The sequence below is a fragment of the Mesorhizobium sp. M7A.F.Ca.US.010.02.1.1 genome (assembly GCF_004023085.1).
Classification (GTDB): domain Bacteria; phylum Pseudomonadota; class Alphaproteobacteria; order Rhizobiales; family Rhizobiaceae; genus Mesorhizobium.
The window spans coordinates 1-56,138 of sequence record NZ_RZRV01000016.1 but is presented as its reverse complement, the minus strand read 5'-3'; the positions used below and the strand labels follow the sequence as shown (position 1 = coordinate 56,138).

General features: G+C 62.8%; 52 protein-coding genes (1 of these 52 running past the window's edge). 26 read left to right on the top strand and 26 right to left on the bottom strand.

Annotation, left to right across the window (positions count from 1 at the left end; genetic code table 11):
* Window positions 1–520 carry the 5' portion of a creatininase family protein gene (locus EOA19_RS18305; RefSeq protein ID WP_128304405.1) on the bottom strand. The gene continues 284 nt to the left of window position 1, outside the view, so 520 of the gene's 804 nt are visible here — the first part of the coding sequence; its start codon is at window positions 518–520; the stop codon falls past the left edge of the window.
* Window positions 521–574: 54 nt separating this feature from the next.
* On the bottom strand, window positions 575–958 hold the full coding sequence (locus tag EOA19_RS18300) for a RidA family protein (protein WP_128304404.1): 384 nt from the start codon (window positions 956–958) through the stop codon (window positions 575–577).
* A 265-nt stretch (window positions 959–1,223) separates the two neighbouring features.
* Here EOA19_RS18300 and EOA19_RS18295 point away from each other — a divergent pair, with 265 nt between their 5' ends.
* The 7 genes from EOA19_RS18295 to EOA19_RS18265 all read left to right on the top strand — a co-directional run bounded on the left by EOA19_RS18295 (window position 1,224) and on the right by EOA19_RS18265 (window position 7,986).
* Window positions 1,224–2,228, top strand: coding sequence for an ABC transporter substrate-binding protein (locus EOA19_RS18295; protein WP_128304403.1), 1,005 nt, complete (start codon window positions 1,224–1,226; stop codon window positions 2,226–2,228).
* Window positions 2,229–2,240: 12 nt separating this feature from the next.
* The gene (locus tag EOA19_RS18290) at window positions 2,241–3,068 is read left to right on the top strand and encodes an ABC transporter ATP-binding protein (RefSeq protein ID WP_128304402.1); all 828 of its coding nucleotides are present in this window, start codon (window positions 2,241–2,243) and stop codon (window positions 3,066–3,068) included.
* Complete coding sequence (locus tag EOA19_RS18285; protein ID WP_128304401.1) at window positions 3,055–3,906, top strand: ABC transporter permease; 852 nt, start codon at window positions 3,055–3,057, stop codon at window positions 3,904–3,906. Before EOA19_RS18290 ends, EOA19_RS18285 begins: the two co-directional genes overlap by 14 nt.
* Before the next feature lie 4 nt (window positions 3,907–3,910).
* Window positions 3,911–5,209, top strand: coding sequence for a cytosine deaminase (locus tag EOA19_RS18280; protein ID WP_128304400.1), 1,299 nt, complete (start codon window positions 3,911–3,913; stop codon window positions 5,207–5,209).
* Window positions 5,209–6,612 (top strand): FAD-binding oxidoreductase, encoded by a 1,404-nt coding sequence (locus EOA19_RS18275; protein WP_128304442.1) that lies wholly within the window; start codon window positions 5,209–5,211, stop codon window positions 6,610–6,612. Before EOA19_RS18280 ends, EOA19_RS18275 begins: the two co-directional genes overlap by 1 nt.
* Before the next feature lie 205 nt (window positions 6,613–6,817).
* Window positions 6,818–7,399 (top strand): NAD(P)H-dependent oxidoreductase, encoded by a 582-nt coding sequence (locus EOA19_RS18270; RefSeq protein ID WP_128304399.1) that lies wholly within the window; start codon window positions 6,818–6,820, stop codon window positions 7,397–7,399.
* Window positions 7,399–7,986, top strand: coding sequence for an NAD(P)H-dependent oxidoreductase (locus EOA19_RS18265; protein ID WP_128304398.1), 588 nt, complete (start codon window positions 7,399–7,401; stop codon window positions 7,984–7,986). Before EOA19_RS18270 ends, EOA19_RS18265 begins: the two co-directional genes overlap by 1 nt.
* A gap of 101 nt (window positions 7,987–8,087) precedes the next feature.
* On the opposite strand, the gene EOA19_RS18260 is transcribed toward EOA19_RS18265, so the two are convergent.
* The 5 genes from EOA19_RS18260 to EOA19_RS18240 are packed head-to-tail and all read right to left on the bottom strand — an operon-like array spanning window position 8,088 to window position 15,627.
* The gene (locus EOA19_RS18260; RefSeq protein ID WP_128304397.1) at window positions 8,088–10,538 is read right to left on the bottom strand and encodes an FAD-dependent oxidoreductase; all 2,451 of its coding nucleotides are present in this window, start codon (window positions 10,536–10,538) and stop codon (window positions 8,088–8,090) included.
* The gene (locus EOA19_RS18255) at window positions 10,535–11,716 is read right to left on the bottom strand and encodes a pyridoxal phosphate-dependent aminotransferase (RefSeq protein ID WP_128304396.1); all 1,182 of its coding nucleotides are present in this window, start codon (window positions 11,714–11,716) and stop codon (window positions 10,535–10,537) included. Before EOA19_RS18255 ends, EOA19_RS18260 begins: the two co-directional genes overlap by 4 nt.
* Window positions 11,709–12,614: a homocysteine S-methyltransferase family protein gene (locus tag EOA19_RS18250; protein WP_128304395.1), complete on the bottom strand. Its 906-nt coding sequence runs from the start codon at window positions 12,612–12,614 to the stop codon at window positions 11,709–11,711. The genes EOA19_RS18255 and EOA19_RS18250 overlap by 8 nt, the downstream gene beginning before the upstream one ends.
* Window positions 12,611–15,064: an FAD-dependent oxidoreductase gene (locus tag EOA19_RS18245; protein ID WP_128304394.1), complete on the bottom strand. Its 2,454-nt coding sequence runs from the start codon at window positions 15,062–15,064 to the stop codon at window positions 12,611–12,613. The genes EOA19_RS18250 and EOA19_RS18245 overlap by 4 nt, the downstream gene beginning before the upstream one ends.
* Window positions 15,065–15,084: 20 nt before the next feature.
* Window positions 15,085–15,627: an XRE family transcriptional regulator gene (locus EOA19_RS18240; protein ID WP_164892958.1), complete on the bottom strand. Its 543-nt coding sequence runs from the start codon at window positions 15,625–15,627 to the stop codon at window positions 15,085–15,087.
* Between the two features lie 225 nt (window positions 15,628–15,852).
* Between EOA19_RS18240 and EOA19_RS18235 the strand changes: the two genes are divergently transcribed.
* On the top strand, window positions 15,853–16,557 hold the full coding sequence (locus EOA19_RS18235; RefSeq protein ID WP_164892957.1) for a nitroreductase: 705 nt from the start codon (window positions 15,853–15,855) through the stop codon (window positions 16,555–16,557).
* A 30-nt stretch (window positions 16,558–16,587) separates the two neighbouring features.
* On the opposite strand, the gene EOA19_RS18230 is transcribed toward EOA19_RS18235, so the two are convergent.
* The 5 genes from EOA19_RS18230 to EOA19_RS18210 form a co-directional block, all read right to left on the bottom strand.
* Window positions 16,588–18,030 (bottom strand): MFS transporter, encoded by a 1,443-nt coding sequence (locus tag EOA19_RS18230; RefSeq protein ID WP_128304392.1) that lies wholly within the window; start codon window positions 18,028–18,030, stop codon window positions 16,588–16,590.
* A gap of 173 nt (window positions 18,031–18,203) precedes the next feature.
* A complete protein-coding gene (locus EOA19_RS18225) occupies window positions 18,204–18,791 on the bottom strand; it encodes a sarcosine oxidase subunit gamma (protein WP_128304391.1) in 588 nt (195 codons plus the stop codon).
* Window positions 18,784–21,777: a sarcosine oxidase subunit alpha gene (locus EOA19_RS18220; protein WP_128304390.1), complete on the bottom strand. Its 2,994-nt coding sequence runs from the start codon at window positions 21,775–21,777 to the stop codon at window positions 18,784–18,786. The genes EOA19_RS18225 and EOA19_RS18220 overlap by 8 nt, the downstream gene beginning before the upstream one ends.
* A complete protein-coding gene (locus EOA19_RS18215; RefSeq protein ID WP_023812338.1) occupies window positions 21,774–22,088 on the bottom strand; it encodes a sarcosine oxidase subunit delta in 315 nt (104 codons plus the stop codon). Before EOA19_RS18215 ends, EOA19_RS18220 begins: the two co-directional genes overlap by 4 nt.
* Before the next feature lie 17 nt (window positions 22,089–22,105).
* A complete protein-coding gene (locus tag EOA19_RS18210) occupies window positions 22,106–23,365 on the bottom strand; it encodes a sarcosine oxidase subunit beta (RefSeq protein WP_023812337.1) in 1,260 nt (419 codons plus the stop codon).
* A gap of 256 nt (window positions 23,366–23,621) precedes the next feature.
* On the opposite strand from EOA19_RS18210, the gene EOA19_RS18205 reads away from it, so the two are divergent.
* From EOA19_RS18205 to EOA19_RS18150, 12 genes are all read left to right on the top strand, one after another.
* Window positions 23,622–26,108 (top strand): mechanosensitive ion channel family protein, encoded by a 2,487-nt coding sequence (locus EOA19_RS18205; protein WP_128304389.1) that lies wholly within the window; start codon window positions 23,622–23,624, stop codon window positions 26,106–26,108.
* 154 nt (window positions 26,109–26,262) lie between these two features.
* A complete protein-coding gene (locus EOA19_RS18200) occupies window positions 26,263–26,526 on the top strand; it encodes a hypothetical protein (RefSeq protein WP_023812335.1) in 264 nt (87 codons plus the stop codon).
* 202 nt (window positions 26,527–26,728) lie between these two features.
* On the top strand, window positions 26,729–28,162 hold the full coding sequence (locus tag EOA19_RS18195) for a UbiA family prenyltransferase (RefSeq protein ID WP_023812334.1): 1,434 nt from the start codon (window positions 26,729–26,731) through the stop codon (window positions 28,160–28,162).
* A gap of 2 nt (window positions 28,163–28,164) precedes the next feature.
* Window positions 28,165–29,517 (top strand): FAD-binding oxidoreductase, encoded by a 1,353-nt coding sequence (locus EOA19_RS18190; protein WP_023812333.1) that lies wholly within the window; start codon window positions 28,165–28,167, stop codon window positions 29,515–29,517.
* Between the two features lie 123 nt (window positions 29,518–29,640).
* On the top strand, window positions 29,641–30,090 hold the full coding sequence (locus EOA19_RS18185) for an EamA family transporter (protein WP_023812332.1): 450 nt from the start codon (window positions 29,641–29,643) through the stop codon (window positions 30,088–30,090).
* Complete coding sequence (locus EOA19_RS18180) at window positions 30,087–31,094, top strand: NAD(P)-dependent oxidoreductase (RefSeq protein ID WP_128304388.1); 1,008 nt, start codon at window positions 30,087–30,089, stop codon at window positions 31,092–31,094. Before EOA19_RS18185 ends, EOA19_RS18180 begins: the two co-directional genes overlap by 4 nt.
* Window positions 31,095–31,198: 104 nt before the next feature.
* Entirely contained in the window at window positions 31,199–32,629 is a 1,431-nt protein-coding gene (locus EOA19_RS18175) for an aspartate aminotransferase family protein (protein ID WP_245273256.1), read from the top strand.
* Window positions 32,630–32,650: 21 nt separating this feature from the next.
* Window positions 32,651–33,883 carry a glycosyltransferase 87 family protein gene (locus EOA19_RS18170; RefSeq protein ID WP_023812329.1) on the top strand — a complete coding sequence of 411 codons (1,233 nt, stop codon included), beginning with the start codon at window positions 32,651–32,653 and terminating at the stop codon, window positions 33,881–33,883.
* A complete protein-coding gene (locus EOA19_RS18165) occupies window positions 33,880–34,638 on the top strand; it encodes an FkbM family methyltransferase (RefSeq protein ID WP_023812328.1) in 759 nt (252 codons plus the stop codon). The genes EOA19_RS18170 and EOA19_RS18165 overlap by 4 nt, the downstream gene beginning before the upstream one ends.
* 154 nt (window positions 34,639–34,792) lie before the next feature.
* On the top strand, window positions 34,793–37,354 hold the full coding sequence (locus EOA19_RS18160; protein WP_023812327.1) for an FAD-dependent oxidoreductase: 2,562 nt from the start codon (window positions 34,793–34,795) through the stop codon (window positions 37,352–37,354).
* 95 nt (window positions 37,355–37,449) lie between these two features.
* Entirely contained in the window at window positions 37,450–38,298 is an 849-nt protein-coding gene (locus EOA19_RS18155; RefSeq protein ID WP_128304387.1) for a DUF1194 domain-containing protein, read from the top strand.
* A 166-nt stretch (window positions 38,299–38,464) separates the two neighbouring features.
* Entirely contained in the window at window positions 38,465–38,806 is a 342-nt protein-coding gene (locus EOA19_RS18150) for a peptidase inhibitor family I36 protein (RefSeq protein ID WP_023812325.1), read from the top strand.
* Between the two features lie 76 nt (window positions 38,807–38,882).
* Here EOA19_RS18150 and EOA19_RS18145 read toward each other — a convergent pair whose 3' ends face one another.
* From EOA19_RS18145 to EOA19_RS18130, 3 genes are all read right to left on the bottom strand, one after another.
* Window positions 38,883–39,821, bottom strand: coding sequence for a GlxA family transcriptional regulator (locus EOA19_RS18145; RefSeq protein WP_348625597.1), 939 nt, complete (start codon window positions 39,819–39,821; stop codon window positions 38,883–38,885).
* Between the two features lie 345 nt (window positions 39,822–40,166).
* Window positions 40,167–40,301 carry a hypothetical protein gene (locus tag EOA19_RS36405; RefSeq protein ID WP_023812324.1) on the bottom strand — a complete coding sequence of 45 codons (135 nt, stop codon included), beginning with the start codon at window positions 40,299–40,301 and terminating at the stop codon, window positions 40,167–40,169.
* A 338-nt stretch (window positions 40,302–40,639) separates the two neighbouring features.
* On the bottom strand, window positions 40,640–40,825 hold the full coding sequence (locus EOA19_RS18130) for a hypothetical protein (RefSeq protein WP_013531162.1): 186 nt from the start codon (window positions 40,823–40,825) through the stop codon (window positions 40,640–40,642).
* Between the two features lie 218 nt (window positions 40,826–41,043).
* On the opposite strand from EOA19_RS18130, the gene EOA19_RS18125 reads away from it, so the two are divergent.
* Entirely contained in the window at window positions 41,044–41,943 is a 900-nt protein-coding gene (locus EOA19_RS18125; protein WP_127291815.1) for a LysR substrate-binding domain-containing protein, read from the top strand.
* 27 nt (window positions 41,944–41,970) lie between these two features.
* Here the strand turns inward: EOA19_RS18125 and EOA19_RS18120 are convergent, their stop codons facing one another.
* From EOA19_RS18120 to EOA19_RS18075, 10 genes are all read right to left on the bottom strand, one after another.
* Window positions 41,971–42,918 (bottom strand): alpha/beta hydrolase, encoded by a 948-nt coding sequence (locus tag EOA19_RS18120; protein WP_128304386.1) that lies wholly within the window; start codon window positions 42,916–42,918, stop codon window positions 41,971–41,973.
* A gap of 233 nt (window positions 42,919–43,151) precedes the next feature.
* Window positions 43,152–43,337, bottom strand: a complete 186-nt coding sequence (locus tag EOA19_RS18115; RefSeq protein WP_127258513.1) for a hypothetical protein — start codon at window positions 43,335–43,337, stop codon at window positions 43,152–43,154.
* Between the two features lie 186 nt (window positions 43,338–43,523).
* Entirely contained in the window at window positions 43,524–45,674 is a 2,151-nt protein-coding gene (locus tag EOA19_RS18110; protein WP_128304385.1) for an ASKHA domain-containing protein, read from the bottom strand.
* Entirely contained in the window at window positions 45,625–46,599 is a 975-nt protein-coding gene (locus EOA19_RS18105; RefSeq protein WP_128304384.1) for a methyltetrahydrofolate cobalamin methyltransferase, read from the bottom strand. The genes EOA19_RS18110 and EOA19_RS18105 overlap by 50 nt, the downstream gene beginning before the upstream one ends.
* A gap of 141 nt (window positions 46,600–46,740) precedes the next feature.
* Window positions 46,741–47,832, bottom strand: coding sequence for a methylenetetrahydrofolate reductase (locus EOA19_RS18100; RefSeq protein WP_128304383.1), 1,092 nt, complete (start codon window positions 47,830–47,832; stop codon window positions 46,741–46,743).
* Entirely contained in the window at window positions 47,829–48,467 is a 639-nt protein-coding gene (locus EOA19_RS18095) for a methylenetetrahydrofolate reductase C-terminal domain-containing protein (protein WP_128304382.1), read from the bottom strand. Before EOA19_RS18095 ends, EOA19_RS18100 begins: the two co-directional genes overlap by 4 nt.
* A complete protein-coding gene (locus EOA19_RS18090; protein ID WP_023812316.1) occupies window positions 48,460–48,762 on the bottom strand; it encodes a virulence factor in 303 nt (100 codons plus the stop codon). The genes EOA19_RS18095 and EOA19_RS18090 overlap by 8 nt, the downstream gene beginning before the upstream one ends.
* A gap of 203 nt (window positions 48,763–48,965) precedes the next feature.
* Window positions 48,966–49,745 (bottom strand): formyl transferase, encoded by a 780-nt coding sequence (locus EOA19_RS18085; protein WP_128304381.1) that lies wholly within the window; start codon window positions 49,743–49,745, stop codon window positions 48,966–48,968.
* Between the two features lie 93 nt (window positions 49,746–49,838).
* Window positions 49,839–50,414, bottom strand: a complete 576-nt coding sequence (locus EOA19_RS18080; protein ID WP_128304380.1) for a DUF4893 domain-containing protein — start codon at window positions 50,412–50,414, stop codon at window positions 49,839–49,841.
* A 112-nt stretch (window positions 50,415–50,526) separates the two neighbouring features.
* Window positions 50,527–51,156 (bottom strand): DUF1638 domain-containing protein, encoded by a 630-nt coding sequence (locus EOA19_RS18075; protein WP_128304379.1) that lies wholly within the window; start codon window positions 51,154–51,156, stop codon window positions 50,527–50,529.
* 62 nt (window positions 51,157–51,218) lie between these two features.
* On the opposite strand from EOA19_RS18075, the gene EOA19_RS18070 reads away from it, so the two are divergent.
* On the top strand, window positions 51,219–51,359 hold the full coding sequence (locus tag EOA19_RS18070; protein WP_013531174.1) for an entericidin A/B family lipoprotein: 141 nt from the start codon (window positions 51,219–51,221) through the stop codon (window positions 51,357–51,359).
* Between the two features lie 84 nt (window positions 51,360–51,443).
* On the opposite strand, the gene EOA19_RS18065 is transcribed toward EOA19_RS18070, so the two are convergent.
* Window positions 51,444–52,142, bottom strand: coding sequence for a B12-binding domain-containing protein (locus EOA19_RS18065; protein ID WP_126069400.1), 699 nt, complete (start codon window positions 52,140–52,142; stop codon window positions 51,444–51,446).
* 274 nt (window positions 52,143–52,416) lie between these two features.
* Here EOA19_RS18065 and EOA19_RS18060 point away from each other — a divergent pair, with 274 nt between their 5' ends.
* The 4 genes from EOA19_RS18060 to EOA19_RS18045 all read left to right on the top strand — a co-directional run.
* Window positions 52,417–53,991 (top strand): trimethylamine methyltransferase family protein, encoded by a 1,575-nt coding sequence (locus EOA19_RS18060; protein ID WP_128304378.1) that lies wholly within the window; start codon window positions 52,417–52,419, stop codon window positions 53,989–53,991.
* 89 nt (window positions 53,992–54,080) lie between these two features.
* The gene (locus tag EOA19_RS18055) at window positions 54,081–54,776 is read left to right on the top strand and encodes a 4Fe-4S dicluster domain-containing protein (RefSeq protein WP_128304377.1); all 696 of its coding nucleotides are present in this window, start codon (window positions 54,081–54,083) and stop codon (window positions 54,774–54,776) included.
* Window positions 54,777–54,875: 99 nt separating this feature from the next.
* Entirely contained in the window at window positions 54,876–55,553 is a 678-nt protein-coding gene (locus EOA19_RS18050) for a FadR/GntR family transcriptional regulator (RefSeq protein ID WP_128304376.1), read from the top strand.
* Window positions 55,550–56,138 (top strand): MFS transporter (locus EOA19_RS18045; RefSeq protein WP_128304375.1); only part of this gene is annotated, 589 nt, incomplete at its 3' end. The genes EOA19_RS18050 and EOA19_RS18045, both read left to right, overlap by 4 nt.

Sequence of the window (56,138 nt, the reverse complement as noted above, 5' to 3'; positions counted from 1 at the left end):
TCTCGACATCGCCGCCATGGATGCCGTGGCGGTCCTCCAGTTCGGTGTACATGCCGGCCGGGCGGCCAAAACGCTGCCAGCTGGTTTTTACCGCCAGCATCTTTTCGCGCACGCGCAATTCGCGCGTGACAATGCCCATGATCTCTTCGTTGCCGCCATGCGAATTGACGACAATCAGTTTTCGCACGCCGGCGCGCGCGATAGACAGGCCGAGCTCGGTCCAGGCTTTTATCAGCGTGGTTGCCGGCAGAGTGAGGGTGCCCGGCGCATGCAGATGTTCGTTCGACTTGCCCACTGCCTGGACCGGCAGGATGCGGATGTCGAGATCGTCGGGCAGGCGCGAAATAACCGTGTCGAGCATGCCGTTCATGATCGAAGTGTCGGTAGAGACCGGCAGATGTGGCCCATGCTGCTCGATCGCCGCCACCGGCAGCACGGCGATCGTCGCCTCCGGATCGATCGAGGCGTATTCGGTGGTCCGGTAGTCGCCCCACCACACACGTTTCTTCGCAACAGTCATGTCATGCCTCTTCGATGAACGGCCAGACCTAGCGCGGCGGAGGTTGTCTGTCGATCACCCGGCCGCGATGGCCTCGACCTCGACCTTGAATTCGGGGCGGGCAAAGCCGGAAACGATCATCAGCGTCGAGGCCGGCGCGGGGCTGGAAAACAGCTGGTCGCGGACATCCATATAGGGCCGCAGATGTGCGCGATCGGTGACATAGGTGTTGATGCGCACGATATCCCTCAGACCCAGGCCGGCTTCGCCGAGAATCGCCGCGATGTTTTGAAAGCAGAGTTCGGCCTGCGCGCCGGCGTCTTCGGGAATCTGGTCGTCCGCGGTGATGGCGACCTGACCCGAGCACAGCACCAGTCGCTTGCCAGCCGGCACCTCGACGCCGTGGCTGTAGCGGGCAAAGGGCGGCTTGATCGACTTCGGGGTGAGGAATCTGAACATGGCAATCTCCTGGATGCCGTCAGCCTAAAGCCGGACCCACTACACCTTCAAGATGGCGGTGCATGTTGCCCGGGCGATTATGGACAGCCGTTCAAAAAATAGGCACGATGCCTTCCGTACAGCATGACCCGTCCGCGCTTGGCATGGCAACGTCTTTCAAGCGGGCGGCCCAGGCGCCAGACGCCGGTGGCATGTGTCTTGCTTCTTGAATCTTTGGTGTCGAGCCTGGCGCGTGGCGCGCCGGAGCAAACAGAGGGTGGTGTCGATGTACGGAAAACAGAAGATCTCGGTGGCGATTGTGGCCCTGCTTGCAGCCAGCACGCTGGGTGCTGCTGCGAATGAGAAAGTCACCTTCGGCACCAACTGGTTGGCCGAGCCGGAGCATGGCGGATATTACCAGTCCGTGGCGGACGGCACCTATGCCGCCTGCGGCCTCGACGTCACCATTATGCAGGGCGGTCCGCAGGTCAGCGGCCGGCCGATGCTGCTGGCCGGCAAGATCGATTTCTACATGGGCGGCAATCTGCTGTCGGCTTTCGATGCCGTGCAGCAAGGCATTCCGATGCGGGTGGTGGCGGCGGATTTCCAGAAGGACCCGCAGGTCATCATGTCCCATCCCGGCGAAGGGCTCGACAAATGGGAGGACCTGAAGAACGCCGACCAGTACATATTGGGTGACGAGGGCGTGCAGACCTTCTTCCAGTGGATGGTCATCGAACTCGGCTTCGATGCCTCCAAGCGCGCGCCCTACACCTACAACACCGCTCCCTTCCTCGCCAACAAGAAGTCGATCCAGCAGGGCTACGTCACCTCCGAGCCGTTCGCGGTCAAGAAGGAAGGCGGCTTCGTGCCGAACCAGTTCCTGCTCGCCGACTATGGCTGGGATACCTACTCGACGACGATCGAGGTGATGCAGGACACGATCGACAAGAAGCCGGAGGTGGTCCAGTGCTTCGTCGATGGCTCCGCCAAGGGCTGGTACAAATATCTCTACGGCGACAACAAGGCCGCCAACGACTTGATCAAGAAAGACAATCCCGACATGAGCGACGAGCAGATCGCGTTCTCGATCGAGCAGATGAAGAAGTTCGGCCTGGCCGATTCCGGCGACACCGAAAAGCTCGGCATCGGCGCCATGACCGACGAGCGGATCAAGAGTTTCTACGACAAGATGGTCAAGGCCAAGGTCACGCCAGCCGGCATCGACATCAAGAAGGCCTACACGCTGACCTTCATCAACAAGGGCGTCGGGCTCGAGCTGAAGAAATAGGCCGGTCCCGGCATGATAAGGGAAAAAGTGGCGCCAGCGCCGGCTGTGTCGGGTACGGCCCCGACGCTTCTGGCGCTGCGCGGCGTCGGCAAGGTATTTTCCAACGGCGTGACGGCGCTCAGCGACGTCGACCTGACCATCCGGGAAGGCGATTTCCTCAGCCTGCTTGGGCCGTCGGGGTGCGGCAAGTCGACGGCGCTGCGGCTGATCGCCGGCCTGTCGACGCCGACCTCCGGCGTGCTCGACTGGCGCGGCGGTGGCTCGCTTGACCGTTCGAACATCGGCTTCGTCTTCCAGGAGCCGACGCTGCTGCCCTGGGCCAATGTTTTCGACAATGTCTGGCTGCCGCTTCGGCTGAAAGGCATTTCGCGCGCCAAGGCGACACCGGCGATCAGGGAGATGCTGGCGCGGGTGCACCTGACCGGTTTCGAAGACGCGGTGCCGCGCGAACTGTCCGGCGGCATGAAGATGCGCGTCTCCATTGCGCGCGCAATGGTGACCAAACCGCGCGTGCTGCTGATGGACGAGCCGTTTGCCGCGCTCGACGAGATCACCCGCTTCAAGCTCAACAACGATCTGCTGGAACTGTGGCAGGACGAACGCTTCACCGTCGTCTTCGTCACCCACAGCGTCTTTGAAAGCGTGTTCCTCTCCAACCGCGTCGTCGTCATGGCGGCGCGGCCGGGCAGGGTGTTCGACGAACTCGCCATCGAGGCCTCCTATCCGCGCGACGAGGCGTTTCGCACCTCGCCCGACTATGCGGCACTCTGCCGTCAGGCCTCCGATGTGTTGGTCAATGCCATCAATTCAACAGCAGGCGCGCATCATGACGGCCATTGACGAGCGCGTGCTCGAACTCGACCCCGAGGAAGCGCGCCGCGTGCGCCAAGAGCGGTTCGAACGGATCGGCCGCTGGCTGCTGCCGCTAACGATCATGATCCTGGCGATCTGGCTGTGGGATCGCATCTGCGTCTGGAACGCGATTCCGCAATACATCCTGCCGCGCCCGGGCGTGGTGCTGTGGACGCTCTACAACGACGCCGGCCTGCTGTTTTCCTCGCTGCTGGTGACCTTGCGCATCACCTTCCTCAGCCTGGCTCTGGCGGTCGTCGGCGGGGTCGGGCTGGCGGTGCTGTTCGCGCAATCGAAATGGGTCGAGATGTCGTTCTTTCCCTTCGCCATCGTGCTGCAGGTGACGCCGATCGTGGCGATCTTTCCGCTGATCAACATCTATGTGAACGACCAGACGACCAAGCTTCTGCTGTGCGCCTGGATCGTCGCCTTCTTTCCGATCCTGTCCAACACCACGCTTGGCCTCAACTCCGTCGACCGCAATCTGCGCGACATGTTCAAGCTCAATGGCGCGACGCGCTGGCAGCAATTGCGCTATCTCAGGCTGCCGGCCGCGATGCCCTATTTCCTCGGCGGGCTGAAGATCGCCGGCGGCCTGTCGCTGATCGGCGCGGTGGTGGCCGAGTTCGTCGCCGGCACCACCGGCCAGTCGTCCGGCCTTGCCTCGCGCATCATCGAGGCCGGTTACCGGCTCAACGCGCCGCGGCTGTTCGCGGCGCTGTTCCTGATCTCGCTGACCGGCATTTTGATCTTCCTCGTGCTGTCGCTGATTTCGCATCTCATTTTGCGGCGCTGGCACGAAAGCGCACTGAAGCAGGAGCGCTAGGCCCTTGATTCCGAACACAGGTTCATACCGGCTCGCCAATGTCAGGCTTCACGCATCCCTGACCCTAGGCCTTGGCGCTGCTCTCGACAGGGATGGCTTTGCGCTTGCCGACGTCACTATCGCGGACGGCAAAATCGCAGGCATTGCCGCCCACGGTCGTGCAGCGCCTGCTGATGCCGTCGATCTTGGCGGCCGCATCGTGCTGCCATGCTTCGTCGACAGCCACACGCATATCGACAAGGGCCATATCTGGCCGCGAAAGCCCAATCCCGACGGCACGTTCTTGGGCGCGCTGAATGCCGCCGGCGCCGATCGTGTGGCACGCTGGAGCGCCGAGGACGTTGCGAAACGGATGGATTTCTCGCTGCGCTCAGCCTACGCCCATGGCACCAGGGCGCTGCGCACGCATCTCGACAGCGTCGCGCCGCAGGAGGAAATCTCCTGGCCGGTGTTCGAGGCGATGCGCGAGGCATGGCGCGGCCGCATCGAGTTGCAGGGCGCCTGTTTGCTCGGCATCGAAGGCGTACGCGACAAAAAGTGGTTCGACAGGCTGGCAAAGAGGGTTGCCGCGGCAAAGGGCGTGCTCGGTGTCGTCACCTATATGGTGCCGGACCTCGAAGAACTGCTCGACCATGTCTTCGTGCAAGCCATCAAGCATGGCCTCGATCTCGATTTCCATGCCGACGAGACCGATGACATCTCCGCCATATCGCTGAAGAAGATCGCCGAGGCTGCTCTCTGGAACGGTTTCGAAGGCAACATCCTCGCCGGCCATTGCTGTTCGCTGGCGCGCCAGCCGGACCTCGATGTGCTCGACACGCTGGACAAGGTGGCGAAAGCGGGGCTCGCCGTCGTCTCGCTGCCAATGTGCAACCTCTATCTGCAGGACCGGCGCGGCGACCAAACCACGCCGCGCTGGCGCGGCGTGACGCTGCTGCACGAGATGAAGGCGAGGGGCATTCCGGTGGCAGTCGCTTCCGACAACACCCGTGATCCCTTCTACGCCTATGGCGATCTCGACATGTTGGAGGTCTACCGCATGGCGACGCGCATCCTGCATTTCGATCATCCGGTCGCCGACTGGCCGCAAGCGGTCACCGCGACGCCGGCCAAGGTGATGCGGCTTGATGGCTTCGGCACGCTTGCCGCCGGCGGCGATGCCGATTTTGTCCTGTTCAAAGGCCGAAGCTGGACGGAATTGCTCTCGCGGCCCGAATCGGATCGCATCGTGGTGCGCGGCGGCAAGGCGATCGACCGGCAATTGCCCGACTATGCCGAACTCGACGAACTGATGGTGGAATGATGGACGTTTCGGCGCTCAAACGCGATCTTGACGGACTCAAGGTCGACGACAACCCGGCCATCGTCCAGCAGAAGAGCCGTGACTTCTACTGGTACAGCCCGGTGCTGAAGCAGCAACTGGACCATGTCACCGGCGATCTGATCGTGACGCCAAGGAATGAGACCGAACTGATACGCGTGCTTGCTACGTGTCATCGCCATGGTGTGCCGGTGACACCGCGCGGCAGCGGCACCGGCAATTACGGCCAGGCGATGCCGCTCTCCGGCGGCGTCGTGCTCAACCTTGCCGAGATGAACGAGATCAAGTCGATCGCACCGGGGCGCGTGGTGACCGGACCGGGGGCCGTTCTTGCCGATATCGACAAGGCGACGCGGGCGCATTCCGGGCAGGAGCTGCGGCTGTCGCCCTCCACCTACAACACCGCCTCGATCGGCGGCTTCATCGCCGGCGGTTCGGGCGGCGTCGGTTCGATCAATTTCGGCGGATTGCGCGATTTCGGCAATGTGCTGCGCCTGCGGGTGGTGACCATGGAGGCCGAGCCGAAAGCGCTCGAACTCACCGGCGAGGATCTGCACAAGGTGACCCATGCCTACGGCACTAACGGCATCATATCGGAGGTCGAGATGCCGCTGACCGCGGCCTATGAATGGATCGACGTCATCGTCGGCTTCGACGCTTTCATGGATGCGGCCCGCTATGGAAATGCACTGGCGTGCCAAGACGGTATCCTGACCAAGCTGATCACGCCGATAGCGGCACCCGTGCCACAGCTTTATTTCAAGCGGCATCAGAAATTCCTGAAGCAGGGGCAGAGCATCTGCGTCGTCATGGTGGCGCGGCACGGGCTGGATGCCTTCCTGGCCTTTAATCGCCGTGCCGGCGGCGAGGTGATCTTCAATGCAGCCTCAGCGACGCTGGACGAGAAAAAGGGCCTGCCACCGGCCTATGAGCTGGCCTGGAACCACACCACACTGAGGGCGCTGCGCGTCGATCCTTCGATTACCTATCTGCAGTCGCTCTATCCCTTTCCCAAGCAACTGGCGCTGGTCGAAAAGATGGATGCGATGTTTCCGGGCGAGGTTTTCTCGCATCTGGAATTCGTACGGCTGGACGGCAACATCACCTGCTTCGGCCTGCCGCTGGTCAAGTTCACCAGTGAAGCAAGGCTCGACGAGATCGTGCGGCTGCATGAGGAGAATGGCTGCCCGATCTTCAACCCACATCGCTACACGCTGGAAGAGGGCGGCATGAAGCAGACCGACGCGGTGCAGCTTGCCTTCAAGCGCGAAACCGATCCGCAAGGCCTGCTCAACCCCGGCAAGATGATCGCCTGGGAGAACCCGGACTATGACTACCGGTCGGGCCGGACATTCTTGTTCAAGGGGTTGCAGAGGATGGGATGAGGACAGGTTTGCGCTTGAACACCCCCCTCTGTCCTGCCGGACATCTCCCCCGCAAGGGGGGAGATTGGCAGCCTTTGAGTCGCGACCATTCTGCGGCGTCGACAGTTGGCGAAAGCGATACGGCAGTCCGATCTCCCCCCTTGCGGGGGAGATGCCCGGCAGGGCAGAGGGGGGTGCCTCGCACTGACCTTGCGGATATTCCCCTGTGAACATCCTCGTCCTTTACGCCCATCCGGTCGAGACTAGCTTCAATGCCGGCCTGCACCGCATGATCGTAGAGCGGTTGACGGCGGCGGGCCATACGGTCGATGACTGCGACCTCTACGCGGAGGATTTCGATCCGCGGATGACGCGGCAGGAAAGGCTGGGCTACCACAATCCGCGCGGCGCCGCTGACGCTGCCGCACCTTATGTCGAACGCCTGCTGCGAGCCGATGCGCTGGTGCTTTCCTATCCGGTCTGGAACTACGGCTTTCCAGCGATCCTGAAAGGCTTTTTCGATCGCGTCTTCCTGCCCGGCGTGTCGTTCAAATTGGTCGACGGCAAGGCGCAGCCGTCGCTGCACAACGTACGCAAGGTTGCCGCGGTGACTACCTATGGCGGCAGCCGGTTCCGCGCCATGCTGATGGGTGATCCGCCGCGCAAACTGATCAAGCGCATGCTGCGCGCCACCGTCAAACCGGGCGCACCGGTGAGCTATCTTGCACATTATTCGATGAATCTGTCGACCGACAGCACGCGCAAGACCTTCATGGCCAAGGTCGCGGCACGCATGGATGCCTTCTGATGCGCGCGCTGGTGGTCTACTGCCATCCGGTGCCGGACAGCTTCTGTGCGGCAATTCGCGACACCGCCATCGACGTGCTGATGCGACGAGGCTGGGAGGTGCGGCTGCTCGACCTCTATGCCGAGAAGTTCGACCCGGTGATGGGTTGCGACGAGCGACGCTCCTACAATGACCAGGCGCCGCAGGACCCGGCGCTGAAGCCGCATTTCGAGCTGCTCAACTGGGCCGAAGCAATCCTGTTCGTCTATCCCACCTGGTGGTACGGGCTGCCGGCAATGCTGAAGGGCTGGCTCGACCGGGTGTGGGCGACGGACGTTGCCTTCAAGCTGCCTGCGGGCAAGGGACGGATCAAGTCACTGATGACGCATGTGACCAGGGTCGGCGTCATCACCACCTGCGGCGCGCCGACCTGGTGGAGCGTCGTCGTCGGCCAGCCGGGACGCAAGACCCTTTTGCGCGGCATGCGAGCCCTGTGCGCGACGCGCTGCCGGACCTTTTTCCTGGCGCATTATTTGATGGATGCGTCGACGCAGCAGACACGGGCTGCGTTTCTGGCCAAGGTGCGAGCGAAGCTGGAGCGGTTCTGAGAAGCGGGGTCTCGTAGGGCGCTATCCCCACCCCGTCCCGCAATCTCCGCTCCGCTCCGACCGCGAGCCGACCCTCCCCACAAGGGGGAGGGTAAGAGGCGCTACATCCTTGTCCGCTCCGATTTCGGATCGTACATCGGCTTCAGCGAGGCTTCCGCCGCAAAGCGCTCGCCGGCGATCTCGATTTCGTAGGATGAAGCCAGCACATCCGCTTCGCTCTCGCCCTCGGATGGCACATAGCCTAGCCCAACCGCGCCGCCGAGATGATGGCCGTAATTGCCAGAGGTGATCGGGCCGACGATCTTGCCGTCGCGCAGGATCGCCTCGTTGTGGAAGAGCAGGGGCTCTGGATCCTTCAGCCGGAACTGGACCAGCCTGCGGTTCAGCCCGGCTTCCCTCTTGCGCAGCACGGCATCGCGGCCGATGAAATCGCCCTTGGCCGTCTTCACAGCGAAGCCAAGGCCGGCTTCCAGCACATTGTCCTCATCGGTGATGTCGTGGCCGAAATGCCGAAAAGCCTTTTCGATGCGGCAGGAATCCAGCGTGTGCAGGCCGCAGAGTTTCAGGCCGACTTCGGCGTCGGCCTCATCGATCGCCTCGAAGACATGGGCCGCCTGATCGGTCGAGACATAGAGCTCCCAACCGAGTTCGCCGACATAGGTGACACGATGGGCGCGGGCCAGGCCCATGCCGATCTCGATCTCCTGGAACGTGCCGAACGGATTGGTTTCGTTGGAGAAATCGTTGGGACTGACCTTCTGGATCAGTTTTCGTGCATCTGGTCCCATCAGGCAGAGCACGCTTTCAGCCGCCGTCACATCGGTGAGGACGACGAATTCGTCGGTGATGTGTTTTCTCAGCCAAGCGAGGTCGCGCTGCAGCGTGGCGCCGGGGACGACGAGGAAGAAAGCCGTTTCCGACAGCCGCGAAACCGTCAGGTCGCTCTCGATGCCGCCGCGCTGGTTGAGCATCTGGGTGTAGACGATCTTGCCCGGCGCGACGTCCATGTCGTTGGCGCACAGTCTTTGCAGGAAAGCGCAGGCGTCGCGGCCCTCGACACGGATCTTCCCGAACGAGGTCATGTCGAACAGGCCGACGCCGTTCCTGACCGCGAGGTGTTCTTCGCGCTGGTTGTCGAACCAGTTCTGGCGCTTCCAGGAATAGCGGTATTCGCGCTCCTGGCCCTCGCGAGCGAACCAGTTGGCGCGCTCCCAGCCGGCGACTTCGCCGAACACGGCGCCGCGCACCTTCAGATGCTCGTGCAGCGGCGAACGCCTGACATTCCTCGAAGTCGCCATCTGCCGATAAGGGAAATGGTCGGCATAGAGCAGGCCGAGCGTTTCCGAGACGCGTTCCTTCAAATAGCGGCGGTTCTTCTGGAACGGCTGGGCGCGGCGGATGTCGACTTCCCACAGGTCGAACGGGGCTTCGCCGTCATTGATCCACTGCGCCAGCGCCATGCCGGCGCCGCCGGAGGAGACGATGCCGATCGAGTTGTAGCCGGTCGCCATCCAGTAGCCGGACAGCTCCGGCGCCTCGCCGAGATAGTAGCGGTCGTCGGGCGTAAAACTCTCAGGACCGTTGAAGAAGGTGTGGATGCCGGCGGTTGCCAGCATCGGCATGCGGTTGACGCCCATTTCGAGGATCGGCTCGAAATGCTCCATGTCCTCCGGCAACTGGTCGAAGCAGAAATCCTCGCTTATGCCGTCCATGCCCCAGGGTTTTGCCACCGGCTCGAAGGCGCCCAGCATCATCTTGCCGGCGTCCTCCTTGTAGTAGGCGCACTCGTCCGGCACCCGCAGCACCGGCAGACGGGTGAGGCCGGGGATCGGTTCGGTGACGAGGTAAAAATGCTCGCAGGCATGCAGCGGGATGGTGACGCCGTTCTGCGCTCCCAGTTCGCGCGCCCACATGCCGGCGCAGTTGACGACGATGTCGGCTTCGATCGTGCCTTGGTCTTCGCCCTGTGCCCAGGACACGCCGCTGACGCGGCCGGCCTTGGTATGGACCTTGGTGACCTTCACATTCTCGACGATGGTGGCGCCGCGCTGGCGCGCGCCCTTGGCCAGGGCCATGGCGATGTTGGCGGGGTCGCATTGGCCGTCGAGCGGCAGATGCACGGCACCGACGACATCGGAAACATTGAGATGCGGGTACATCTCGCTGACTTCCCTGGGCGAAATCTCACGCACGTCGACATCGAAGGCACGCGCCAGCGACGCTTGCCTGTAGATCTCGTGCTTGCGCTCCTCGGTCAGCGCCACGGTAATCGAACCGACCTGGCGCATGCCGGTGCCGACCTCGGTCTCGGCTTCCAGCTTGACGTAGAGATCGGCGGAATATTTGGCCAGCCGTGTCATGTTCTGCGAACCGCGCAACTGGCCGATCAGGCCGGCGGCGTGCCATGTCGTGCCCGACGTCAGCTGTTTGCGTTCGAGAAGCACGATGTCAGTCCAGCCGAGCTTGGCCAGGTGATAGGCGACCGAACAGCCGGAAACGCCGCCGCCGATGATGACCGCTCTTGCTTTGGCGGGAATTGCCTTGGCGGTCATGCTGCCTCGCGACGGTAGCTGGAAGCAAAGCGGCGCAGACGAAGTGCAGCTTCCTGCAGCACGGGTTCGGGCTGGCAGAGGCTGATGCGAATGTGGCCGGCGGCCGCTTCGCCGAAGCTGGAGCCGGGCATGACGCCAACCTTTTCGCTGTCGAGCAGGGCCCAGGCGAATTTCTCGTCGTCCGGTTCGACGGCCGAGATGTCGAGCATGACATACATGCCGCCCTCCGAACCGCGCACGGTGACATCGTTCATGCCCCGCACGGCGTCGAGCAAGACGGTGCGGCGTGCCGCGTAACGTTCGGCGATCTCCTTGACACCGTAACGGTTCTCCAGCGCCTCGGAACAAGCGATCGAGATGAAGGCCGGCAGGCCGTAGGTCGTCACCAGATTGAGATTGATCATGAGCGTGATCATCTCCTCCGGTCCCGTCAGCCAGCCCATGCGCCAGCCGGTCATGCCGTGGCTCTTGGACATCGAATTGATGACCAGCGTCCGCTCGGCCATCCCTGGCAGCGAGCGCGGCGAGACGTGCTCGCCACCGCCCAGCGTCCAGTAGACTTCGTCCGACAGCAGCCAGAGGTCGTGCTCCCGGCAGACTTCTGCCAACTGCTCCAGCCGCTCGCGCGAATAGACAGCACCTGTCGGATTGTTCGGCGTGTTGATCAGGATGGCGCGCGTGTTCGGCCGGATTGCCGCGCGGATCATGTCGGCACGCGGCTGGAAGCCATCCTCGGCCGGTGTCTCAACGACGGTGAAATCAGCGCCTGCGGCGCTGAACGTGTTGGGATAGGTGGCATAATAGGGCGCCACGACGATGGCGTGATCGCCCTGGTCGAGCACGCCCTGCACGGCGGCGTAGAGTGCGGCCTGGCCACCCGGTGTGGCGATCACCTGATCCGGCGACGTCTCGACGCCGGTGCAGGCGGTCGAGGCCGCCGCCATCGCCCTGCGCAGGCGCGGCAAGCCGGGAAGCGGGGTGTAGTGATGATTGCTGCCGCGAACCGCGGTCACACAGGCTTCGATGGTCTGCGAAGGCGTGTCGAAATCATGGTCGCCGACCGACAGCATGATGATGTCTTCGCCGGCCTCCTTGCGCGTCCAGGCGGCGAAATGGACTTCCCAGCCGTCCTTGCCCGAAGGCACGATGCCGGAAATACGCGATGATGGTCTAGGCATGCAAAACTCCCGAAATTTCGTAGCCGGCCTGTTCGAGCCGGTCGCGCAGGGCGGCGATGTGCGGCGGTCCGACTTCGCAGCAGCCGCCAACGATGCTTGCCCCAGCCTCGACCCAGCCGATCGCCTGGTCGGCATAGGCATCCGGGCCAAGGTCGTGACGGGCGTGCAGCACATCGACGGTGCCGCCGTGCTTGAGTGCTTCGGTTGAAGTGAAGCCATTGGCGTAGGCGCCGACCGGGCCGCCGAGGTCGATCAGTTCAGGCAAAGCCGCGGCGATTGCTTCCGGCCGGCAGCAATTGACCAGCCGCGCGGCGACTGCCACGCCATCGAGCGCGCCTGCCGCGGCGGCTATTGTCTCGCCGCTGCGCAGCCGTGGCTTGCCGTGGTCGGCCAGCGTCCACGACACCCATACCGGCTTGCCGCTTTCCGATGCCGCGGTGACCGCCGCGCGGGCTTCGTCCGCCGACGCCATGGTTTCACACAGGAACAGGTCGACGCCCTCGGCCTGCTCGGCAACGATGCGGCGGTAGATATCGAGCGTCTCCTCGAAGGAAATGGTCAGCGCCGGTGCATAGCTGCCGAAAAGCGGCGACAGGCAGCCGGCGATGGCCGCATCGCCGGCTTCGTCGCGGGCCTGCCTGGCCAATTCGATGCCGCGCTTCTGCAATGGCTTGAAGAGGTCTTCCGCGCCCTCGCGCGCCAGGCGTTCGGGTGTCGCAGAATAGGTGTTGATGGTGATCACGCGGGCGCCGGCACGGATGAATTCCGCGTGCAGGTCGCGCACCAGATCCGGTTCGTCGATCAGCACCCTGGCCGACCATAGCGGCGTCGGCTCGGACTTGCTGCGGCGGACCAGTTCCTGGCCCATCCCGCCATCGGTGAGGATGATTTTCTTCATGCGCGCAGCCTTTCGTTCTTCGGATCCCACAGCGGTTCATCCTTCTGCACGATCGCCTGAAAGCGGTCACCGAAGATTTCGACCTCGACTGATGTACCTGGTTCGGCTAGGTCGGCGCGCAGCATGCCGAGTGCGATCGATTTGTCGACCCGGTGACCCCAGCCGCCCGACGTCGTCTCGCCGACGATCTTGCCGTCGTGCCAGAGTGTAGAAACTGACGGAGCGTCGCAATCGCCGGGGTTTTCCACCACCAGTGTGACGAAACGCTTCTTCACGCCTTGCTGCTTTTCGTTCTGGAGTGCTGCCTTGCCGCGGAAGTCGGGCTTGTCCCATTTGACGAAGCGCTCCAACCCGCCCTGCAGGATCGAATAGTCGGTCGACAGGTCGCCCTTCCAGGTGCGGTAGCCTTTTTCGAGCCTGAGTGAATCCAGCGCATACATGCCGAACGGCTTCAGCCCATGCTGTTGTCCCGCCGCGCAGATGGCATCGAAGATGGCGGCGGTGTCGTCGATCCTGGTGTGGATTTCCCAGCCGAGTTCGCCGGCGAAGGACACGCGCACAAGCTTCGCCCAGCGGCCGGCGATCTTGGTTTCCTGATGCGTCAGCCATGGCAGAGTGAGGTCGGCTTCGCAGACATCAGCGAGAATTTTTCGCGAGTTCGGGCCCGCCAGGATCTGGGTCGAGAATTCCTCGGTCCGATCGATCAGCTTGAAGGTCGCATCTTCAGGCATGCGCGATTTCAGCCACTCGAAATCATGCCATTGCGCGACCGCCGCGGTGATCAGCGTCATCAGGTTATCATCGTGGCGCACCACGGACATTTCGGTGACGATGCGGCCCTTGTCGTCGGCGAAATAGGCCAGGCCGATGCGGCCTGGCTTCGGCACCAGCCCAGTGACCTGCAGGCTCAGCCATTCGGCGGCACCCGGGCCTTCGAGGTTGAAGCGCGAGAAGCCGGGCAGGTCCAAAATGCCGGCGGCGTCGCGCACGGCCAGGCATTCCTCGCGCACGCGATGATGCCACGGTCCGTCGCGGCGGAAGGTCAGCGTGGCTTCCTCGGAAATGTCATCGCCGTCTTGTGCGTACCAGGTGGCCCGCTCCCAGCCATTGTAAGCGTCGAAGCGGCCGCCGAGCGCCTTGATGCGATCATGGATCGGCGACAGCTTGCGGTCGCGCCCTTCCGGCCAGGCATGGCGCGGGAACTGGATGGCATACTCGTTGCCGTAGATCTCCATGCCCTTGGCGACGCAATAGTCCGGCGCCGAGGCAAAGGAGGTGAAGCGGCGCGGGTCGCACGACCACATGTCCCATTCGGTCTGGCCCTCTGTCACCCATTCGGCCAGCACCTTGCCGGCGCCGCCACCCTGGGCAATGCCGAAGGTGAAGACGCAGGCCTCGAAGGCATTGGGAACGCCGGGCATCGGGCCGATCAGCGGATTGCCGTCCGGCGTGTAGGGGATCGGCCCGTTGATGACCTTGGACAGGCCGGCGGTGCCCAGGATCGGCACGCGGGCGACGGCGTCGGCCAGATAATGTTCGAGCCGGTCGAGATCGTCGGGGAACAGCTGGAAGGAAAAATCCTCCGGCATCGGGTCGTTGTGGCTGGCCCAATGCGCGCGGCAATTGCGCTCATAGGGGCCGAGATTCATGCCGTTCTTCTCCTGGCGAAGATAGTAGGAGGTGTCGACGTCGCGCAGCAGCGGCAGTTTCTTCCCCTGTTCCTTCGACCATGCCGCCAGTTCGGGAATCTCCTCGAACAAAATGTACTGATGGCTCATCACCATCATCGGCACGTCGCGGCCGAACATCCGGCCGACTTCGGCGGCCCGGTAGCCGGCGGCATTGACGACGATCTCGCAGCGGATCTCACCTTGTGCCGTCTCGACCACCCACTCGTCGTTCTCACGGCGCACGCCTGTGACCGGGCAGAAGCGGATGATCTTCGCGCCCATGTCGCGCGCACCCTTGGCCAGCGCCTGGGTGAGCTGCGCCGGATCGATGTCGCCGTCGCTCGGGTCGTAGAGCGCGCCTTTCAAATCATGCGTCTCGATGAAGGGATAGCGACGCTGGATCTCGTCGACACCGACAATGTCGATGTCCATGCCCTGGTAGAGGCCCATGCCCTTGGCGCGCTGAAATTCCTGCATGCGCTCTTTCGTGTGGGCAAGGCGCAGCGAGCCGGTGACGTGATAGTTCATGGGATAGTCGACCGCGTCGGCCAGCCCGCGATAAAGCTCGGTCGAATAGCGCTGCATGTTCATCAGCGACCAGGACGAGGAGAAAGTCGGCACGTTGCCAGCGGCATGCCAGGTCGAGCCCGAAGTCAGCTCGTTCTTTTCCAAGAGCACGCAGTCGGTCCAGCCCGCCTTGGCGAGATGGTAGAGCGAGGAGGTACCGACGGCACCGCCTCCGATGATCACCACGCGCGCCGTGCTCGGCAAACCCGCCATGTTCTTCTCCAAACTTGAACTCAATAGACGGGTGGTGAAACCACCCAGATGACAATTGCCGGCTCGGCACCCGGATTGCGCCAGCGGTAAGGCTTGCCTTCGAAGCGAAAGGAGTCGCCTTCGCCAAGCCGATGCCAGACACCCGCTATCTCGATGTCGAACAGTCCGGACGCGACGTATCCGGCCTCCTCGGTCGGCCGCTGCGCCTCGGCCTTCAGTTCCGCGCCTGGCGCGAAGACCGAACGCACCATCTCGAAGCTACCGCCGAGATCGGGCGACAGAAGCTCCTCCACCAAGCCGGATTCGCTTGTGCCAAGCGTGCGGCGCCTGCCGGCGCGCACGACCACGCCGCGCTCGCTTTCGACAGGTACGTCATGGCTGAAGAACAGGCTGATCGGCACGCCGAACAGTTCGGCGAAGGCCCTGAGGTCACCGAGCGATGGCGTCGACAGGCCGCGTTCGACCTGGCTGACCCAGCCGACGGAACGGCCAAGATTCAGGCCGATCTCGGCGAGTGTCAGCCCGCGCGCCTTGCGCAGGGCCCTGATGTCGCCGGCCAGCACGCGTTCGTCAGGTCCCTGCAATGTTCTTGCGGTAGTCGAAGGCAAAACGCTCTCTTCATGAAAAAATACCGTCAAATTTCATGAGAAATCAAGCTCATGAAAAAATCAAGCAGATTTTCACGGATGCACAAGATTTGCTTGCGCGATTTTGACGGTTCATGCAAAGGCTCCGCCGAGAGCGGCGAGTGGGGACGTCCGATCGAGACAAAGGGTAAGGGACGGCCCATGCTGGAAAATAACCCCCGAATCGCGGGCGATGCCGAGATTGTCGACGAGGCGATCCTGTCGCGCCGTTCGGTGCGCGCATTCCTGCCCGACATGGTCGACGACGACACCATCCGCGCCATTCTGGCGGTTGCGGCGCGCGCCCCATCCGGCACCAACATGCAGCCATGGAAAGTCTATGTCACCAAGGGCGAGAGCAAGCAGCGGATATCAGACGCCATTCTCAATTCCGGCATTCGCGCCGAAAAAGCCGATTGGGACGAGTACCGGTATTATCCCACCCAGTTCTTCGAGCCGTATCTGACCCGCCGCCGCGCCAACGGTTTCGGCCTCTATGGCGCGCTCGGCATTGGTCGCCGCGAGGTCGACAAGATGCGCGCCCAGCACGACCGCAACTTCGTCTTCTTCGACGCGCCGGTCGGCATGATCTTCACCATTGACCGCCGGCTCAACCAGGGCTCGTGGATCGACTACGGCATGTTCCTGCAGAACATCATGGTCGCAGCTAGAGGCAGGGGTCTGCACACCTGTCCGCAGGCGGCCTTCGCGCCTTATCACCGGCAGATCCGGCCGGTACTCGACATTCCCGACGAAGAGATCGTCGTCTGCGGTATGGCACTTGGCCATGAAGACACGTCAAAACCTGAAAACACCTTCCGCACCGACCGCGTGCCGCTGGAAGACTGGGTGAAGTTCAGCGAATAGCGGCTGCCCTGGCCAGTCGGCCGACATGCACTATTCGGTACTCATCTGGGCGCCGTGGCCGCTGACATGGGCGCCGTCCTGCGGCGTCAGCTTGAGATAGGCGAGCAACGCGCAGAGCGTGATGACGCCCTCGATCACGAACAGGATGCGGAAGTCGTCGGCGACGGCTGGCCCGCCTCCGGCCAGAAACGATAGCGCCGCGGCGGCGAGGCCGACGCTGATCGCCACCGCCAGCTGCCACAGAATGTAGTAAAGCGCGCTGAAGCGGGCGAGCTGCTCGGGCGCGATGTCGGAGTAGGCGAGGTTGCCGGTCGACGCCCATTGCGCGGAACGGAAAACGCCGAAGACGAAGATGTAGGCCAGCACGATCCACACGGGCGTGGTCGCCTGCATCAGAGCGAAACCGGCGACCAAAAGGGCGACGATCGGCGTGTTGAACACCAGCACGCGGCGGAAGCCGAAGCGGTTGAGGACGCGCGGCATGAAGAAGCGCATCGCCACCGAGCCGACCGCGGCGACGAAGGTCAGCGACCCCGCCTGCACCGCGCTCATGCCGAAGCCGAGTTGGAACATCAGCGGCAGCAGGAAGACGACGGAGCTGAGGCCGATCGTGTCCAGCCCGCCACCGGTCAGGAACGAAATGCGGAAGGTGCGGATGCGCAAGAGCTTGAGGTCGAGCAGCGGATTGCGCACGCGCAGGCAGTAGAACGAGGCGATGGTCAGGATGACGAGCGCCAGCGCCAGTTCGCCGGCGATGATGCCGCCGGCGGCATCCTTGGCGGCCAGCGAATCCATGCCGAAGACCAGCAGCACCATGCCGCTGCCGACCAGCAGGAAGCCCGGAAAGTCGAACGGCGTCCGCACCGGCTTGGTCATCGTCGGAAACAACGAGGCGGCAAGAACTGCCGCCGCCAGCGCGAACGGCACATTGATGAAGAAGATCCAGCGCCAGGAAATGTAGGTGGTCAGCGCGCCGCCGACGAGCGGGCCGACCAGCGGTCCGGACTGACCGGCCAGCGAGATATACATGTTGATCTTGAGCGTGCGGCTGCGCGGAAAGGTCGACAGGATGACGACCTGGCCGAGCGTGCCCATCAAGGCGCCGCCGAAGCCTTGCAGCGCACGCGCGCCGACCAACATCCAGATGTTATCAGACAGTCCGCAGAGCGCCGACGAGGCGGCGAACACCAGCAAGGCAAAGCAGTAGACGTTGCGCAGGCCGAAGCGGTCGGCGGCCCAGCCGCCAAGCGGCATCGAGATGATCAGGCTGGCGACATAGACCGTGATCAAGAGACCGAGCTGGCTGGGCGGACGGCCGAGGCTTTCGCCGATGCCGGGCAGCGCCGTGACCACGACGTTCTGGTCGAGGCTGGTCATGAACACACCGCAGGCGACCGTCAGCGGCAGCAGGAGCAAGGCTCTGGCCTGCACATCGGCGCGATCCGTGGCGCCGGCGGATAGTTCTGCGGTCATGGAGATGTTCGAACCAAACGAATGTGCCGACTCTGAGACGGGATTTCTATCCCTTGGGCCGGTTGGGCTGCCACTTTCCCCACCATGGGCGTCCGCGGCGCGATTCTCTAGCGGCAGAACCGGCTGGCGTTGATGCCAGAAGCAGAAGCGATGCGGCCGTTCGGCCGCGCCGACTACTGCACCTCGTAGCCGACTTCCTCGCTGGCGTGACAGAGCGCCTTCCAGAACGAGCGCGCGAAGGAGCGGAAGACGTAGATGTCGAACTGGTCGGCGCCGGTGCGCTGGATTTGGGCGAAGACATCGTGATGGGTGGTCGAACGGCCGGCGCCAACCGGAAAGGCCGGCAGCGAAAAGTCGATGGCGAAGAATTTCGCCAGCACCCATTCGGCCTTCGGCCCGGCGATGCGGATGGCGGTGCGGCCATGCGACAGGTCGGTGACCGTGCCGATGGCCGGGGTCACCACCTTGGCAAAGGCCGTGGCCAGACCTTCGGCCTCGTCGGCGACGGTGAATTTTCCCGGTGCGAAGCCGAACACCGACTTCACGCCATCGCTCAGGCCCCCGCCGGCGCCATCGGGCAGAGCCAGCCCGGCGACGGTGCGGATGGCTGATATCAGCTTCTTCTCTTCGCCCGGCCAGGCGGCGAGTTGCACGATCGAGCCCGGCCGTGTCTCGGTCAGGATGATCTCGACGCCATGCTCGAAATTGCCGTGCGAGCCGACGTGAAATTCCGGTTCAAGCGGTGATTGGCGCTCAACCATGCATGCGGGTCCCTTCGGGATCGTAGAAGTGGTTGGAGACGATCTCGACCGGTCCGAACCGGTTGCGCAAGGGATCGGAGACGTGGGCGCGTGTGCCGCGCCGCGCCTTGCCGCCCTTGACCAGCGCCAGCGCGATATGCTTGCCGAGCGCCGGCGAGTAGCAGCAGGCGGTGATGTGGCCGATCGAGCCGTGCGGATTGGCCTCGTCAACCTCTTCGACGATGTGCGCGCCGCCGTTGAGTGGCCGGTTGTCGAGGGCGATCAGGCCGACCAGTTCCAGCCGGTCCGACGCGATCAGGCCTTCGCGGTCCATCATCGCCGAGCCGATGAACGGCTTCTTCTTGGACAGCATCCAGTCGAGATGCAGGTCGCGCGCCGTGGTGCGGCCGTCGATCTCGGCACCGGTGACATGGCCCTTCTCGATGCGCATCGTGCCCAGCGCCTCGAGCCCGTAGGTGACCAGCCCGAACGGCTTGCCGGCCTCGATCAGCGCTCCCCAGACATGGGTGCCGTGGCCGGCGCCGGAATAGACCTCGAACGCCATTTCGCCGGAGAAGGACAGCCGGCAGATCATCACCGGCACGCCTGATATCTCGCCGCGCACGATGCCCATGAAGGGCAGGGTGGCATTGTCGACCGATGTGCCGGCGACACAAGAGGCGAGGATCTGCCTGGCCTTCGGCCCGCCGATCGCTGCACCTGCCCATTCGTCGGTCACCGAGGTGACGTGGACCTTCAACTCCGGCCAGATCACGTCGAGGAAATACTCTAGATGCTGCATCACCTTGCCGGCGTTGGCCGTGGTGGTGGTCATCAGGAAATCCTGCTCGCCGAGCCGCCAGGTGGTACCATCGTCGAAGGCGAGGCCGTCCTCGCGCAGCATCAATCCGTAACGAGCCTTGCCGACGGCCAGCGTCGAAAACATGTTGGTGTAGACGCGGTCGAGGAATGCGGCGGCGTCGGGGCCTTGCACGGCAATCTTCCCCAGTGTCGAGACATCGACGATGCCGGCGCTTTCGCGCGTCGTCTTGGCTTCGCGCACATAGGCCTGTTCGACCGTCTCACCGGCATGGCCGTAGATCATCGGTCGATACCAGAGGCCGGCGGAATACATCGTCGCGCCATTGGCGAGATGCCAGTCATGCATCGGCGTCAGCCGCTCTGGCTTCAGGTCGCCGAAGCGCTCCGCCGCCAGCGAGCCGATCGACACCGGCGCAAAGGGCGGCCGGAAGCGCGTCGTGCCGACCTCGGGGATCGGCTTGCCCAGCGCTTCGGCCATGATGGCGAGGCCAGGCACGTTGGAACTCTTGCCCTGGTCGGTCGCCATGCCGAGCGTGGTGTAGCGCTTCAGATGCTCGACCGAGACGAAGCCCTCGCGGTGGGCCAGCCGCACGTCCTCGGCCGTGACGTCGTGCTGGAAATCGACAAAACTCTTGCCCTTGGCCCTGATCTCGAACACCGGCGCCGGATCGGGATCGCCGGGCACTGCTTCGACGGTCGGCAGCATGGACGGAGTGCTCTGCCCGCCGGCGGCGGCGAGGCCGGCGGCGCGTCCTTCGGCGAGCGCTTCGAGCGTCGAAAAACTGCCGGTGAAGGCGCCGGCGCCAATCCAGCTCTGTGTCGGCTTTGGCGGCAGAAAGGCTTGCCGGGCGGCGTTCCATTCCGCCTTGGCACCGGCCTGGCTGGCCAGATGGATGGTCGGCGACCAGCCGCCCGACATCAGCAGGCAATCGGCATGGATGCTGCGTGCATCACCGATGAGCGTGCCGTTGGTCATGTCGAAGCGCTGCAGTTTGAGGCCGGACAGCGCCTTGCCGCCTTCGGTGGCGACGACGGCATGGCCAGCGAAGATCTCGGCCTCGGCTTCCGCGGCCAGCTTGCGCATCTCCGGCGAAAGTTCCGGCCTGACATCGGCGATGGCGACGACCGCGGCACCGGCCTTCTTCAAGGCGACCGCCGCCCGATAGGCGCTGTCATTGTTGGTGAACAGTGCGATCCGCTCGCCCGGCAGCACGCCGAATTCGTTGGCGTAGCGCTCGGCGGCATGCGCCAGCATCACACCGGGCCTGTCATTGCCGGGGAAGACCAGCGGCCGCTCGAACGCACCAGTGGCCAGGACCACGGATTTGGCGCGGATCGCCCAATAGCGATGGCGCGGCTCGCCCTTGCCTGGCTGATCCTTATGGTCGCTGACCCGTTCGAGCGCGGCAAGCGTGTTGTTGTCGTAGTAACCCCAGACCGTGGTGCGCGGCAAAAGGCGGACATTGTCTCGGCCTTCGAGCTGGGCGACCGTGCGACGGGCCCAATCGGCGGCAGGCGCGCCGTCGATCGTTTCATCGGACCAGTTGGCCGAACCGCCGAAACGCGGCTCGAGATCGGCCAGCATGACGCGGGCGCCCTGATCGGCGGCAGCCTTGGCGGCCATCAGGCCGGCGGGGCCGGAGCCGACCACCAGCACGTCGCAAAAGGCGTTCATGCGTTCGTAGCGGGCCGGGTCCTTTGCCGATCCGGCGCTGCCGAGGCCGGCGGCGCGACGGATGAAGTGTTCGCAGAACATCCAGAAGCGCGTGCCTTTGAGCGGACCGAACACCGGTCCCATGAAGGTCTTGTAGTAGAACCCGGCCGACAGGATCTTGCCGCCGAGCTGGTTGACGGCGTTGATGTCCCAGGCAAGCGAGGGAAAGCGGTTCTGGCTGATGGCAACCAGGCCGTCATGGATCTCGACCATGGTCGCTGGGATGTTGGGTTCACGAACCTCGCCCTTCAGCACCGTCACCAGCGCGTTGGGTTCCTCGACGCCGGCTGTGAGCAGGCCGCGCGGGCGGTGGTATTTGAACGAACGTCCGTAAAGCGTGACGCCCTTGGCCAGCAGGGCTGACGCCAGCGTGTCGCCGGCATGGCCGGTGTAGGCCGCGCCATCGAAGGTGAAGCGGATGGTTTTCAGCCGGTCGATGCGGCCGCCGGTGTCGGTGCGGCGCGGGCTCATGACTTGTCCTCCGCCTTGCGGCGCGCGGCGGAGCCATGATCGCCGCGCCCTTGATGATCACCGCGCACAAAAGCAACGCTGGAAATCTCATGCGTCAGCGTGTTGCGCACGACGCGCAGATGCGTGCGGCAACCGCCGGAATGCTGCCAGATCTCGTTGTGATCCCCGGCCGGGTTCAGCCTGTCATAGACATAGGCGTTCCACGCCTCGAAATTCTGCGAGGCGGGGTCGGGGCGCTCACGGTTGCCGTCACCCTGATAGGTGAACTCGATGACGTCGCGCGGGCCGCAATAGGGGCAAGTGATCAACATTGAACTCTACCTAATGCCTAATGCAGCCGCGGGTTTGCACCCTGGCCCTTGTCGTCGATCACCAGGCCGCGGTGGAAGCGGTCGAGGGTGAAGGGGGCGTTGAGATCGTGCGGCTGGTCCTTGGCGATGGTCCAGGCGAAGCACCAGCCGGAAGCCGGCGTCGCCTTGAAGCCGCCATAGCACCAGCCGCAGTTGAGATACATGCCGGGCAGGGGGCCGGTGGTGATGATCGGCGAGCCGTCCATCGACATGTCGCAAACACCGCCCCAGGAGCGCAGCATGCGCACGCGCGCAAGGCCCGGAAACAGCGCCAGCATTTCGCTCATCACCTCGTCGACGACGGGCAAATTGCCGCGCTGGGCGTAGCTGTTGTAGCCGTCGATGTCGCCGCCATAGATGAGGCCGCCCTTGTCCGACTGCGACATGTAGAAATGGCCCATGCCGAAGGTGACGACCGTGTCGATGAAGGGTTTCAGCGATTCGGTGACGAAGGCCTGCAGCACATGGCTCTCGATCGGCATTGTCTCGATACCGGCAAGCTGCATGACACGCCCGGTGCTGCCGGCGACCGCAACGGCCACCTTCCTGGCGCGGATGTCGCCACGGGACGTCGTCACGCCTGAAATGCGGTCGCCGTCGCGCAGGAAGCCGGTGACCTCGCAGTTTTCGATGATGTCGACGCCGCGACGGTCGGCGCCGCGCGCATAGCCCCAGGCCACCGCATCATGGCGGGCGGTGCCGGCGCGTCGCTGCATCAGGCCGCCAACCACCGGAAAGCGCGCGCTGTCGGAGATGTCGAGCGCCGGAATCAGACGTTTGATCTCAGCCTTCGTCATCAGTTCGGCATCGACGCCGAGATGGCGCATGGCATTGCCGCGTCTTGCATAGTCGTCGAACTGGGCCGGCGTGTGCGCCAGGTTCAGGCAGCCGCGCTGCGAGAACATGACATTGTAGTTGAGCTCGTGCGAAAGGTTTTCCCACAGCTTCATCGAGTGTTCGTAGAAGCGGGTGTTGGCCGGCAGCAGATAGTTCGAGCGCACCGCCGTTGTGTTGCGGCCGACATTGCCGGAGCCGAGCCAGCCCTTTTCCACAACGGCGACATTGGTGATGCCGTGTTCCTTGGCAAGATAATAGGCGGTCGCCAGCCCATGACCGCCGCCGCCGATGATGATGACGTCATAGGACGCCTTCGGGTCCGGCTTGCGCCATGCCGGCTTCCAATCCTTGTTTCCCTTGAGCGCGTTCGCGAGCAGCGAAAAGGCCGAGTACTCTGCCATTGATGTCATCCGGTTCGGGCGATGCGGCAGACTATAGAGCAGGCCGCACCGGCAAAGCCAATATTGCGCCATCGCCTTTCGACTGGCCGACGCATCGGTCAGGGGATCAATGGGGTCTGGGCTCAATGAGAGTCAGGATCAGTGAGGTCAATGATCGGATGAGTCCGCGATGCGACGGCTTGCCCCATGATAGGGCCGTCTTTATCAAGGACAGGCTTTCAAATTGCCTTCGCCGCCGATGAGTCGCCAACAAATCATGCTTTTCCGATTGCTTCGTCTCATTTTGATCCTCACGCTTGTCGTCTCGGCGCCGCTGTCGTTCGATGCGGTGGCACAGGGGCTTGGCCAGGCGCCTGCCGGACTGGTCGCCGACCAGCAGAAGATCATCCAGGCGCTGACGACCAAGACCGACAATTTCGAGAAGCAGATACAGCAGGACGGCGAGGAGGATAGCAGCCTTGTCGATATCCGCTTGCAACTCGAGGAGCTGTCGCGGCAATCGCTGAACAGCGCACTGGCCTTCCGTACGCGTCTTGGCGAGATCAACAGCCGTCTTGAGCAGCTTGGCGCGGCACCTGCCGCGGGTCAGCCGCCGGAGCCCGACATCGTCAGCGGCGAACGCGAGGCGCTGGTGTCGGAAAAGGCGGAGATCAATGCCGTCATTGCGCAAGCCCAATCGCTTTCGATCCGCATCAGCGGGCTGATCGACAAGATCGGCAACATGCGCAGCGAGCTGTTCCGCAATGTGCTCACCAAGCGCTATGTGCTGTCCGACGCGCTCAGCCCGCAGGTCTTTTCGGACGCCAGGGACGAATTCGGCAATTTCTACAAAGCGGTGTCGTCATGGCTAAGCTTCGCTTTCAAGTTCAAGTTCCAGGCCATTCTGGCGGCAACCTTCGTGGCGCTCGGGCTGGCGCTGGTGCTGCTGGTCGGTGGCCGGCGCCTGTTCGGGCGCGTGTTCGAAGCCGACCCTGCCAATGAGGATCCATCCTATCTCAGCCGCTTGTCGGTGGCCTTCTGGTCGACCTTGCTGCCGACGCTGGCGGTTGGCGTGTTCTTGGCCTCCACGGTGTTCTTTTTCAACTATTACAATGTGTTGCGTGGCGACATCGGCCTCTTCCTGAATGCGCTCGCGGCCGTCATCGGGGTGGTGTTCTGCGTCAACCGATTGACCAATGCGGCGCTCGAGCCGCGGCTGCCGAATTGGCGCCTTATCCCCGTCGAGACAGGTCCGGCGCGCTGGCTGGTGCGGCTGACGACCGCCATGGCCGTGGTCATCGGCGTCAATTATTTCCTGTCGGTCATCAACGACAAAATGGGCTCGCCGCTGTCGCTGACCATCGCCCGCAGTTTCGGCGCCACCATCATCGTCGGCGTCATCCTGATCCTGATGGCGATGCTGAGGCCGTTCAAGGCGCGTGACGGAAGCTGGCGGCCTTGGCCGGCATGGCTGCGCTATACGGCGCTTGCGCTCGGTCTTTTCACCATCGTCGCGGCGCTGCTCGGTTACATCGGCCTTGCTCTGTTCGTTTCGTTGCAGGTCGTCGTTACCGGCACCGTGCTGATCACCGCCTATATCGGCTTCCTGTCGGCGCAGGCGATCGGCGAGGAGGGTGCTTTCGCCAACACGACCGTCGGGCGCTGGCTGTCGGCCAAATCCAGCTACGAGGATACAGCCCTCGACCAGCTCGGCCTTGTCGTCAGCGTTGCCATCAATGTGATGATCGTGCTGGTGTTCCTGCCGTTGATCCTGCTGATGTGGGGTTTCCAGCCCGGCGATATCCAGGCCTGGGCCTACAAGCTCGCAACCGGGATCAACATCGGCTCGGTGACGATCTCGGTCACCGGCATCCTCTCCGGCATCGTCGTCTTCGTCATAGGCTATTTCCTGACACGCTGGTTCCAGGGCTGGCTCGACGGTTCCGTGATGGCGCGTGGCAAGGTCGATACCGGCGTGCGCAACTCGATCCGGCTGGCGGTCGGCTATGCCGGCGTCGCGCTCGCGGCACTGGTCGGCATCTCGGCGGCGGGCATCGACCTGTCCAGCCTGGCGCTGGTCGCCGGCGCTCTTTCCCTCGGTATCGGCTTTGGCCTGCAGAACGTGGTGTCTAATTTCGTTTCCGGCCTGATCCTGTTGGCCGAACGGCCGTTCAAGGTGGGCGACTGGATCGTTGCCGGCGATGTCAGCGGCACAGTCAAGAAGATCAGCGTGCGCGCCACCGAGATCGAAACCTTCCAGCGGCAATCGGTGATCCTGCCCAACTCGAACCTGATCAACAATGCCGTCGGCAACTGGACGCACCGCAACAAGCTCGGCCGCATCGACATCAAGGTCGGCGTCGCCTATGGCAGCGACGTCAAGCAGGTTCATGCCGTCCTGCTGGAGATCGCCCGCAGCCACCCGATGGTGCTGAAGAACCCCGAACCCTTCGTGCTGTTTTCCAATTTCGGCCCTGCCGCCCTGGAACTCGAGATCCGCGTGTTCCTGGCCGATGTGATGAACGGCAACATCGCGCAGAACGACATCCGTTTTGCCGTGCTTGAAAAATTCAGCAGCGAACACATCGAGATGCCCTCGACGCCACGCGCCGTGGTCGAGGCCCACAAGCCCAAGGCCTGGCCGACAGACGACGACAAGATCGAGGCCGACTTCGCCGAACAGGAGCAGGTGAAGGCCGAAGCCGAGGCGGAGAAGAAGCGACTAGTCAAGTCCCGCAAAACCAGGAAGCCAGATCCGGACTAGGCTGGGAATCGGTGGGTCTCAACCATCGAAAGCCGATTGCGGCATGAATGGGGCATTCAGTTGCGGTTCAGCTTCCATCTCATATAAGCTCCATGCAAAGGCGAAAATGCCTTGCGAAATGCAACAGAGGCGGTGGGAACACCGATATTGCACCATGTGGAAGTCTCTCGTCGCTGCCGTCGCCCTGGTCGCCGCTATCGGCTCGGTCCATGCCGCGAGCGCGGTCAACAAGGACGCCGAGACCCGAACGCTGGTCGTCACCGAGGGCGGCAGCAAGACCGACCTTGCGTTGGCCGGTGGCGAAACGGTTGAGTTCTGCCCGAATGGCTGCTTCGTCACCTTGCCCAATGGCGACCTCGAAGCCCTGACCGGTTCGGAAACCGTCGAGATTTCGGGCGGTGTCGCCCGCATCAAGTAATCCTGGCGTCACGATTGCGGAGGCCGGGAATTTGCCCGGCCTTTTATCGTTTCCGGTAGCGGTTGTTTAACAATGACGCCGGAAATACCCCCATGGCAGCCGTCTGCAACCGTGCGTTTTAACGTTCGCTACGTCATCGCCCGCTATACCAGCCTCAAGACGCCGAAAAGCGGCGCGCAACTCTACGCGGGCAGGGTAGGACATGGATGCGCGGTCGGACAGGAACGCAATACCGCTTGCGGTCGATCTCGACGGCACGCTGATCGCGACCGACCTGTTGTGGGAAGGGCTGTTCATCCTTCTCAAGAAGAACCCGCTCTATATCTTCCTCGTGCCTTTCTGGGCCGCCGGCGGACCGGCGCGGCTGAAGCAGGCAATCGCGCAGCGCATCGACATCGATCCGGCATCGCTGCCCTATCGCGAGGTGCTGCTTTGCCGCCTCCGGACCGAGCATGCCGAAGGCCGCAAGATCGTGCTGGCGACCGGCACGCCGCGCAAGTTCGCCGATGCCATCGCGGTCCATCTCGGCATTTTCGACCAGGTGCTGGCCACCGATGGTCTCGCCAATCTCACCTCGGGCAGGAAGCGCGCTTCGCTGATCGCAGCCTATGGTGATGGCGGTTTCGACTATGCCGGCAACAGCCGTCACGATCTCCAAGTCTTTGATGCAGCGCGCAACGCGATCGTCGTCGCGCCCGACCGCCATGCCGCGCGCTGGCAGGCGGCACATGGCGCCGAGACGATGCCGGCGCCGAAGCCGACTTTGCGGACCATCGTCAAGATGCTGCGTGTCCATCAGTGGCTGAAGAATTCGCTGATCGCAGTGCCGATGGTGCTCTCGCACGAATATTTCAACACCGACATGATCTGGCAATGCCTGCTGGCATTCGTCTCGTTCAGTGCGGTGGCATCGGCCATCTACATCCTCAACGATTTCTTTGACCTCGCGCTCGACCGCAAACACCTCACCAAGCGCAACAGGCCGTTCGCCAGCGGTGCGCTGTCCATCCCGTTCGGACTTGGCGCGATTGCGATGCTTTTGGCGATCGGCTTCGGCACCGGGCTGTTCTTGTCGCACGAATTTCTGGCTGTGCTTGGCGGCTACATGGTCGTCACCACGGCCTATTCGCTGTCGTTCAAGCGCATGCTGCTGGTCGATGTGCTGACGCTCGCCGGCCTCTACACGATCCGCGTCCTGGCCGGTGCGGCGGCGACCGGCGTCGACGTCTCGTTCTGGCTGCTGGCCTTCTCTATCTTCTTCTTCCTGTCGCTGGCGCTGGTGAAGCGCTTCGTCGAATTGCGCACCACCGCCATTCCGCCTGGCGAGCGCATTGCCGGCCGCGGCTATCGCACCGAAGACCAGGAGATCGTCGCCCAGGCCGGCATGGCCTCGGCCTTCTCCTCGGCGCTGGTGCTGGCGCTCTACATGGACAGTGTCGCGGTGCGGGAGCTCTATCCGCATCCATGGCTGATCTGGCCGCTGGCGCCGATCGTGCTTTATCTCACCATGCGCGTCTGGATCCTGGCGCGCCGCAACGAGATGCATGACGATCCGGTCGTGTTCATCATCCGCGACTGGCGCAGCCAGATCGTGGTGCTGATCGGTGCGGTGATGCTGGTCATCGGGGGCTGGTAGGCATGGCCGCCGGACGTTTCCCAAGCTTTGGCCTTGCCACACCGCCGGCGCCGCGCGCCATCGGGGCCGATGAGGCGATCGCGCTGCTGAAGGGCGGTCGGGCCAAGCCGGCGTCGCTGCTTGCCTATGGCAATGGCCGCTCCTACGGCGATTCCTGCCAGAACGAGGCCGGAGCGGTCGTCGATATGCGATCGCTGAACCGCATCCACGCCTTCAACGCCGAAACCGGTGTTCTCGAGGCGGATGCCGGCGTGCTGTTGTCCGACATCATCGCCCACGCCGCCCCTTACGGCTTCTTTCCGGCGGTTGTGCCAGGCACGCAATTCGTCACGCTCGGCGGCGCCATCGCCAATGACGTGCATGGCAAGAACCATCACCGGCGCGGCACCTTCGGCTGCCATGTCGAGAGCTTCACGCTGCTCAGGTCCGACGGAAGGACCTATCGCTGCTCGGCAGCAGACAATGCGCGCCTGTTTGCGGCGACGATCGGCGGCATGGGGCTGACCGGTCTCATCCTGTCTGCCTCGATCCGGTTGATGCGGGTTCATTCGCTCGACATCGTCGAAAAGGCGACGCCGTTTCGCGATCTCGACGAGTTCTTCGGTTTGGCCGAGGCGGCCGATCAGGCCAATGAATATGCGGTCGCCTGGATCGACCAACTTGCCGGCGGCCGCAATAGCGGTCGCGGGTTGCTGTTTACAGGCAATCATGCCGAGCACGGCTCGCATGCCGCCTCGCGCGCCGGTGGCAATCTCTCGGTGCCGGTCCAGCCGCCGTTCAATGTGCTCAACCGGCCGTTCCTGACCGCCTTCAACGCCGCCTACAGGTGGAAGAAGGGGCGGTCGACGGCGCCGCGCCAGGTTGGCTACCAGGGCTTCTTCTTCCCGCTCGACGGCGTGCGCGACTGGAACCGGCTTTATGGGCCGAAAGGGCTTTTCCAACACCAGAGCGTGGTGCCGGAAGCGGCGGCGCGCGAGGCCGTGCCGGCATTGCTTGCGGCTGCAAGGCAAGCCGGGCAGGGCTCGTTCCTCACCGTATTGAAACGCTTCGGCTCCATCCGCTCGCCGGCGCTGCTGTCGTTCCCGCGTCCCGGCTACACGCTGACGCTGGATTTCCCCAACAGGGGGGCTGCGACGCTGGCCTTGTTGCGGGAACTCGATCGCATCACCGTCGAGGCAGGCGGCGCCGTCAATCCCTACAAGGATGCTCGTATGGGCGCAGACATCTTCGCTTCGTCCTTTCCCGAATGGCCGCGGCTGGAGTTGCTTCGCGATCCCGCCTTCCTATCGAGTTTCTGGGCGCGGACGGCAAGGAAGCTCGACACGCGGCGCTGCGTAGCCGAGGCAGCGGAATAGATATAACTTGAGTAATTCTTGGTTATCGATCGTTAAATCCATGATTCACTCAAAACATTCTTGTGGCTTCACGAAATGTTTGCTGGTTTGTAATAGGAAGCATGAAGGGGTGGCTCGGAACACATGAAATACATCGTCTTCATTCTCTTTACGGTCATGACCAATGCCGCCGCACAGCTGATGCTGAAGCAAGGCATGATGTCGCTCGGGCCGATCTCGTTCGAGGGCGTCAATCCGCTCGTCAAGCTGTTGCAGATCGTTTTCAGCCCCTGGGTGTTCCTTGGCCTCTGCACCTTCGTCATCTCGATGGCCTCGCATCTCTATGTGCTGTCCAAGGTCGAGCTCTCCTTCGCTTATCCGTTCCTCAGCCTCGCCTATGTTGCCGTCGCCATCTTCGCTTATTTCGTCTTCCGCGAGGACCTCAATGGCTGGCGGATCGCCGGCATCGCCTTCATCTGCGTCGGCACGGTGCTGATCGCGCAAAGTGGCCGGGATTTGGGTAAGCAAGGGCATGAGGACCAGACCGCTTCCATCATGCCCGACAAGATCCAAGCAAACGAGATCATTCGATGAGACATGTGATTTTCGGCGGTGACGGTTTCGTCGGCCGCCACCTTGCTCCGAAGCTTGTGGCCGATGGTGAAGAGGTTGTCGTCGCCGACGTCGTCAAGAGCGACCTGCCGCAGTACCGCACCGTCCGCTTTATCCAATGCGACGTCACCGATCCGGCGTCGGTCGCGGCGGTCGGGCTGAAGGCCGATGATATGGTCTACAATTTGTCGGCCAAGATGCTGTCGCCGATCCAGGTGCGGGCCAAGCGGCACGATTTCTTTTTCCCGGTGAATTTCCACGGCACCGAGCACATCATGCAGGCCATGGACAGAGCCGGTGCGACAAAACTCGTCCACTACACGACCGACATGATCTACGGCCACACGGTCACGCAGCCGATGACCGAGGAGCACCCGGTGGCGCCGCTGGGCGAATATGGCTGGTCGAAGCAGAAGACAGAGGAGTTGGCGGCCGAATGGCGCAAGCGCGGCATGTCGATCTCGCTGTTTCGCCCGCGCCTGATCATCGGCCCAGGCCGGCTCGGCATCCTGGAAAAGCTGTTCAAGCTGATCGACTGGAACCTTCCCGTGCCGATGATCGGTTCGGGCAGGAACCCCTATCAGTTCATCTCGGTGTTCGACTGCGCCGAGGCCGCGCGCGCGGCCTGGAAGGCCGGTGTGCCTAATGAGGCCTATAATCTGGGTTCGCTCAACCCGCCGCCGGTCAAGAAATTGCTCGGCGATTTGATCCGGCATGCCGGCTCGAAATCGATCCTGATCCCGACACCGGGCTGGGCGGTCAAGCGCACGCTCGACCTGCTCGACCTCTTCAACATGCCGATCATGGACCCGGAACAGTATCTGATCGCCGACGAGGACTGCGTGCTCGACGTGTCCAAGGCCGGGCGCCAGCTCGGCTGGGTGCCGCAATATCGCGACGAGGACATGCTGATCGCCGCCTATAGCGAGTACCGCGCAAAGAAAGCCGGCCACGCAGTCGCCACCAAACATGTGCCCGCCGAATAGCGGCTCGCAAAACAGCTTTCGTTGCGCCCGATCCTGGTCGTGCGTGCAGACAGGAGATTGAAATGACCGTCATGGCCAAGCCCGAACAGACCAATTTGCGCACCATGGTCAGCGCGCCGTCGCTGTCGCCAGCGACCATCGCCAAGCCCGATTTGATCAGCGTCGAGCAGGCCAAGGCGATGGACGTCGCCCGCATGACCGACCTGTTCAAGGCGCATCTCAACCCCGGCCAGCTGCACTTCATGAAGCTGCTCGGCTTCCACAAGATCAAGATCGAGCGTGCCGAAGGCATGTTCTACATCGACCAGAACGGCCGCAAGATCCTCGACTTCTTCGGTGGTTTCGGATCGCTGGCCTTCGGCCACAATCATCCGCGCATCCTGGAAGCACGCAAGAAATTCCAGGAGGAGAAGCGCCAGGAAATCGCCATCGCCTTCATGTCGCAATATGCGGCGGCACTTGCGCACAACATCGCCAAATGCTCGCCCGGCGATCTCGACATGGTGTTTCTGGGTTCGTCCGGCTCGGAGGCGATGGAAGCGGCGGTTAAGCTCGCCGAGCGCGCCGCCGGTCCGAAGCGACCGAAGATCGTCTATGCCGAGAATTCCTTCCACGGCAAGACCAAGGGCGTGCTGGGCATCACCGACGGCCAGCTCTACCGCGCCGACTTCAAGGTGGCCGAAAACACGGTCCGCATCCCGTTTGCCGACATCGAGGCGGTCGAGCGCCTGTTCCGTTCCGACCCGGAGGTCGGCGTCATCGTGCTGGAAACCATCCAGGGCGGCGGCGGCATCATCCAGGCGCCTGCTGAATATTGGCAGAAGCTAAGGGCGCTGTGCGACCAGTATGGCGTGTTGTGGGTCGCCGACGAAGTGCAGTGCGGCTATGGCCGGTCAGGCCGCTTCTATGCCTTCGAGCATTACGGCGTCATTCCCGATGTGACGGCGCTGGCCAAATCGCTTGGCGCCGGCAAGGCGGCGGTCGGCGCGATGATCGCGCGGCGCGAGGTCTACATGAAGGCCTATGGCACGCCGAAAACGGCGATGATCCATGCCATGGCGACCTTCGGCGGCATGGGCGAGGCCTGCGTCACCTCGATCGAGGGGCTCAATGTACTCTATGATGAAGGGCTGATCGACAATGCCGCCATCACCGGCGACTATTTGCTGCAGCGCCTGCAGACGCTCAGGGAAAAGTACCCGAAGATCATCAAGGAGGTGCGCGGCAGGGGTTTTATGATCGGCCTGGAGTTCCACGACTTCTCGCAGACCTTGCCGATGGTGTTGCGGCCGATCGTCAGCGTGCTCGACGACAAGCTGAAGGGTTCGCTGTCGGGCTTCATCGGGGCGCTGCTGTTGCGCGACTACGATGTGCTGGTCGCCTTCACCGAATACAACCGCAACGTCATCCGGCTCGAGCCGCCGCTGATCTGCCAGCGCGAGCATGTCGACCGCTTCGTCGACGCCTTCGACAGCCTGCTGTCGCGCGGCATCGTGTCGATCGTCAAGGATTTCGTCAAAAGCCAGGTTCGTTAAGCGAGTTCGCTGGGTACAACGATGCTGACCAAGTCGCCCGATCCACAAAACCCGCTCGACCGCCTCATCGGAGCCGGTCTGGCGTGGGGCGAGGGGACTTATGCGCGGCTGGCAGCACCGATCGGCGCGGCGGCCTTCGCGCTCTACATTCTTTTTACAGCGTTCACCGCCTGGGTGATGCCCGACGCCAACTGGGACATGCTGCCCTATCTCGCTATATCGGAGGAAGGCACCTATCCCGATGCGCAGGCGCTGCATGACTATGCCTACAACACTGTCAAATCGGGCGTGTCCGCAGGCGACTATAAGGCGCTGACCGACGATGGAGGCGGCTTCCGCAGTCACATGACGGAGAATGCCGCCGACTTCCATTCACTGCTCGGCATGTACCGGATCAAGTTCCTCTATGCCGAGATCCTGTCGACACTGAGCGCGGTGATGTCGCCGGTCGAGGCAATGCGACTGGTCTCAGTGTTCTCCGTGCTGCTGTTTGGCGCGATCGCGTTGATGTGGCTACGCTCCACAGGGGCATTGGCGTTGGCGCCTATCGTCGGCGCGGTGCTGATCATGGCCGATTTCGGCGATGCGGCACGCGCTTCGACACCGGATCTGCTCACTTCAGCGCTGCTGCTCGGCGGGCTCTATGCCTATGTCCGCGGCCTCGAGGTGGCAACGGCGATCCTGCTCTTCCTCGCCTTCATGGTACGGCCGGACAACATTGTTTTCCTGGCGATTTTCGCTGTGCTGCTGGTCGCGTACCGGCAGAGGGCATGGGGTGCGCTGGCCGGTTTTGCCGCTTCCTTCGTGGCCTACTTCGCCATCTCTCACTGGGCGCATCATCCCGGCTGGGCGCCGCATCTGTGGTTCTCCAGCATCGAGCAGCACTTCAATATGGACGGATTCGAGCCGCCATTCTCGGTCACCACCTATCTCAGGGCGTTTGCCACCTCGCTGCTGCGCGCCGTCAGCCTGAACAGTTGGGTCGGCGTGTCGGTGCTGGCACTGGCCGGCTGGTTTGCTGCCGCCCGCGCCGGCTTCCGCCTCGATCGCCGCGCCGGCATCCTGTTTGCGGCGCTGGTGCTCGGTGCGCTGGCGAAGTTCACCGTCTTCCCGATCCACGACACGCGCATCTATTTCCCCCATCTGATTCCGCCATTCCTGCTGCTGGCGACGCCGTTCATGGCGCTGTGGGCAGCCGTGGCTCGCGGCCAGAATCGCGCTGCCATGCAAATCATTCCCGGAGACAAGTCATGAGTTCGCTATCCAGCCTGGCGCGCGTTGCCCTGTCGCTTGCTCTTCCCAAGGGCGTTCTCGATCGCGGCCCGTCGCTGCGCGGCACCAAGTTCCTGGCCAGGGCGGCGCTGAAGGCGCGTTTTGGTGGTGCAGGGCGACCGTTCCAGATGGTCAATGTCGGCGCCTGCGACGGCGCACTGTTCGACGATGTGACGCCTTGGCTGCACAGGATTCCCGGTGCACGGGCCATGCTGGTCGAGCCGATCCCGTACAACCAGAAGAGACTGCGCGCCAATTATCCAGACACGGACCGCTTCATCATCGAGCCGGTGGCGGTGACGAAGACAAAGGGCACGATAACCGTCCACACCTTCGATGCCGCCGCCCTCGAGGCCGGCACGTTGCCCATCGAATTTATCGGCTGCTCGTCGGTCACCGACACCAATCTGATGTCGGGCAAGAATGCCTGGGGCGAGGCCGACGCCAATTTCAACAAGTTCGCGCCGCATCTCAGGGACATCGAGGTGCCATCCGAGACCTTGCAGACGCTGCTCGATCGCAACGGCATCAGCCATATCGACGCTTTCCTCGTCGATTGCGAGGGCGCCGACTGGATCGTCTTCGAACAGCTGGACCTCAAGCGCTACCGCCCCGGCATGATCAAGGTCGAGGTCGGCGCGCTGCCCGCCCCGGAGATCGGCCAGGTCGTGGTCAAGCTGAAGACATCAGGTTATCAGGTCGGCTTTCAGGCCGAGGACATCTGGGCCTTCGCCTGAGTTAGCCCACCGAAAAGCGAACCGCCCCAGGCGCCGGTGTGAAGCATTCTGCCGTCTGGTCGCTCGGCTTTTTGCCAATGTCGCAAACAGGCTTCAATCGGCCTGCCGCTCCGCCCTATAGTCCGCCCGCTTTATCACTTTGGAGTCGCGGGCAATGGCAGAGTTTCCGAAAAAGGCGAAGGTCGTCATCGTCGGCCTGGGCGGTATTGTCGGCGCATCGATCGCCCATCATCTGATCGAACGCGGCTGGGACGATATTGTCGGCATCGACAAATCAGGCATCCCGACCGATATCGGCTCGACCGCGCACGCCTCCGACTTCTGCTACACCACCAGCCACGATTTCCTGTCGTGCTGGACGACGCTCTACTCCATCGATTTCTACGAGAAGATGGGTCATTACGCGCGTATCGGCGGCCTTGAGGTTGCGCGTGTCGGCGACGACAGCCGCATGGAAGAGATCAAGCGCAAGATCGCCTCCGCCAAGGCGTTTGGCACGCGCGCCCGTCTGATCGAACCGGCCGAGATCAAGGAAAAATTTCCGCTGATCGAAGAAGCGATGGTGCAGGGCGGCCTGTGGGATCCCGATGCCGGTCTGGTCATCCCGCGCTCGCAGACGGTCGCCGGCAAGCTGGTCGACCAGGCGGAAGCCTCGGGCAAGCTCAAATCCTTCGCCAACACGCCGGCTCGGTCGCTTGTCGTCAAGGACGGCCGCATTTCAGGCGTGGTGACCGATCGCGGCACCATCGAGGCCGACTATGTCATCGTCTGCGCCGGCATATGGGGCCGGCTGATCGCGGAAATGGTCGGCGAGGATCTGCCTGTCATGCCGATCGACCATCCGCTGACCTTTTTCGGCCCCTACAACGAGTTTGCCGGCACCGGCAAGGAGATCGGCTGGCCGCTGCTGCGCGACCAGGGCAACTCGGCCTATATGCGTGACACAGGCGATCCCAGGACCGCCGAGGGCGGGCAGGTCGAATGGGGTTATTACGAAGAGACCAACCCGCGCCTTTGCCATCCGCGCGACCTGCTGGAGAAGGACCAGGCGCGGCTTTCACCCTCGCAGCGCGATCTCGACATGGAACAGATCCTGGCGCCGCTCGAACGCGCCATGGAGCTGACGCCGATTCTCGGCGAACTCGGCTATAACGAAAGCCATTCCTTCAACGGTCTCTTGCAGGTGACCGCGGATGGCGGCCCGTCGATGGGCGAAAGCCAGAAGGTGCGGGGCCTTTGGTATGCCGTCGCCATCTGGGTCAAGGACGGCCCCGGCATGGGCAAGCTGATCGCCGATTGGATGACCGACGGCCGAACCGCGATCGATCACCACGCCGTCGACTATGCGCGCTTCTATCCGCACCAGACAAAGGAGCAGTTCATCTGGGATCGCTGCACCGAGACGGCGATGAAGGTCTACAATCCGGCAGTGCATCCGCGCGAGCCGTTCTCCAAGGCCCGCAACATCAGGCGCTCGCCGTTCTGGGAACGCGAGAAGGAACTCGGCGGCTATTTCATGGAGCTTGGCGGCTGGGAGCGCGCCCATGGCTACGCCGCCAACGAGCATCTGCTGGAGAAATACGGCAACCGGGTGCCGGTGCGTGAGAACGAGTGGGACAACCGCCATTTCTGGCGCGTCTCCAATGCCGAACACCTCGCCATGAGCGAGGATTGCGGCATCGTCAACCTGTCGCATTTCGCCATGTACGACATCGAGGGTCCCGACCATGTCGCGCTGCTGGAATGGCTCTGCGCGGCCAAGATCGGCGGCGACAACAACATCGGCAAGGGTATCTACACCCACTTCCTCGACGAGGAAGGCATGGTGCGCGCCGACTTTACCGTCATCCGCATGGCCGACCGCTGCCGTTTGATCGATGGCGCCGACGCCGGTCCGCGCGACTTCCAGTACATGCGCCGCACGGCACAGGACAAAGGTTTCGATGTCACCATCACCGACGTGACCGAGAAGTATGTCACCATCGGCATCTGGGGGCCGAATGCCCGGGCGACCTTGCAGAAGGTGGTCGAAAGTCCGGACGGGCTCTCTGTTGAGAACTTCCCATTCGCGGCGATCAAGCCGGTCCGGATCGGCGGCAAGGATGTCACCGCTTTCCGCATCTCCTATGTAGGCGAGCAGGGCTGGGAACTGCATATGCGCTACGAGGACGGTCTCGCTGTCTGGGACGCGCTGCGATCGACCGGCGTGATGCCCTTCGGCGTCGAGACCTATGCCAACACCCGCCGCATGGAAAAGAGCCTGCGCCTGCAGAACGCCGACCTTTTGACCGAGTACAATCTGCTCGAAGCCGATCTTGCGCGTCCGAAGGTCAAGGAGAACGACTTTTGCGGCAAGGCCAAGCATGTCGAATACCGCGCCCGCGAGCGCCAACCGGCCATGCTGTGCACGCTGGTGATGACCAGTAATGTCGATTCCAAAGGCGTTGCCCGCTATCCTGTCGGCACGATGCCGGTGATGGACCCGAAGACCGGCGAGACGCTGGTCGACGAACTCGGCCGCCGGTCGTTCACCACGTCGATGGCCTATGGCCCGACCATCGGCAAGAACATCGGCCTCGCCTATCTGCCATGGGCCTACGCCCAGGAAGGCCGCAAGCTCATTATCGAGTATTTCGGCGAGACCTATCCGGTTGAAGTCGCCGCTGTCGGTTACAAGCCGCTTTATGATCCGGAGAATTTGAAGCCGCGCAGTTGATCGCCCGGCAGGCGCAAAAGGCATGAAGGCAAAAGCCTGGCCATCGGCCGCGCTTTTCTCTTCTTAAACAGACGATTCTCGCTTACCCTTGCGGCATGTCTGCTTTTGCCCGCGCAAGACATTTCCTCTCAGGCTGCGCCGCATTCGCGCTAACGCTCTGGCTGGCGCCAGTGTCCCTTGCGGATGAGCCTGTCGATGTCGAGCTGGTGCTGGCGGTCGACGTTTCGCTGTCGATGTCGCCGGAAGAGCTCGAGATCCAGCGTCATGGCTACGCAGCCGCATTGACGCACGACAATGTGCTGCAGGCCATTGCCGACGGCGCCCATGGCAAAATCGCCGTCACCTATGTCGAATGGGCCGGCACCACCTGGCAGCGCGTCATCGTGCCGTGGACGGTGATCGCCAGCCGCACCGACGCCGAGCGCGTGGTTGCGCAGTTGTCGGCGCAGCCGCCCAACAGCGCGCGGCGCACCTCGATCTCCGGAGCGCTGGAGTTCGGCAACGACCTGTTCGCCGAAAGCGGCTACCGAGGCACGAAGCGGGTCATCGACATTTCGGGAGACGGCCCCAACAATCAGGGCGCGCCGGTCAACCTGACCCGCGACGAGCTGATCAAGCAAGGCATCGTCATCAACGGCCTGCCGCTGATGACGCGAGGCGGCTTCATCGGCGCCTACGACGTCAGCAATCTCGATCGCTACTACAGCGACTGCGTCATTGGTGGTCCCGGAGCCTTCATGATCCCGGTCAATGACTGGACGCAGTTTCCCGAAGCCATTCGCCGCAAGCTGGTGTTGGAACTCGCCGGTCCGGCCTCGCCGCAATGGGCGGCGGAAGAAGCCGCGCATCCGCCGGTGATATTGGCACAGGAGAGATCCACCACCGATTGTCTGGTCGGCGAGAAAATGTGGCGAAACCGCAGCTGGATGTTCGACAGCCGCTAAAGCTCTTCCCCATTGAGCGTGATCTTTGCCGAACCGGCTCCCGCTCTTGCCCCGCTGCCTACCTGTTCGGGCTTACGCTCCAGGCTTGCCTCCGCGACCGAAGCAGTGGCAAACTGGGCAGGCCGCGTGACCCAGCCAGGAGCGCTGCCGAACCGAGGAAAAACCGATGAGACGTCTTGCCATCCTGACCGCAGTCGCGTCCGTGCTCTATGCCGACGTCGCCAGCGCCCAATACAACCAGGCTGCCTGTATCATGTTCGAGAACGGGAATTTTCGCGGGCGGTCCATCGGCATGGGTGCCGAGGATTCCGTAAATTTTCGTGGCGGCCAGTTCTGGAATGACCGTGTGTCGTCGGTGATCGTTCGCCGCGGCTGCACGCTCGTGGCCTATGAGGATTCTAGGATGGGCGGCCGCTCGATCGAGATCACGCGCAGGATCCGCAATTTGGGCGGCAGCGACTGGAACGACCGTATCTCCTCGGCGGAATGCACCTGCGACGATTACTGAGGTTGGTTCCAGGCAGCGGGGCGCCGCTGCCTGACGATATCATGACACTAGCCTGTTTGTCCGTGGGCGTATCGGATCAGGCCGCCAGCAGTTGCTTGCGGTCGACGCGCTCCTGCTGCGGCGAGCGGGCGTAGAGTTCTCGGTAGCATTTGGAGAAATGCGATGCCGAGACGAAGCCGCAGGCGACCGCCACCTCGACCACCGGCATCGAGGACTGGATCAAGAGATGCCTGGCGCGGTCGAGCCGGATTTCGAGATAATAGCGGGCGGGGGAGCGGCCCATCTCGGTGCGGAACAGCCGCTCGATCTGGCGGCGCGACAGGTCGACATGGTCGGCGATCTCGATCAGTGACAGCGGCTCCGACAGATTGCCCTCCATCAGTTCGATGATGGTCAGCACCTTTGAGTTCTGGACGCCGAGGCGGGCGCGTAACGGCAGGCGCTGGCGGTCGGTGGGGCTGCGTACGCGGTCGGTCAGCACTTGCTCGCAGACGCGGTTGACGAGGTTCTCGTCAAAGTCGTCGCCGATCAGCTTCAGCATCATGTCGAGCGCGGCAGTGCCGCCGGCGCAGGTGTAGATATTCTGGTCGATCTCGAAGAGGTCGGCAAAGACATTGGCCTTCGGAAACGCCTCTGAAAAGCCCGGCAGGTTCTCCCAGTGGATGGCGCAGCGCTTGTTGGACAACAGGCCGGCGGCGGCGAGGATATGCGCGCCGGTGCACAGGCCGCCGACGGCGACGCCGCGATTGTATTCCTCGCGCAGCCAGGCGAAGGCGGACTTGTTCTGGTAGCGCTCGACGTTGATGCCGCTGCAGACGATGGCCATGTTCGGCCGGTCGGGACCTGCCATCTTCTTGCGCTCATCCTCGAGCGAGGTGTTGACCGCGCATTCGACCCCGTTCGAGGCGCGCACCGGCTTGCCGTCGATGCTGGCGAGGCGCCAGCGATAGGCCTCGTAGCCGAGCATGCGATTGGCCGAGCGCAGCGGGTCGAGCGCGGTCGCAAAAGCGATCATGGTGAAATCGGGAATAAGGAAGAATACAAACGATCGCTTGATCGGATGCTTTACCGCGTTCAAGGGAACCTCACACAGCCATGGCGCGAACAGGATGTCGCGAATAGCATAGCGACATCAGGAAAAACCATGTCTGTCAATCGGCTACGCCGCTACGACAAGATTAAATTTGCGACATGGGTCGCAAATGGGCAATCGGCGTGCAGCGAGCCCTGGAAGTGGCACGAACTGTTCAAGGGACGGGCAACGTACGGCCTGCGCACAGAACAAAACGCCGCTCTGGCTGGAGCCAGGCGGCGTTGCAATTTTAAAGCAGCGGCAGGGATGCGCTGCCTCTAGAAATCTTCAGGCGATGAAGCCGAGGCGCGCCGCATTCATGGCGCCGGTCTGGCCGGGCATGGTGTTGGCAAGACGCTGACGCTCGAGAGCGGTGGTCAGGTTCATTTCGCGGCGGGCAAAGAGGCGTGCAAAAAGCTTCATAATCATCTCCATTTGTTGCTTAGACGGGTCGCCTTCGCTTGATGGAGTGGGGCAGCTCGTTTGCTGGCGCTGATATAGGCTTGTGTAAGTAGAAACTAAATCGCAAAAGCGAAGCGCTTGATATGAAATGCGACATCGATTGCGACAGATTTGAGCAAGGTGCCCAAAATTTACGATTATTTACAAGGCATTAATTGGAAACAGGAGCCGCTATGCGGCTTTCTCATATGCGTCATGCGCCGGCGACATGGCTCCAAAGCTCAGTTGAATACAAGTAAAACAGAGAAGGCCTGCCGGGCGGGCTGCGCGGCAGGCCTTCAGCACATGGTACACACGATCTACTTTGCTCCAGCCCAGGATCCGATGCCATTGCGAGTACCGGTCTTGGTGTCGGAAGCTTCAGGCCAGCCGATGTCCTTCTGCAGTTCGATCGGCAGGGAGCGGATAGCGCGCTCGGTCTGATAGCGCGCGCGTGCCGCGCTGAATTCGGTCGCGATGCGACCAAGGGACGACAGGATAGACATCTCTTTCTCCTTTGGGTTGGCTAGTGCCAGACAGCGAGTTGGCTACTGCGGGTTTGTTTCAACTTCATTTCGTGTCGAATGCAGGTCTGTGTCGAGGTCGTTTCATGGCTGCTTGTGGCAGCTACTGCTTCGATGGAGTTGACTATCCACCCATTCTGATGTTCAATCAAACGAAATGGAATGATGTTTTGTATCAGAAAAATTGAAGGTCGGTTGCCATGAACGCCCCGCTCAATCATCCGCTGCCACTGCTCGATCTCGATGTTTTGCGCACGTTCGTGGCGATTGCCGAGACCGGCAGCTTCACCACCGCCGCCAATGCCGTGTTCCGCACGCCGTCGGCCGTTTCCATGCAGATCAAGAAGCTCGAGGACATTCTCGGCCGCTCCGTGTTCGCGCGCGACGCTCGCTCGGTGTCGCTGACGACGGACGGCGAGATGCTGCTCGGCTATGCCCGCCGGCTGCTGTCCATCAATCGCGAGGTGGTGTCGAAGTTCATCATTCCCGACATTGTCGGTGTGGTGCGGCTTGGCTCGCCGGACGATTACGGTGAGCGCGTGCTGCCGCATGTGCTGAAGCGTTTCGCGCAGTCGCATCCGTCGATCGCCGTCGACGTCACCATAGACCAGAGCAGCAATCTGCGCCGGCGCATGGACGACCGGGCGCTCGACATCACGCTGTTGACCAATTCCTACAAGACCAGCGCGCTCGGCGCCGAGGTGCTGCTGACCGAGCCGATCGTCTGGGCCGGTGCCAAGGGCGGCTGTGCGCATCTGCGCGAGCCCTTGCCGGTATCGCTGTGGGAAGAGGGCTGCGCCTGGCGTGCCGGGGCGCTCGACGCGCTTGGCCGCGAGGGCCGCAACTACCGCATCGCCTATATGAGCGCGCACACGGCCGGCCAGCGCGCCGCGATCATGTCCGATCTCGCCGTGGCGCCATTGCCGAAGTCGTTCCTCGGCAACGACATGGTCGAACTCTGCCCGAAGGACGGCATGCCCGACATCGGGACCTACAATCTGGCGATGGTGGTGGCGCCGGATGCCAGTGCCCCGGTCAAGGCCGTTGCCGACCACATCCGCGCGACTTTCGAAGTCTTCCGGGAAACCGGCAAGTTCTGACCGGCTGGCAAGGACGATAGTATAGAGCTACTCCGCCGCTTCGGCGGGGCGCTGTTCATGCCTTACTCTCGTATCGTGCACGATCCGGCTCTCCCCGAGAAAGGCGACGATGCGCTCGCGGGCGCGCCGCGCTTCCGGCATGTCGATCAGCGGCCAGACGTGGAACATGCCTTCCTCATAGACAAGATCGATTTCAACGCCGGCTGCGCGGGCTTTTTCGGCGAAGATCAGATTGTCGGGAGTCAAAAGATCGCGCGAGCCGGTCAAAAGCAGCGTCCTTGGCAGCACGGACAAATCTCCATAGACCGGGCTGATGTGCCAATCGCTGGGATCGATGCCGGCACTGTACAGGCGAATTGCCTCTCGTCCGCCAGCTATGCCCAGCCAAGGGTCGTTGCGTTCCGCCTCGAACACTGCGGGATTGGTGAGCGACACGTCGAGACCCGGCGAAATGAGCACATGCCGCGACGGCAGGGGCAGTCCTTCTTCGGCGGCCATCATGGTCAGCACCACAGCCATATTGCCGCCGGCGGAATCGCCCATGAAGACGATGTCTTCGGCTTCCGTCTCGGCGAGCATCTGCCGGTAGACATCGCCAACCATTCCGAACATGGCATGGAAATCGTGTTCGGGAGCGATTGGATAGATCGGCACCGTGATCCCGTAGCCCAGCCGATCCGCCATCTCGGCGATTAGGTGCCAATGATAGGGTGTGATTTCAAAGACATATGCACCACCGTGCAAGTAGAGAATCCGCTTCTGCTCGCCGGTCCTGGGTGCGATTTCGTAGACGGGGAAGCCATCGACCGTATGCATCTCGATGTCGAGACGCTGGTGCAGCGAGGCGGGCGGCCGGTGGTTCTCGGTCTTGCGCGCGGCCGCGATCCAGCGCTGCAGATTTTCCGGACTGGCAAATGCCTGCTTGCGGCTGTGCCGCAGGACAAAAGACACGACATGGCTTTTCAAACTTGGCATGCGGATACGCGAACTTCGGCCAAAGCCGACTAAGAGAACCCCCACTATCTTCGAAGATCGTGCCGTGGCCGAAAATGTCAAGATTCGCGCCGTATCTACACGCTGGTGTGATCCGCGCCGCGATGCTCAGCGGCGCGGCAAAAGTGCGGCACGCAGCCGGTTGCTGGTGGTCGCCGGGGACATGCGAGATCCCCGGCGCATGCCGAGCAATTTGCATTTGTCGGCGAAGGTCATCAGCGCGCGGCGCTCCAGATGGTGTTGATGAGTGCTGCCTTTTCGCTGGATCGCGGCGACACCGGCCAGCCGATGTCCTTCTGAATCTCAGGCGGCAGGCTGTTCAACAAGCGCCGCGCCTTGCTGCGGTCGTGAGCATTCTTGATGGCCGTGCCATAGCGGCCGAGGCTTTCGAGCATTGACATCGTTGTCTCCTCTGGAGCGTTGCGACGGCTGAAAGATATCTCCAGCCTGCCATTCGATGCCGGTTGATGCGCCTGCCATGTATCTGGCGAATTTCACGAAAACAGCGTTTTGGTTTCCGGATCAAGCGATCCGGAAACATTTGCATGCAAATGAGTTTGGAAAGGCGGTGGCCTGGGCGCGGCCGCTTATTCCCGTCCACGCCTGGCGGCGTGGCCTTCGCGCGAACGCCGTCGGGGAGCGGCGTCGCCGGCAACGCCGTCCTCGCTGACCGTCTTGCGCGGCGGCAGTTTCACCGCTGCCGACAGTTTTGGGAACGGATCGACCTTGTTGGGCAGCGCCATGGCGTAGACGAAATGCTCCTGGAATTTCGGTTCCAGCGCCGTCTCGATCTTCTCGATCTTGCTGACCGTGTCCTCGATCTCGCGGCGGTAGCCGCGATTGAGCAGCGCCATGCGGGCGCCGGCACCTGCGGCGTTGCCGACGGCCGAGACCTTGTCGAGGTCGCAATCCGGGATCAGCCCGAGCACCATGGCGTATTTCGGATCGATGAAGGAGCCGAAGGCGCCGGCGAAATGGATGCGGTCGACATGCTCGGTGTTCTGCTTTTCCATCAACAGCTTGGTCCCGGCATAAAGCGCTGCCTTGGCAAGCTGAATGGCGCGCACATCGGTCTGGGTGATGGTGATCTTCGGCCCATCTTCCGTCAATGCGGCGGAGCCTTCCTTCAGCACATAGGAGAAGGTGCGGCCGTTGGCGGTGACGCGCGGCGAACGGGCCGAAAGCCCGCCGTCGATGACGCCGTCCTCGGAAATGATGCCGGCGAGATACATCTCCGCCACCACTTCGATGATGCCGGAACCGCAGATGCCGGTGACGCCGGTTGCCTGGACGCTTTCCAGGAAGCCCGGTTCGTCGGACCACAGTTCCGAGCCGATGACGCGGTATTTCGGCTCCAGCGTGTCTGGGTCGATGCGCACGCGCTCGATCGCGCCCGGTGCGGCGCGCTGGCCGCCGGAGATTTCAGCACCCTCGAAGGCCGGGCCGGTGGGCGAGGAGGCGGCAACCACGCGCGAGCGATTGCCGAGCACGATCTCGGCATTGGTGCCGACGTCGACAATCAGCATCATTTCGTCCTGGCGGTGCGGGCCTTCCGACAGCGTCACCGCCGCCGCGTCCGCGCCGACATGGCCGGCGATGCAAGGCAGCATATAGAGCCTGGCGCCCTGGTTAAGCTTCAGGCCGATGTCGGATGCCTTGATATGCACGGCGCCCGAAACGGCCAGCGCAAAGGGCGCGCCGCCAAGCTCGGTCGGATCGATGCCGAGGAACAGATGGTGCATGATCGGATTGCCGACGAAGACGCTGTCCAGGATGTCGTTGCGCTGGACATTGCCTTCGGCACAGACCTTGTCGACGAGACCCGAGATCGCCTCGCGCACGGCGACCGTCATGCCTTCGCGCCCGTCAGGATTCATCATCACATAGGAGACGCGGCTCATCAGGTCCTCGCCGAAGCGGATCTGCGGGTTCGAGGTGCCCGACGAGGCGGCGACGCGGCCCGATAGCAGCGATACCAGATGCATGGCGATGGTGGTCGAGCCGATGTCGCAAGCCAGCCCATAGGCTTCGTTCTTGAGGCCGGGCCACAGCGCCACGACGCGCGCTGTCTCTGAGTCGGCATCCTTGTAGATGGCGGCGGTCGCGGTCCAGTTGCCCTTGCGCAGGATACCTTGCACCTGCGGCAGCAGATGAAAATCGAAATCGAGGCTTTTCAGGCCCCAGTCGTGCATCAGCGCGATCTTCAGGCGGTCGAGGTCGCCAAGCGGCTTGTGCATGTCGGGCTCTTCGATCTCGACATAGCACATGCGGATCGCCGAATCGCGGGCGATGACCCTGGTGTCGGCATCCTTGCGGATGGTCTGCGCGTTGATCACGGTGTCCTGCGGCACGTCGATGACGAGGTCGCCGAGGATTTGCGCCGAGCAGGAGAGGCGGCGCCGTTCGGGCAGGCCGCGGACGCGCTCATAGCGCTCTTCCTTGGCGCCCTTGGGCGTGATGTGGTCGTTGGAAGAGGTGATCTTGTGCTTGGCGAAATTGCCTTCCTGCACTTCGATCTGGCAGCGCCCGCAGGTGGCGCGTCCGCCGCACACACTTTCGACATAGACACCAAGCTGGCGCGCGGCATCAAGCACCGGTGTGCCGACAGGAAACCGCCCGCGCTTGCCGGACGGCATGAAAAGCACGAGCGGATCGGTGATGTTTGCAGGTGAGTTCACGATTGCGCGCTTATCCTCGGCCCATCCGGGCTTCACGGCCGCCACGGCGGCGGCCGCCATTGCCGGCGCCGTCGCCCGGCGCATTGACCTGCGTCGGGGTGGCGACCGCCTGGCCGCCTTCGGCCGGCTTGTAATCCTTGTAGGTTCTGATCCAGTTGGTGCAGTTCTCGTCGGTGCCGTTCAGCACATTGGCGCCGCGCACGGCTTCCATTTCCTGCGGGCGTACCGGGTTCATGATGGCTGATGTCATGCCGGCGCCGATCACCATCGGGATGAAAGCGGCGTTGATGCCGTGGCGATGCGGCAGGCCGAAGGAGATGTTGGACAGGCCGCAGGTGGTGTTGACCTTGAGCTCCTCGCGCAGGCGACGCAGCAGCGCGAACACCTGGCGGCCGGCGTCGCCGAGCGCGCCGATCGGCATGACCAGCGGGTCGACGACGACGTCATGCGCCGGAATGCCGAAATCGGCGCAACGCTGCACGATCTTCTTGGCGACGGCGAAACGGACATCCGGGTCCATCGAAATGCCGGTCTCGTCGTTGGAGATGGCGACGACAGGCACATTGTACTTCTTCACCAGCGGCAGGATGGCTTCGAGCTTTTCTTCCTCGCCGGTGACGGAGTTGACCAGCGGACGGCCCTTGGCAACTTTGAGTGCGGCTTCGATCGCTGCGGTGACGGAACTGTCGATCGACAGCGGCAGGTCGACCAGCCCTTGCACGATCTCCAGCGTCTGCACCAAGAGGCCGGGTTCGGTCTCGTTCGGGTTAACCGAGGTGACACCGGCGTTGACGTCGAGCATGGTGGCGCCGCACGCTGCCTGCTCCAATGCGTCCCTGATGACGGTCTCGAAATTGCCCGCGATCATCTCGGCGGCCAGCTTCTTGCGGCCGGTCGGGTTGATGCGTTCACCGATCACGCAGAACGGCTGGTCGAAGCCGATGATGATTTCTCGTGTCGCCGAAGCGACGATGGTACGGGTCATGAATTCTCTCCGCCGTGATATAAAGATTTCTTTATATCGTTGTCTGTTTTCGTTCAAGCGAATGGGTGGCCGTCCGCGCTTCGCCTTGAGTTAAAGTATGTCGTTGTCCCAAAACCGGTTCCCACTTTTGGGCGACATACATCAGTGCGCGGTCTTCACCATGTCCACCTGCGTTTCGGTAATGTCGTCGTGCAAGATGCTGTCGAGCCGGTCGGCGACCATCTGGTCGTCGCGACGGATCTCACGTTTCCACGGCTGGCGGCCCCTCAGAACGCCCGATTCATCGACGATCTCGGCGACATATTCCTCCTGCCGGTAGGCCATTACGTGAACGCCGGAAACGCCTGATATTTCCTTCACCTCATTGATGATGTCGATGCAGAGCTGCTTGCCTTCCTTCTTCTGGTCCTGGGCGCCTTCCAGCCGCTTGATGACTGAATCGGGAATATGGATGCCCGGCACGTTCGAGCGGATCCATTTGGCCGTCTTGGCCGAGGCGAGCGGGCCGACGCCAACCAGGATGAAGCATTTTTCGGTGTAGCCGAGGTCGCGCACCTTTTGCATGTAGGTGCGGAACATCGGCACGTCGAAGCAATATTGGCTCTGTACGAATTGCGCGCCGGCGGCGATCTTCTTGCCCAGGCGATGCGGCCGGAAATCGATCGGCGGCGCGAACGGGTTGATCGCAGCACCCAGGAAAAGCTGCGGCGGCGTCGTCAGCTTGCGGCCGGACAGGAACTTGCCATTGTCGCGCATGATACGGCAGGTTTCCAACAGCGACATGCAGTCGAGGTCGAACACCGGCTTGGCGCCGGGCTGGTCGCCGGCCTGCACGCCGTCGCCGGTCAGGCACAGCATGTTGGCCACGCCCATGGCGGCACCACCCAGCACGTCGCCCTGGATGGCGATCCGATTCTTGTCGCGGCAGGCGATCTGCATGATCGGCGCATAGCCCATGCGGGTCAAAAGCGCACAGATACCGACCGACGACATGTGGCAATTGGCGCCCGATGCGTCGACGGCGTTGATGGCGTCGACCCAGCCATCGAAAATCTTCGCCCTGTTATAGACGTCTTCGGGATCGGCGCTGTCGGGTGGGTTGAGTTCGGTCGTCACCGCGAATTCGCCGCGCCTAAGCACGCGCTCCAGCCGGCCGCGCGAGGTGTGGCCGGGCAAGGGCTCAAGCGGCAGGTGGATGCCAGCCGGGTTCTCGTCGCGCTGGCGGCCGATCATGCCGACGCCCCGGTGTTGGCCGTCTCATTCTTGGCGGCAGCGGCCGCTTCGCGCGCGGTGGCCGCCTGCGCGGTCACCCGCAGCCAGGCCGAGGTTTCGCGCAGCGACTGGTCGACCGGCTTCTGCACGGTCAGGATCCTGTCGCCGTGCACCATGTTTTGCGAGCCTTCCCAGGCCTTGACCCAGACGCAGGGCATATCGGGCTCGACCTCGCAATTGCCGTTGGCGCGGACGCCGCCGCAAGGGCCGTTGCGCAATTGCTTGGGGCAGTTCATCGGGCACGACATGCCGGTCGAGGACAAGATGCACTGGCCGCACATGCGGCAGTCGAACATGAAGCCCTTGACGCGCTTCTCGACGAATTTGATCGGCCCTTCGACGCGGCCGTAGCCTATGCCCTTCCAGAGGGGATGGAGGAGCAGAAACATGTCGGCGAATTTGGCGTAGAACCATTCGAGCAGACGCGAATGCCTGATCGACCACAGCCGAACCGCAAAGGAACGCTGCACGCGCCGCTGCGGCGACACGTCGGCCGGCTTGTAGTCGGATTTCGGCGCTGCCTTCTTGACCAGAGTGGCTTGGGTAACCGGCTGGACAACCCTTTGGCCATCCTTGGCAGGAATGGTTTCAGACATTTTCTTTGCCGCCTGCCTTGACCAGGGCGACCAGCCGCTCGCGGTCGTATTTCGTGTCGATATCGTTGAATGCCTTCTCGACCTCGGCTTCGAGGTCATCGCCGACCGGGACGGGATCGGCCTTGCGCCATTCGGCCAGATAATCGTCGGTGCCGCCGGCGCCAGTGCGCATCGCGCACATGTCGATCGCCTCGGTGAAGCGCAGCGGCAGTTCGCGCTTGGCGTTCTGCCGGCCCTTCTTGACGATGATTTGGGCTGGGATGTCGCGCCAGTAGACGACGATCAGATCGGCCATGAATTCTCACTCCTCGATCTGCGAGCATTGCCGGAAGCGCAGTGGGGCCGCTTGTTATGGGACGACGCGCGCGCATTCAAAAGCGACGCATTTGGATGTCGTAAAATGAAAGGTGGGTTTATTCGTTTGCGGCGTGTGCTGGCGGCAGGTTCGACGCGCCGGAAGAGCCAGCGTGCGGCATGCGGATACGGGCGAGGAACTCGCTACCAGATGCCGGTTCTGAGGCCCGTCCAGACGTAGAACCAGATCGTCGGATGATACCACAGCTTCGAAGGCAGGCCGGGATCGATCGTCGTGAGTTTTCCAGCCAGTGCATCGCTGACGGCCTCGACGCAGATGTCGCGCGAGAACGCCGTCTGGCGTAGCGCGTGACTTGAGATGGTGTCGCCCTTTTTCGATCGTCCGCGCGCCTGCTTCAGCACGCCACCGGTGTCGACGCCAGCGTCGACGAGGTGGACAGTCGTGCCGAAATTCTGCGCATCGCCTGATACCAGAGCCCAATAGCCGCCATTCATGCCGCGATATTTCGGCGTGATGCCCGCATGGTAATTGAGCACCGGGCAGGGCATTTTGCTCAGCATCTCCGCCGAGATTAGTCGGCAACCGTTGAGCAGCACAACGCCTGGCCGGATCTTCTGGATTACCTGCAGGCACTCAAGCCCATTGGCCGAGGATACTTGGATGATCTCCTGGCCTGGTCGCGGCTCAACCTCCAGCTTCTCCTCGGCAATCAATCGCGCGCTATGGCCGGCCAGGAATCGCTTGCCCAACCTGCTCAGCACCATCGTGCCAAGCTGGCCCATGGCGGAGATCCAGCCTTGGCGGCGAGCCCGGCCACGCAGCAATTGCTTTTTGGATTCAGGGGTTTCGAGGACGACGCTGACAGGACCAACGCGATCGGCGATTGCATTGATCATAGCCCAGACATGCTGGCCGCCGCCGGTGACGACCACGATCCGCGTGCTGGATTCTGATGCTGCCATGGATATTGCCCCCTCCAAGCAACCCGTTCTTGATAATGGTTGGGATGCTAGGGCGTCCGGGTTAATCCTTGGTGATCAGCCTTCGATACACAGTCAGCGCTTGAATTCGATGATATCGAGCTTCGATTCGTAGTAGGGCGCCGGAAATTCGATACGCCATTCCTTGGCGCTGTTGCGGAAGGCGTAGCCGACCTGGTCGGTTTGCGGGCCGCTTCCATAGGGCTTTGCCGGATCATCCTTGACATAGAAGGAGCCGAGATAGATCGCGCGTTTCTCGCCATCGTCGAAGAAGCGGCCCTTGGTGCGCTGCGAACCGCTGATCTTTTCCAGCCGCCAGCCGGAACCGTCGTCGGTCACCTTGCACTTGAACCAGCCATAGATGACGAGCGGCAAAGGCCCGCCGGCCTTGATGGTGCGGCACCGCCAGCTGCCGGTCAGGTCCTTGTCGGAGAAGGCCACCAGCGGTTTTGCCAGCAAGGTGTCGAGTTGCTTGACCTCGGCCGGGTCGCCCGCCTTCGCCTCGGCGAGCGCTGCCTTGCGGGTCTCGCCATATTTGTCGAGCCGTGCCTTGTCGGCTGGGGTGATGAGTTTCTGCACCTCGCCGTCGGCATGAGCGGGCAGGGCGAAACAGAGGAGACCGAGTACGGCTATCAAGAGGTGAGGGGTCATCGTGCGTTTCCACGTTCGAATGGCTGGAGGGCCTGTTGCCTTGTGGCGCACAACTTACCCGTTCTCGATGGCCTGTCATCCAGGGTTGGAGCATAGCGGGTCAAGAATTGCTTCAGGCGTGTGCAGCCGCCAGCGCCATTCCGGCCGTCAGGTCGCCGTAGCCGGTTGCGCGGCGTTCATAGACGAGACCAAGCATTTTGGCGGCCTTTTCGGCGACCTTGTCGAGTTCCGGATCGTTAGTCTGTGCGAGATAGATCAGCTTCTCATAGTTGCCGAAATAGTCCTTGATCAGTTCCGGGTGCTTGTCGAGGCCGAGCGGCTTCATGAAGAAGGCGTCGAACTGCCGGCAGAGGAAGTCGGTCATGTAGAAGGACATCATGTCGTCGTCGGCGATTTTCGCATAGGCCTCCATGCCTTGATAGAAGGCAAAGCAGTGCGGGCCGGCCATGCGCTCGACACCGTGCTTCTCGCAGACCCTGTCGAGCAGGCCGCCGGTGCCGCAATCGGCATAGCCGACGAAGATGTTGCTGTAGCCTTCGGCCTTGGCCTTTTCGATTGCCTTGTCCATGGCCGGAGCGATGCGGTCCGGGTAGAAATGGAATTCCGCCGGCAGGCAGGTCAGGTCGAGGTGATCCAGTCCGAGCTGTTCCTTGACGGCCAGAACTTCACGCGCAATCATCCCGCAGGCGATGACGAGCAGCCTGTCGTCTTGATTCGGTTTCGTTTTTTGCGTCTTGGCCATGGAACCAGTCGAGCGGCCTTCGTTGTTGTGGCGCTAATTATCTATTGAGGGAGACACCGTCCATGAAACTGCTACGCATCACGCCGATTGCCATCCTGGCCTGCGCCTTGGCCCTTGCGGCTTGCGCGAACACCGTCCGTGGTGTCGGCAGGGATGTCAAATCGACTGCCAAGGCGGTCGAGGACACCGTCACCAAGCCCTGATCCGCGCGGCCTTCTCCACCATCTGGGAACAAAAAAGCCGCGCTGCAAGGCGCGGCTTCCTATTGTCCATGTCGAATTGGCCAATCAGGCCGAAGCGCGCACATTGTGCTTGCGCTTCATGTAGTCCTTGGCGGTCTCGACCGCCACCGCCGCATCGCGGCAATAGGCATCGGCGCCGACGGCCTTGCCAAACTCCTCGTTCAGCGGCGCGCCGCCGACCAGCACGACATAATCGTCGCGGATGCCCTTTTCCTTCATCGTATCGATGACGACCTTCATGTAAGGCATGGTCGTGGTCAGCAGTGCCGACATGCCGATGATGTCCGGCTGGTGCTGTTCGATCGCATCGAGATATTTCTCGACCGCATTGTTGATGCCGAGATCGATGACGTCGAAGCCAGCACCTTCCATCATCATGCCGACGAGATTCTTGCCGATGTCGTGGATGTCGCCCTTGACGGTGCCGATGACCATCTTGCCCTGCTTCGGCGCGCCAGTGGCGGCGAGCAGCGGACGCAGGATGAACATGCCGGCCTTCATCGCGTTGGCCGAAAGCAGCACTTCGGGAACGAACAGGATGCCGTCGCGAAAATCCTCGCCGACGATGCGCATGCCTTCGACCAGCGCTTCAGTCAGCACCTTGTAGGGCACCCAGCCGCGCTCGAGCAGGATGTTGGTGCCTTCCTCGATCTCTTCCTTCAGCCCGTCATAGAGATCGTCGTGCATCTGCTGCACCAACTCGTCGTCGGAAAGTTCGGAAAGGATGATCTCGTCGTCGGACATTTGTATCGAGCTCCTGCCGGCATCGCGACCATGTCGCAAGGCACACATCTTCGCGTTCATACCTAACCCGCTGAGGGCATGTATCCATAGCTGATTTGCGACTTCCCGCAAAAGGAAAGCGACCGTAACTCTCTTGGAATTCTTGTCGATTTTGCGACAGGCGTTGGCGCTGGCGGGCCGTTTCGAATAGGGTGCATGGCTACGATCTGGCAAGAAGCGGCGAGATGCAGCCGCTATGGATTCCAGACAAGAACAGATTCAGGGAAGAACCACCATGAGCGAACACGCGGCAGTCGATCAGGAAGCGTCAAACGCGCGACGTGGGCGTGGCGCCAGCGGCGGGGCTGCAGCCCGGCGGGCAGCACGTTCGGGCGGTGGCCCGGGTACGCAGCTCACCTACATCAAACGCAAGATCAACGTTTACGAGGTGCTGGACGAGGAAGGCCTGGCGATTATCGAAAAGAACACCGACACGGTGCTCGAAGAGATCGGCATCATTTTTCGCGATGACGCCGAAGCGCTGCAACTCTGGAAAGAGGCCGGTGCCGACGTCAAGGGCGAGCGCGTGCACTTTCCGAAGGGGCTGTGCCGTTCGCTGCTCAAGACCGCGCCGTCCGTCTACACTCAGCATGCGCGCAATTCCGAGCGTTCGGTGCAGATCGGCGGCAATGCCACCGTCTTTGCGCCAGTCTACGGTCCGCCCTTCGTGCGTGACCTCGATGGCGTCAGGCGTTATGCGACGATCGAGGATTTCCAGAATTTCGTGAAGCTCGCCTATATGGCGCCGTCGATCCACCATTCGGGCGGCACGGTGTGCGAGCCAGTCGACGTGCCGGTCAACAAGCGCCACCTCGACATGATCTACAGCCACATCAAATATTCCGACAAGCCGTTCATGGGCTCGGTGACCGCGCCGGAACGCGCCGAAGACACCGTCGCCATGGCCAAGATCGTGTTCGGCGACGATTTCGTCGAGAACAACACGGTGCTGACCAGCCTGATCAACGCCAACTCGCCGATGGTGTTCGACGAGACCATGCTCGGCGCGCTGAAAGTCTATGCGCGCCACAACCAGGCCTGCATCGTCACGCCGTTCATCCTTGCCGGCGCGATGAGCCCGGTGACGGTGGCCGGCACGCTGACGCAGGTCCTGGCCGAAGTGCTGGCCGGCGCCTCGTTCACGCAGCTGATCCGTCCCGGCGCGCCGGTGCTGTTCGGCACCTTCGCCTCGTCGATTTCGATGCAGTCGGGAGCGCCGACCTTCGGCACGCCGGAGCCGTCGCTGGTGTCTTATGGCGCCGCGCAGCTGGCGCGTCGGCTGGGCCTGCCGTTCCGCACCGGCGGTTCGCTCTGCGCGTCCAAGGTTCCGGATGCGCAGGCCGCCTATGAGAGCGCCAACACGCTGAACTCGACCATCCTGGCCGGCACCAATTTCGTGCTGCATTCGGCCGGCTGGCTCGAGGGCGGGTTGGCGTCCTGCTACGAGAAATTCATGATGGACATCGATCAGCTCGGCATGACGCAGAAATTCTCAGAGGGCGTCGACCTGTCGGAAAACGGCCAGGCGATGGACGCCATCCGCCAGGTCGGCCCCGGCAGCCACTATCTCGGCTGCGACCACACCCAGGCCAATTTCCAGACCGCCTTCTACCGCTCCAACATCGCCGACAACAATTCCTACGAGCAGTGGCTGGCCGAAGGCGAGAAGACCGCGCCCCAACGTGCCAACGAACTCGCCCGCCGCTGGCTGGAGAGCTACGAGGCGCCGTATCTCGATCCGAGCATCGACGAAGCGTTGCAGGACTTCATCGCCAAGAAGAAGGGGTCGATGCCCGACGCCTTCACTTGAAAGGAGCCCGAGTCAGGCGGGGCTAAAGTCGCCAACATCATCCACAAGGAAGTCTGGCGGAGCGCGTTCTCCGATCCGGTCAAGAAGGAATGATTGCCGCGGGGCGCCGGGTTGAGGACATCGCGACCGTGCTTTCGGCCCATGGCCTCATCCTGCGCGGCGGCTTCAAGTGCGGAGCGAGCGAAACCCCGTTTGCCGACCTCTCAGGTGCTCCCGTCAAATCCGTCCTGCTGGTCGGGCAGGCGGGTGCAGCGCCTTGGCCGCATTTCCTGCGCTGGATCGACAAGCAATCGCAGACCATCGCCAATCCGCTCGACACGTGGTCGCGCGAAGTGATCGGAGCCGTGGCCGAGGCATTCGGGGCGCGAGCCGTTTCCCCTTCCGACAGACCTTATCTGCCGTTTCAGCAATGGGCGATGCGGGCGGAGGGACTGAAGCCGTCGCCGCTCGGCATCCTCATGCATCCGCAATACGGGCTATGGCATGCCTATCGCGGTGCGCTGCTGTTCGAGGACGAGCTTCCGATTCAAGCCGGCGAAACGGCGCCTCACCTTTGCGATAGCTGCGTCGAGAAACCTTGCCTGAAATCTTGTCCGGCCGACGCCTATTCCGCGCAAGGATTTGCTTATCAATCCTGCCTGGCGCATGTGCGTGGAGCCGGCGGCTCGCCTTGCCGCAGCGGCGGCTGCCTTGATCGCAATGCGTGCCCCTATGGCACGGAGTATCGCTATCCGCCGGAGGTTCAGGCCTACCACATGGCGAGCTTCGCACGCGCCACCAACTGATCCATTCCCATTGCGTGGTGCTCGTTCGCTTCGAGCATCTTGACGGCAGTTAGAACCAAGCCTATTCACAAGTCATCTGATGACTTGATGAATAGGCCGATGCAACCTGCTATCCGAACCAATCTCACCGACAGCGCTACCGAGAGCCTGCGGGCTGAAATCGTCAGCGGCCGCTGGGGTGTCGGCGAGCGTATCCCCAACGAGGCAGCTCTGACCGACCTTCTGTCGGTCAGTCGGGGCACCGTCCGCGAGGCGGTGCGGGTGCTGGTCTCGCAGGGGTTGCTGAATACGCGTCAGGGCTCGGGCACCTATGTGCGCTCCGCCGTCGATACTTCTGCCGCGCTTGACCGGGTCAAACGCAGCGGCTTGCGCGATCAGTGGGAGGCGCGGGCGGCGCTGGACCTCGAGGCCGCGAGGCTCGCCGCCTTGCGTCACACGCCAGCCGACCTCGAGCGGATGCGGCAATTGCTTGCCGCGCGCGGCACCGTCGCCGACGGCGGAAGCGAAGCCTTCATCCGGCGCGATCTTGCTTTCCACAAATCCGTCGTCGCGGCGTCCGGCAACAGGGCGATGATGGAGCTTTATGACTTCTTCACCGCCGCCATCACCGAGACCATCCATGCCACCATCGACGGCGATCTGCCCGAACCGGACCACCAGGCGCATGCGGCAATCGTCGACGCCATTGCCGCGAGCGATCCCGAGCGCGCCGTTGCCGCCGTCCGAGCCTTCATGGCGCCGGTGCTTGCCCAACTTGAAAGACTGCTTTCGCAATGAACCAGAGTTTTCGTCAGCCTGATCCGAAGGCCGAGGTCGAGGGTCTGGAACTCGTCGATACCGAGGCCGACAGCCTGCCCATGCCGCAGCCGCCTGAACTGCGCAGCCGTGCGGCGCGCATCATGCTTGGCGCAAGCCTTGTGCTGATCGCCTTCAGCTTGAGGCCGCTGTTTTCCAGCCTGTCGGTGCTGTTGCCCGAGGTGATGCAGGCAACCGGTCTTTCGACGACGGGCGCCAGCCTGCTGACGACGCTGCCCGTCCTGTGCCTCGGCCTGTTCGCGCCCTTCGCGCCAAGGCTTGCGCAGCGCTATGGAGCCGAGCGCACTTTGCTCGGGGCGCTCGCCTTGCTGGTGCTGGGAACCGGCCTGCGCTGGTTCGGTACGGTTCCCCTGCTGTTTGTCGCCACATTCCTGGCCGGTGGCGCGATTGCCATCGGCAATGTGCTGCTGCCGGGCCTGGTGAAGCGCGATTTCGCCGACAGGGCCGCTATCATGACCGGGTTCTACACCATGGCGCTCTGCGCCGGCTCGGCTGCCGCTGCCGGCTTCACGCTGCCGATCGAGCATTTTGTCACCGGTTCATGGT

Coding starts and splice junctions, on each gene's coding strand:
- EOA19_RS18300 (WP_128304404.1), bottom strand. CDS start 958: ATGTTCAGATTCCTCACCCCGAAGTCGATCAAGCCGCCCTTTGCCCGC.
- EOA19_RS18295 (WP_128304403.1), top strand. CDS start 1,224: ATGTACGGAAAACAGAAGATCTCGGTGGCGATTGTGGCCCTGCTTGCA.
- EOA19_RS18290 (WP_128304402.1), top strand. CDS start 2,241: ATGATAAGGGAAAAAGTGGCGCCAGCGCCGGCTGTGTCGGGTACGGCC.
- EOA19_RS18285 (WP_128304401.1), top strand. CDS start 3,055: ATGACGGCCATTGACGAGCGCGTGCTCGAACTCGACCCCGAGGAAGCG.
- EOA19_RS18275 (WP_128304442.1), top strand. CDS start 5,209: ATGGACGTTTCGGCGCTCAAACGCGATCTTGACGGACTCAAGGTCGAC.
- EOA19_RS18265 (WP_128304398.1), top strand. CDS start 7,399: ATGCGCGCGCTGGTGGTCTACTGCCATCCGGTGCCGGACAGCTTCTGT.
- EOA19_RS18260 (WP_128304397.1), bottom strand. CDS start 10,538: ATGACCGCCAAGGCAATTCCCGCCAAAGCAAGAGCGGTCATCATCGGC.
- EOA19_RS18255 (WP_128304396.1), bottom strand. CDS start 11,716: ATGCCTAGACCATCATCGCGTATTTCCGGCATCGTGCCTTCGGGCAAG.
- EOA19_RS18250 (WP_128304395.1), bottom strand. CDS start 12,614: ATGAAGAAAATCATCCTCACCGATGGCGGGATGGGCCAGGAACTGGTC.
- EOA19_RS18245 (WP_128304394.1), bottom strand. CDS start 15,064: ATGGCGGGTTTGCCGAGCACGGCGCGCGTGGTGATCATCGGAGGCGGT.
- EOA19_RS18235 (WP_164892957.1), top strand. CDS start 15,853: ATGCTGGAAAATAACCCCCGAATCGCGGGCGATGCCGAGATTGTCGAC.
- EOA19_RS18230 (WP_128304392.1), bottom strand. CDS start 18,030: ATGACCGCAGAACTATCCGCCGGCGCCACGGATCGCGCCGATGTGCAG.
- EOA19_RS18225 (WP_128304391.1), bottom strand. CDS start 18,791: ATGGTTGAGCGCCAATCACCGCTTGAACCGGAATTTCACGTCGGCTCG.
- EOA19_RS18220 (WP_128304390.1), bottom strand. CDS start 21,777: ATGAGCCCGCGCCGCACCGACACCGGCGGCCGCATCGACCGGCTGAAA.
- EOA19_RS18215 (WP_023812338.1), bottom strand. CDS start 22,088: ATGTTGATCACTTGCCCCTATTGCGGCCCGCGCGACGTCATCGAGTTC.
- EOA19_RS18210 (WP_023812337.1), bottom strand. CDS start 23,365: ATGGCAGAGTACTCGGCCTTTTCGCTGCTCGCGAACGCGCTCAAGGGA.
- EOA19_RS18205 (WP_128304389.1), top strand. CDS start 23,622: ATGCTTTTCCGATTGCTTCGTCTCATTTTGATCCTCACGCTTGTCGTC.
- EOA19_RS18200 (WP_023812335.1), top strand. CDS start 26,263: ATGTGGAAGTCTCTCGTCGCTGCCGTCGCCCTGGTCGCCGCTATCGGC.
- EOA19_RS18195 (WP_023812334.1), top strand. CDS start 26,729: ATGGATGCGCGGTCGGACAGGAACGCAATACCGCTTGCGGTCGATCTC.
- EOA19_RS18190 (WP_023812333.1), top strand. CDS start 28,165: ATGGCCGCCGGACGTTTCCCAAGCTTTGGCCTTGCCACACCGCCGGCG.
- EOA19_RS18185 (WP_023812332.1), top strand. CDS start 29,641: ATGAAATACATCGTCTTCATTCTCTTTACGGTCATGACCAATGCCGCC.
- EOA19_RS18180 (WP_128304388.1), top strand. CDS start 30,087: ATGAGACATGTGATTTTCGGCGGTGACGGTTTCGTCGGCCGCCACCTT.
- EOA19_RS18175 (WP_245273256.1), top strand. CDS start 31,199: ATGGTCAGCGCGCCGTCGCTGTCGCCAGCGACCATCGCCAAGCCCGAT.
- EOA19_RS18170 (WP_023812329.1), top strand. CDS start 32,651: ATGCTGACCAAGTCGCCCGATCCACAAAACCCGCTCGACCGCCTCATC.
- EOA19_RS18165 (WP_023812328.1), top strand. CDS start 33,880: ATGAGTTCGCTATCCAGCCTGGCGCGCGTTGCCCTGTCGCTTGCTCTT.
- EOA19_RS18160 (WP_023812327.1), top strand. CDS start 34,793: ATGGCAGAGTTTCCGAAAAAGGCGAAGGTCGTCATCGTCGGCCTGGGC.
- EOA19_RS18155 (WP_128304387.1), top strand. CDS start 37,450: ATGTCTGCTTTTGCCCGCGCAAGACATTTCCTCTCAGGCTGCGCCGCA.
- EOA19_RS18150 (WP_023812325.1), top strand. CDS start 38,465: ATGAGACGTCTTGCCATCCTGACCGCAGTCGCGTCCGTGCTCTATGCC.
- EOA19_RS18145 (WP_348625597.1), bottom strand. CDS start 39,821: ATGATCGCTTTTGCGACCGCGCTCGACCCGCTGCGCTCGGCCAATCGC.
- EOA19_RS36405 (WP_023812324.1), bottom strand. CDS start 40,301: ATGAAGCTTTTTGCACGCCTCTTTGCCCGCCGCGAAATGAACCTGACC.
- EOA19_RS18130 (WP_013531162.1), bottom strand. CDS start 40,825: ATGTCTATCCTGTCGTCCCTTGGTCGCATCGCGACCGAATTCAGCGCG.
- EOA19_RS18125 (WP_127291815.1), top strand. CDS start 41,044: ATGAACGCCCCGCTCAATCATCCGCTGCCACTGCTCGATCTCGATGTT.
- EOA19_RS18120 (WP_128304386.1), bottom strand. CDS start 42,918: ATGCCAAGTTTGAAAAGCCATGTCGTGTCTTTTGTCCTGCGGCACAGC.
- EOA19_RS18115 (WP_127258513.1), bottom strand. CDS start 43,337: ATGTCAATGCTCGAAAGCCTCGGCCGCTATGGCACGGCCATCAAGAAT.
- EOA19_RS18110 (WP_128304385.1), bottom strand. CDS start 45,674: ATGGCGGCCGCCGCCGTGGCGGCCGTGAAGCCCGGATGGGCCGAGGAT.
- EOA19_RS18105 (WP_128304384.1), bottom strand. CDS start 46,599: ATGACCCGTACCATCGTCGCTTCGGCGACACGAGAAATCATCATCGGC.
- EOA19_RS18100 (WP_128304383.1), bottom strand. CDS start 47,832: ATGATCGGCCGCCAGCGCGACGAGAACCCGGCTGGCATCCACCTGCCG.
- EOA19_RS18095 (WP_128304382.1), bottom strand. CDS start 48,467: ATGTCTGAAACCATTCCTGCCAAGGATGGCCAAAGGGTTGTCCAGCCG.
- EOA19_RS18090 (WP_023812316.1), bottom strand. CDS start 48,762: ATGGCCGATCTGATCGTCGTCTACTGGCGCGACATCCCAGCCCAAATC.
- EOA19_RS18085 (WP_128304381.1), bottom strand. CDS start 49,745: ATGGCAGCATCAGAATCCAGCACGCGGATCGTGGTCGTCACCGGCGGC.
- EOA19_RS18080 (WP_128304380.1), bottom strand. CDS start 50,414: ATGACCCCTCACCTCTTGATAGCCGTACTCGGTCTCCTCTGTTTCGCC.
- EOA19_RS18075 (WP_128304379.1), bottom strand. CDS start 51,156: ATGGCCAAGACGCAAAAAACGAAACCGAATCAAGACGACAGGCTGCTC.
- EOA19_RS18070 (WP_013531174.1), top strand. CDS start 51,219: ATGAAACTGCTACGCATCACGCCGATTGCCATCCTGGCCTGCGCCTTG.
- EOA19_RS18065 (WP_126069400.1), bottom strand. CDS start 52,142: ATGTCCGACGACGAGATCATCCTTTCCGAACTTTCCGACGACGAGTTG.
- EOA19_RS18060 (WP_128304378.1), top strand. CDS start 52,417: ATGAGCGAACACGCGGCAGTCGATCAGGAAGCGTCAAACGCGCGACGT.
- EOA19_RS18055 (WP_128304377.1), top strand. CDS start 54,081: ATGATTGCCGCGGGGCGCCGGGTTGAGGACATCGCGACCGTGCTTTCG.
- EOA19_RS18050 (WP_128304376.1), top strand. CDS start 54,876: ATGCAACCTGCTATCCGAACCAATCTCACCGACAGCGCTACCGAGAGC.